Annotated in this window: 48 protein-coding genes; 37 read left to right on the top strand and 11 right to left on the bottom strand. The window is 67.3% G+C overall.

The genetic code is table 11. The features are described from left to right. The first annotated feature begins 194 nt into the window (after window positions 1-194). The 15 genes from BKE09_RS15855 to BKE09_RS15925 all read left to right on the top strand — a co-directional run bounded on the left by BKE09_RS15855 (window position 195) and on the right by BKE09_RS15925 (window position 16,878). On the top strand, window positions 195-1,253 hold the full coding sequence (locus BKE09_RS15855; RefSeq protein ID WP_014038321.1) for a pilus assembly protein PilM: 1,059 nt from the start codon (window positions 195-197) through the stop codon (window positions 1,251-1,253). Then, entirely contained in the window at window positions 1,253-2,137 is an 885-nt protein-coding gene (locus tag BKE09_RS15860; RefSeq protein ID WP_075676369.1) for a PilN domain-containing protein, read from the top strand. Before BKE09_RS15855 ends, BKE09_RS15860 begins: the two co-directional genes overlap by 1 nt. Continuing rightward, window positions 2,134-2,790 carry a type 4a pilus biogenesis protein PilO gene (gene pilO / locus BKE09_RS15865; protein WP_005418916.1) on the top strand — a complete coding sequence of 219 codons (657 nt, stop codon included), beginning with the start codon at window positions 2,134-2,136 and terminating at the stop codon, window positions 2,788-2,790. The genes BKE09_RS15860 and pilO overlap by 4 nt, the downstream gene beginning before the upstream one ends. Continuing rightward, window positions 2,790-3,323, top strand: coding sequence for a pilus assembly protein PilP (locus BKE09_RS15870; protein ID WP_005418914.1), 534 nt, complete (start codon window positions 2,790-2,792; stop codon window positions 3,321-3,323). The genes pilO and BKE09_RS15870 overlap by 1 nt, the downstream gene beginning before the upstream one ends. A gap of 21 nt (window positions 3,324-3,344) precedes the next feature. Next, window positions 3,345-5,318: a type IV pilus secretin PilQ family protein gene (locus tag BKE09_RS15875; protein WP_075676370.1), complete on the top strand. Its 1,974-nt coding sequence runs from the start codon at window positions 3,345-3,347 to the stop codon at window positions 5,316-5,318. Between the two features lie 186 nt (window positions 5,319-5,504). Next, window positions 5,505-6,530 carry a MoxR family ATPase gene (locus tag BKE09_RS15880; protein WP_075676371.1) on the top strand — a complete coding sequence of 342 codons (1,026 nt, stop codon included), beginning with the start codon at window positions 5,505-5,507 and terminating at the stop codon, window positions 6,528-6,530. 8 nt (window positions 6,531-6,538) lie between these two features. Then, entirely contained in the window at window positions 6,539-7,468 is a 930-nt protein-coding gene (locus BKE09_RS15885) for a DUF58 domain-containing protein (protein WP_075676372.1), read from the top strand. Next, complete coding sequence (locus BKE09_RS15890) at window positions 7,465-7,914, top strand: DUF4381 family protein (protein WP_075676373.1); 450 nt, start codon at window positions 7,465-7,467, stop codon at window positions 7,912-7,914. Before BKE09_RS15885 ends, BKE09_RS15890 begins: the two co-directional genes overlap by 4 nt. Then, a complete protein-coding gene (locus BKE09_RS15895) occupies window positions 7,911-8,915 on the top strand; it encodes a VWA domain-containing protein (protein WP_075676374.1) in 1,005 nt (334 codons plus the stop codon). Before BKE09_RS15890 ends, BKE09_RS15895 begins: the two co-directional genes overlap by 4 nt. After that, a complete protein-coding gene (locus BKE09_RS15900) occupies window positions 8,912-10,750 on the top strand; it encodes a VWA domain-containing protein (protein WP_075676375.1) in 1,839 nt (612 codons plus the stop codon). Before BKE09_RS15895 ends, BKE09_RS15900 begins: the two co-directional genes overlap by 4 nt. Further along, window positions 10,747-12,456, top strand: a complete 1,710-nt coding sequence (locus BKE09_RS15905; RefSeq protein WP_075676376.1) for a BatD family protein — start codon at window positions 10,747-10,749, stop codon at window positions 12,454-12,456. Before BKE09_RS15900 ends, BKE09_RS15905 begins: the two co-directional genes overlap by 4 nt. A 57-nt stretch (window positions 12,457-12,513) precedes the next feature. Beyond that, entirely contained in the window at window positions 12,514-13,833 is a 1,320-nt protein-coding gene (locus BKE09_RS15910; RefSeq protein ID WP_075676377.1) for a dicarboxylate/amino acid:cation symporter, read from the top strand. Between the two features lie 214 nt (window positions 13,834-14,047). Beyond that, entirely contained in the window at window positions 14,048-16,045 is a 1,998-nt protein-coding gene (tkt, locus tag BKE09_RS15915) for a transketolase (protein ID WP_075676378.1), read from the top strand. A 315-nt stretch (window positions 16,046-16,360) separates the two neighbouring features. After that, entirely contained in the window at window positions 16,361-16,561 is a 201-nt protein-coding gene (locus tag BKE09_RS15920; protein WP_240502920.1) for a type II toxin-antitoxin system RelE/ParE family toxin, read from the top strand. Window positions 16,562-16,572: 11 nt separating this feature from the next. Continuing rightward, window positions 16,573-16,878 (top strand): HigA family addiction module antitoxin, encoded by a 306-nt coding sequence (locus BKE09_RS15925; RefSeq protein ID WP_075676379.1) that lies wholly within the window; start codon window positions 16,573-16,575, stop codon window positions 16,876-16,878. Window positions 16,879-16,965: 87 nt separating this feature from the next. Here the strand turns inward: BKE09_RS15925 and BKE09_RS15930 are convergent, their stop codons facing one another. After that, complete coding sequence (locus tag BKE09_RS15930; protein ID WP_075676380.1) at window positions 16,966-18,918, bottom strand: acetyl-CoA hydrolase/transferase C-terminal domain-containing protein; 1,953 nt, start codon at window positions 18,916-18,918, stop codon at window positions 16,966-16,968. A gap of 34 nt (window positions 18,919-18,952) precedes the next feature. Beyond that, complete coding sequence (locus BKE09_RS15935; RefSeq protein WP_075676381.1) at window positions 18,953-19,510, bottom strand: flavin reductase family protein; 558 nt, start codon at window positions 19,508-19,510, stop codon at window positions 18,953-18,955. Between the two features lie 119 nt (window positions 19,511-19,629). Here BKE09_RS15935 and BKE09_RS15940 point away from each other — a divergent pair, with 119 nt between their 5' ends. From BKE09_RS15940 to BKE09_RS15950, 3 genes are read left to right on the top strand one after another with little or no spacing between them, the layout of a single operon-like run. Next, window positions 19,630-19,995, top strand: coding sequence for a BlaI/MecI/CopY family transcriptional regulator (locus BKE09_RS15940; protein ID WP_075676382.1), 366 nt, complete (start codon window positions 19,630-19,632; stop codon window positions 19,993-19,995). Next, entirely contained in the window at window positions 19,988-21,229 is a 1,242-nt protein-coding gene (locus BKE09_RS15945; RefSeq protein WP_075676383.1) for a TonB family protein, read from the top strand. The genes BKE09_RS15940 and BKE09_RS15945 overlap by 8 nt, the downstream gene beginning before the upstream one ends. After that, window positions 21,226-21,789, top strand: a complete 564-nt coding sequence (locus tag BKE09_RS15950) for a hypothetical protein (RefSeq protein WP_075676384.1) — start codon at window positions 21,226-21,228, stop codon at window positions 21,787-21,789. The genes BKE09_RS15945 and BKE09_RS15950 overlap by 4 nt, the downstream gene beginning before the upstream one ends. Before the next feature lie 65 nt (window positions 21,790-21,854). Here the strand turns inward: BKE09_RS15950 and BKE09_RS15955 are convergent, their stop codons facing one another. The 3 genes from BKE09_RS15955 to BKE09_RS15965 all read right to left on the bottom strand — a co-directional run bounded on the left by BKE09_RS15955 (window position 21,855) and on the right by BKE09_RS15965 (window position 24,596). After that, window positions 21,855-22,655 carry an MBL fold metallo-hydrolase gene (locus BKE09_RS15955; RefSeq protein WP_075676385.1) on the bottom strand — a complete coding sequence of 267 codons (801 nt, stop codon included), beginning with the start codon at window positions 22,653-22,655 and terminating at the stop codon, window positions 21,855-21,857. 11 nt (window positions 22,656-22,666) lie between these two features. Next, on the bottom strand, window positions 22,667-23,485 hold the full coding sequence (locus BKE09_RS15960; protein WP_075676386.1) for a S1/P1 nuclease: 819 nt from the start codon (window positions 23,483-23,485) through the stop codon (window positions 22,667-22,669). A gap of 481 nt (window positions 23,486-23,966) precedes the next feature. Then, the gene (locus tag BKE09_RS15965; RefSeq protein ID WP_014038302.1) at window positions 23,967-24,596 is read right to left on the bottom strand and encodes an OmpW family outer membrane protein; all 630 of its coding nucleotides are present in this window, start codon (window positions 24,594-24,596) and stop codon (window positions 23,967-23,969) included. A gap of 193 nt (window positions 24,597-24,789) precedes the next feature. Here BKE09_RS15965 and gap point away from each other — a divergent pair, with 193 nt between their 5' ends. The 8 genes from gap (at window position 24,790) to BKE09_RS16005 (ending at window position 36,579) form a co-directional block, all read left to right on the top strand. After that, complete coding sequence (gene gap / locus BKE09_RS15970; protein WP_005414333.1) at window positions 24,790-25,794, top strand: type I glyceraldehyde-3-phosphate dehydrogenase; 1,005 nt, start codon at window positions 24,790-24,792, stop codon at window positions 25,792-25,794. A 125-nt stretch (window positions 25,795-25,919) separates the two neighbouring features. Further along, window positions 25,920-28,598: a DUF2339 domain-containing protein gene (locus BKE09_RS15975; protein ID WP_075676387.1), complete on the top strand. Its 2,679-nt coding sequence runs from the start codon at window positions 25,920-25,922 to the stop codon at window positions 28,596-28,598. Continuing rightward, window positions 28,595-29,971: a DUF3999 domain-containing protein gene (locus tag BKE09_RS15980; protein WP_075676388.1), complete on the top strand. Its 1,377-nt coding sequence runs from the start codon at window positions 28,595-28,597 to the stop codon at window positions 29,969-29,971. Before BKE09_RS15975 ends, BKE09_RS15980 begins: the two co-directional genes overlap by 4 nt. Before the next feature lie 668 nt (window positions 29,972-30,639). Further along, window positions 30,640-31,815: a phosphoglycerate kinase gene (locus tag BKE09_RS15985; RefSeq protein WP_014038299.1), complete on the top strand. Its 1,176-nt coding sequence runs from the start codon at window positions 30,640-30,642 to the stop codon at window positions 31,813-31,815. After that, window positions 31,812-32,465, top strand: coding sequence for an HAD hydrolase-like protein (locus BKE09_RS15990; RefSeq protein WP_014038298.1), 654 nt, complete (start codon window positions 31,812-31,814; stop codon window positions 32,463-32,465). The genes BKE09_RS15985 and BKE09_RS15990 overlap by 4 nt, the downstream gene beginning before the upstream one ends. A gap of 174 nt (window positions 32,466-32,639) precedes the next feature. Next, window positions 32,640-34,106 (top strand): pyruvate kinase, encoded by a 1,467-nt coding sequence (gene pyk / locus BKE09_RS15995; protein ID WP_014038297.1) that lies wholly within the window; start codon window positions 32,640-32,642, stop codon window positions 34,104-34,106. 196 nt (window positions 34,107-34,302) lie between these two features. After that, on the top strand, window positions 34,303-35,307 hold the full coding sequence (locus BKE09_RS16000; protein WP_075676389.1) for a class I fructose-bisphosphate aldolase: 1,005 nt from the start codon (window positions 34,303-34,305) through the stop codon (window positions 35,305-35,307). Between the two features lie 129 nt (window positions 35,308-35,436). Next, window positions 35,437-36,579 carry an ABC transporter substrate-binding protein gene (locus tag BKE09_RS16005; protein WP_075676390.1) on the top strand — a complete coding sequence of 381 codons (1,143 nt, stop codon included), beginning with the start codon at window positions 35,437-35,439 and terminating at the stop codon, window positions 36,577-36,579. A 92-nt stretch (window positions 36,580-36,671) separates the two neighbouring features. On the opposite strand, the gene BKE09_RS16010 is transcribed toward BKE09_RS16005, so the two are convergent. Both BKE09_RS16010 and cysK read right to left on the bottom strand, forming a co-directional pair. Continuing rightward, on the bottom strand, window positions 36,672-37,271 hold the full coding sequence (locus BKE09_RS16010) for an O-acetyl-ADP-ribose deacetylase (protein ID WP_014038294.1): 600 nt from the start codon (window positions 37,269-37,271) through the stop codon (window positions 36,672-36,674). Between the two features lie 271 nt (window positions 37,272-37,542). Beyond that, window positions 37,543-38,502 (bottom strand): cysteine synthase A, encoded by a 960-nt coding sequence (gene cysK, locus BKE09_RS16015; RefSeq protein ID WP_075676391.1) that lies wholly within the window; start codon window positions 38,500-38,502, stop codon window positions 37,543-37,545. Between the two features lie 208 nt (window positions 38,503-38,710). Here cysK and BKE09_RS16020 point away from each other — a divergent pair, with 208 nt between their 5' ends. The 10 genes from BKE09_RS16020 to BKE09_RS16070 all read left to right on the top strand — a co-directional run bounded on the left by BKE09_RS16020 (window position 38,711) and on the right by BKE09_RS16070 (window position 53,246). Next, a complete protein-coding gene (locus tag BKE09_RS16020) occupies window positions 38,711-39,694 on the top strand; it encodes a LysR family transcriptional regulator (RefSeq protein ID WP_010481448.1) in 984 nt (327 codons plus the stop codon). Between the two features lie 632 nt (window positions 39,695-40,326). Continuing rightward, window positions 40,327-40,758 (top strand): DUF2946 domain-containing protein, encoded by a 432-nt coding sequence (locus BKE09_RS16030; protein WP_075676393.1) that lies wholly within the window; start codon window positions 40,327-40,329, stop codon window positions 40,756-40,758. A gap of 72 nt (window positions 40,759-40,830) precedes the next feature. Then, window positions 40,831-42,894, top strand: a complete 2,064-nt coding sequence (locus tag BKE09_RS16035; protein ID WP_075676394.1) for a TonB-dependent copper receptor — start codon at window positions 40,831-40,833, stop codon at window positions 42,892-42,894. Between the two features lie 271 nt (window positions 42,895-43,165). Then, window positions 43,166-44,272 (top strand): efflux RND transporter periplasmic adaptor subunit, encoded by a 1,107-nt coding sequence (locus tag BKE09_RS16040; protein ID WP_014038290.1) that lies wholly within the window; start codon window positions 43,166-43,168, stop codon window positions 44,270-44,272. After that, entirely contained in the window at window positions 44,269-47,394 is a 3,126-nt protein-coding gene (locus tag BKE09_RS16045; protein WP_075676395.1) for an efflux RND transporter permease subunit, read from the top strand. Before BKE09_RS16040 ends, BKE09_RS16045 begins: the two co-directional genes overlap by 4 nt. Next, entirely contained in the window at window positions 47,387-47,971 is a 585-nt protein-coding gene (locus tag BKE09_RS16050; protein ID WP_075676396.1) for a GNAT family protein, read from the top strand. The genes BKE09_RS16045 and BKE09_RS16050 overlap by 8 nt, the downstream gene beginning before the upstream one ends. Window positions 47,972-48,185: 214 nt before the next feature. Further along, complete coding sequence (locus BKE09_RS16055) at window positions 48,186-49,697, top strand: alanine/glycine:cation symporter family protein (RefSeq protein WP_075676397.1); 1,512 nt, start codon at window positions 48,186-48,188, stop codon at window positions 49,695-49,697. After that, window positions 49,698-50,534 (top strand): TrmH family RNA methyltransferase, encoded by an 837-nt coding sequence (locus BKE09_RS16060; protein ID WP_075676398.1) that lies wholly within the window; start codon window positions 49,698-49,700, stop codon window positions 50,532-50,534. It abuts the gene before it with no gap. A gap of 257 nt (window positions 50,535-50,791) precedes the next feature. Next, window positions 50,792-51,784, top strand: coding sequence for a hypothetical protein (locus BKE09_RS16065; RefSeq protein ID WP_075676399.1), 993 nt, complete (start codon window positions 50,792-50,794; stop codon window positions 51,782-51,784). A gap of 10 nt (window positions 51,785-51,794) precedes the next feature. Further along, complete coding sequence (locus BKE09_RS16070; RefSeq protein WP_075676400.1) at window positions 51,795-53,246, top strand: alanine/glycine:cation symporter family protein; 1,452 nt, start codon at window positions 51,795-51,797, stop codon at window positions 53,244-53,246. Between the two features lie 60 nt (window positions 53,247-53,306). Here the strand turns inward: BKE09_RS16070 and BKE09_RS16075 are convergent, their stop codons facing one another. From BKE09_RS16075 to BKE09_RS16090, 4 genes are all read right to left on the bottom strand, one after another. Next, the gene (locus BKE09_RS16075; protein WP_075676401.1) at window positions 53,307-54,728 is read right to left on the bottom strand and encodes a M28 family peptidase; all 1,422 of its coding nucleotides are present in this window, start codon (window positions 54,726-54,728) and stop codon (window positions 53,307-53,309) included. Window positions 54,729-54,953: 225 nt separating this feature from the next. Continuing rightward, on the bottom strand, window positions 54,954-55,358 hold the full coding sequence (mscL, locus tag BKE09_RS16080; protein WP_014038282.1) for a large-conductance mechanosensitive channel protein MscL: 405 nt from the start codon (window positions 55,356-55,358) through the stop codon (window positions 54,954-54,956). A 55-nt stretch (window positions 55,359-55,413) separates the two neighbouring features. Then, window positions 55,414-56,130: a fumarylacetoacetate hydrolase family protein gene (locus BKE09_RS16085; protein ID WP_075676402.1), complete on the bottom strand. Its 717-nt coding sequence runs from the start codon at window positions 56,128-56,130 to the stop codon at window positions 55,414-55,416. A gap of 75 nt (window positions 56,131-56,205) precedes the next feature. Continuing rightward, window positions 56,206-56,487, bottom strand: coding sequence for a hypothetical protein (locus tag BKE09_RS16090; protein ID WP_005410817.1), 282 nt, complete (start codon window positions 56,485-56,487; stop codon window positions 56,206-56,208). Between the two features lie 178 nt (window positions 56,488-56,665). Between BKE09_RS16090 and BKE09_RS16095 the strand changes: the two genes are divergently transcribed. Then, window positions 56,666-57,001 (top strand): Rieske (2Fe-2S) protein, encoded by a 336-nt coding sequence (locus tag BKE09_RS16095; RefSeq protein ID WP_012511947.1) that lies wholly within the window; start codon window positions 56,666-56,668, stop codon window positions 56,999-57,001. Window positions 57,002-57,122 lie beyond the last annotated feature (121 nt).

Consider the following 57,122-nt stretch of genomic DNA (forward strand, 5'->3'; position numbering starts at 1 on the left):
TCGTGGTCGCAGAGTATAGATTACGCAAGGTGGCGGCTGGGGTCGGCACCGGGGAGCGCAAGGGGAATTGCCAGGGGCTGCATCGTGAATCCGTGAGGGATTTCACAGCAGGGCGGTTGCCATTTGCTAAGAATACGTTATTAATGCGCGGACGCAGCTCTTGCGTCCAAGTGCCCGTCGGCAGGGGAGAAACCGTGGGGCTCATCCCAAAAAGTCAGTCGCCGCTTGTTGGCGTCGACATCAGTTCGACTGCGGTAAAGCTTTTGCAGCTGTCCCGCAGCGGCAATCGTTTCCGCGTGGAACATTACGCTGTGGAACCTCTTCCGCCGAATGCGGTGGTGGAGAAGAACATCGTTGAAGTGGAGGCCGTGGGTGAGGCCATCCGCCGGGCGATGAACCGTTCAGGCAGCAAGGCCAAACTGGCCGCTGCCGCCGTCGCGGGGTCGGCGGTGATCACCAAGGTGATCCCGATGCCGGCCGATCTCGACGAAAACGACATGGAAGCCCAGATCGAGCTGGAAGCGGTCAACTACATTCCGTATCCGATCGAGGAAGTGAACCTGGACTTCGAGGTGATCGGGTCGATCCCGAACAACCCGGAGATGGTCCAGGTGCTGCTGGCCGCGTCGCGTTCGGAGAATGTCGAGCTGCGCCAGTCCGCGCTGGAACTCGGTGGCCTGCAGGCCAAGGTGATGGACGTGGAGGCCTTCGCGGTCGAGAACGCCTACGCCCTGGTCGCCAGCGAGCTGCCGGTGTCCATCGACGGCGTGGTCGCGCTGGTCGACATCGGCGCAACCATGACCACCCTCAATGTCCTGCGCGGCGGCCGTAGCCTCTACAGCCGCGAGCAGGTGTTCGGTGGCAAGCAGCTGACCGACGAGATCATGCGCCGCTACGGCCTGAGCTACGAGGAAGCCGGGCTGGCCAAGCGCCAGGGCGGCCTGCCGGAAAGCTACGAGATGGAAGTGCTGGAGCCGTTCAAGGAAGCCACGGTCCAGCAGATCAGCCGCCTGCTGCAGTTCTTCTATGCAGGCAGCGAATTCAACCGCGTCGATCACATCGTGCTGGCCGGCGGTTGCGCCGTGCTGGGCGGCCTGCCGGAGATGGTCGAGGAACAGCTGGGTGTGCCGACCGTGGTCGCCAACCCGCTGGCGCAGATGACCCTGGGGCCGAAGGTGAACGCGCATGCGTTGGCCCAGGATGCCCCCGCGCTGATGATCGCGACCGGTCTGGCGCTGAGGAGCTTTGACTGATGGCACGCATCAATCTATTGCCCTGGCGCGCCGAGCGGCGCAAGCAACGCCAGCGCGAGTTCTACGCAATGCTGGGCATGGCCGCTGTCGGTGGCCTGCTGCTGTCGCTGATGATCTGGTTCTATTACGACCGCCAGGTGAGCGGCCAGATGGACCGCAACGCCTATCTGGAAGCCGAGATCGAGAAGGTCAAGGAACAGAACAAGGAGATCGATCGTCTCGACGCGCAGAAGGAACGCCTGCTGGCCCGCAAGAAGGTGATCGAGGAACTGCAGGCCAAGCGCTCGCAGATGGTCCACCTGTTCGACGCGCTGGTGCGCACCATTCCCGACGGCGTGGTGCTGACCGCGCTGAAGCAGGAAGGGGATGTGCTGACGCTGGAAGGCCGCACCCAGTCCAACGCCCGCGTTTCGGCCTACATGCGCAATCTGGAGACGTCCGGCTGGATGACCAACCCGGAGCTGTCGATCATCGAAGCGCGTGACCCGGAGAAGGACAAGGACGGCAAGGCCGGCCCGCTGGCCGACATCAAGGCGCTGCCCTACGTGTTCGTGGTCAAGGTGAAGCTGCCGGCACAGAGCGAAGAGGTTTCGGCGACGCCGGGCCTGAACGCCGATGGCTCGGTGGCGACGGCTGCGCCGGCACCGGTGGCTCCATTGGCCGCAGGTCCGGATGCCGCGACGCCTGCGGCTCCGGCAGCGGGCCAGCCGGCAGCGGCTCCCGCCGCACCGGCCGCTGCACCGCCGGCCACTCCGGCCAAGCCCAACCAGCCGGCCGCACCGGCCGCCACGCCGGCCCCGGCACCTGCCCCGAAGCCTGAGGGCAGCCGCCTGGCGCAGCCGCCGCAGGCCTTCAATGCGCTGCTGCAGGGGGACCGCGCATGAGCCAGAAGATCGACATCAAGAACCTGGATTTCAACGACATCGGCAACTGGCCGCAGAAGGCCAAGATCGTCTTCTGCTCATTGCTGGCGCTGGTCATCATGTTCGTGGCGTGGATGCTGCTGATCAGCGGCAAGCGCGAAGAACTGGCCGGCCTGGAATCGAAGGAAGTCGAGCTGCGCACCGAGTTCACCAAGCAGCAGGAACGCGCGGTGAACCTGGGGCCGCTGAAGCAGCAGCTGGCGCAGATGGAGCAGGTACTGCAGCAGATGCTGCGGCAGCTGCCGAGCAAGACCGAAATGCCCGACCTGATCATCGACATCTCGCAGACCGCGCTGTCCAGCGGCCTGACCAACGAGCTGTTCGAGCCGGAGCAGGAGCAGATCAAGGAGTTCTACGCCGAGAAGCCGATCAAGCTGCGCATGGTGGGCAGTTACCACCAGTTCGGCGCGTTCGTCAGTGGCGTGGCCTCGCTGCCGCGGGTGGTGATCCTGACCATGCATGACATCAACCTCAAGCCCAAGGAAAAGACCGGCGGCAACGTTCGCAGCGGTGCACTGGAACTGTCCGGTACGGTCAAGACCTACCGCTACCTGGACGAGACCGAAGTGCAGGCGCAGCAGGCGGCCGACGCTGGCAAGGAGGGCAAGAAGTGATGCGCGCGCAGACCGTACGTGGTGCGATGGTGCTGGCTGTGCTGCTGCTGGCCGGTTGCGGCCGTGGCGTGACCAGCACGCCTGGCGACGCACCTAACCTTGAGAAGTGGGTGGAAGGCGAGCGTGCGCGACCGGCGCAGCCGCTGGAGCCGCTGCCGGTGATGCAGCAGTTCGAGACCTTTGAATACTCCGCGCAGGGCATGCGCGATCCGTTCACCGATGCCTGGACCAATCCGCAGCAGGGGAATGGCGGATTGCGACCGGACCCGAACCGGCGCAAGGAGCCGTTGGAAGGCTTCCCGCTGGATGCGCTGGACATGGTGGGCACCATCGGCACCGGTGCAGGCACCGTGGCGCTGGTGATGGGGCCGGACAAGGTCACCTATCGGGTTCGCCCGGGCGGTTACCTGGGGCAGAGCGACGGGCGGGTCACGGCGGTCTTCGAAGACCGCGTGGAGCTGATCGAACTGGTGCCGGATGGCGCGGGTGGCTGGCTGGAACGGCCGGCAACGCTCTCGCTTGAAGATCAATGATCGTTTACTGGGGATAGCACGATGACCTTTCACCAAGCCAAGGGGCTGCGTCCCATCCGGCGCTCTACCTTGAACCGTGTCAGCGCGCTGGGAGTCGCGCTGATGCTGGCCTGCGCTCCGGCGCTGGCTGCCGCACCGGCGGAAAAGCCGGTGGGCGCCACCGTGGCACCGGCCGCCGCGCCGGCTGGCCTGTCGGTGGCCAAGATCGATTTCAAGCGTGGCGATGACGGCGCCGGGCGCCTGATCGTGCAGTTCGACGGACAGGGCGCGATCCCTGACCTGCGCACGCAGGGCAACAGCGTGGTGGTCGACGTCGGCAATGCCCGACTGCCGGCCAACCTGCAGAAGCCGATGAACGTCACCGACTTCGCCACGCCGGTGCAGCGCATCGACGCCAAGCCGTCCGGTGCCGGCACCCAGCTGGTGCTGAGCACTGGTGGCGCGGTGGAATCGCTGGCCTACCAGAGTGGCAACGAGTACGTGGTCGAGATCAGCCCACGTCAGGCCCAGGCCGCCGTCGGCGCGGTCACCGCCGGCAGCGTCACCCAGGCGGCCAAGGCCGTCGGCCAGCGCGGCTTCACCGGCAAGCCGGTGACCTTCAACTTCCAGGACGTGCCGGTGCGCACCGTGCTGCAGTTGATCGCCGAGGAGTCCAACCTGAACGTGGTTGCGTCCGACTCGGTGCAGGGCAACGTGACCCTTCGCCTGGTCAATGTGCCGTGGGACCAGGCGCTGGACATCGTGCTGCGCGCGAAGGGTCTGGACAAGCGTCGCGACGGCAGCGTGATCTGGGTGGCGCCGCAGGCCGAACTGGCCAAGTTCGAGCAGGAGAAGGAAGACGCGCGCATCGCCATCGAGAACCGCGAAGACCTGCAGACCGACTACATCCAGATCAACTACCACAGCGCCACGCAGATCTTCAAAGCGCTGACTGAGGCCAAGGGCATCGGCGGCAGTGCTGGTGGCGGCAGTGGTGGCAGCGGCAGTGGCAGTGCGTCGCAGGAAGACAGTGGCTTCCTGTCCTCGCGCGGCCGCATCGTGGCCGACGAGCGCACCAACACGCTGATGATCAGCGACATCCCGAAGAAGATCGCGCGCATGCGCGAGCTGATCAACGTGATCGACCGCCCCGTCGACCAGGTGCTGATCGAAAGCCGCATCGTCATCGCCACCGATACCTTCGCCCGCGAACTGGGTGCGAAGTTCGGTGTCAGCGGCAGCCGTGACAACGTGTACTTCAGCGGCAGCCTGGATGCCAATGCGAAGACCCGTGAGTCGCAGGTCACGACCGACCTGGCCAATGCCAAGGCCGAGCGTGACTGGGAAGCCGGTGGCCGGGTCGGTCCGCCGCCGGTGAAGTCCGGCTCGGCGATCACCCGCGGCCTGAACTGGAATCTGCCGGTGGCCGCCGCCAGCAATCCGGGTTCGCTGGCGCTGTCGATCCTCAATGCCGGTTACCTGCTGGACGTGGAGCTGTCGGCCATGCAGCAGGAATCGCGAGGCGAGGTGATCTCCAACCCGCGCGTGGTCACAACGAACCAGCGCGAAGCGATGATCAAGCAGGGCAAGGAGATCGGCTACGTCACCATCACCGGCGGCGGTGTCGGCGGCGTGACCACTCCCAATGTGCAGTTCAAGGAAGTAGTGCTGGAGCTGAAGGTCACTCCGACCATCACCAACGACAACCGCGTGTTCCTCAACATGCAGGTGAAGAAGGACGAAGTCGACCAGCTGATCCAGCTGGAGGGCTACGGCACCGTGCCGTCGATCAACCGTCGTGAAGTCAACACCGCGGTGCTGGTCGAGGACGGGCAGACCGTGGTGATCGGTGGTGTCTACGAGTTCACCGATCGCAACAGCATCAGCAAGGTGCCGTTCCTGGGCGACGTGCCGTTCCTGGGCAACCTGTTCAAGAAGCGCGGCCGCAACAAGGACAAGGCCGAGCTGCTGGTGTTCGTCACCCCGAAGGTGCTGCGCGTGGCCAAGCAGAACTGAGCCATCGCGCCGAAGTCTTCGAAGAAGGGCCGCCCTGTGCGGCCCTTTTTCGTTTGGGCTGGCGGTACGCACGGAGCAGGTCCAAGCCCTGCGTGGACAGCTGTTCAGCCGTTCTTGATGCCAATCGCAGGGCACCCTGCGATGATGTCGGGAACCCGTGCCGTCCTGCGCCGGTCAAAGGCCCCCATGAACCTGCCACCGCCGATGCCCGAAACCGTCTCGCCGCCGCCCGCGCCGGCCACTTCCCGCCTGCATGCGGCGTTCACCCAGCTGCGCGATGCGTTGTCGGCCGAGATCGTCGGCCAGGCGGCGCTGGTCGAACGCCTGCTGATCGCACTGTTGGCCGACGGCCATCTGCTGGTGGAGGGCGCACCGGGCCTGGCCAAGACCACGGCGATCCGTGCGCTGGCCTCGCGCCTGGAGGCAGACTTTGCCCGTGTGCAGTTCACGCCTGACCTGCTGCCGGCCGACCTCACCGGCACCGAGATCTGGCGACCGCAGGAGGGCCGTTTCGAGTTCGTGCCCGGCCCGATCTTCCACCCGATCCTGCTGGCCGACGAAATCAACCGCGCACCGGCCAAGGTGCAGTCGGCACTGCTGGAAGCCATGGGCGAGCGCCAGGTCACCGTTGGCCGCCATACCTATGCGCTGCCGCCGCTGTTCCTGGTGATGGCCACGCAGAACCCGATCGAGCAGGAAGGCACCTTCCCGCTGCCGGAAGCGCAGCTGGACCGCTTCCTGATGCATGTGCGCATCGGCTACCCGGACCAGGCGGCCGAATCGGAAATCCTGCGGCTGGCCCGCGAGCGCGCCCGTGGCGCGCTGGGCGAGGCCGCGCCTGCGCCCGACAAGATGCCGATGCAGGACGTGTTCGACGCCCGCCGCGAAGTGCTGGACCTGCACATGGCGCCGGCGCTGGAGCGCTACCTGATCGAACTGGTGCTGGCCTCGCGCGATCCATCGCGCTACGACGCCGGCCTTGGCCGCCGCATCGCCTGGGGTGCCAGCCCGCGTGGCTCCATCGCACTGGAACGCTGCGCACGTGCGCGCGCCTGGCTGGCTGGCCGCGACTTCGTCACCCCCGATGACGTGCGTGCGGTGGCCGCTGATGTGCTGCGCCATCGCGTGCTGCCCAGCTATGAAGCCACCGCCGAGGGCTGGGACGGCGAGCGCCTGGTGCAGGAGCTGCTGGCCCGGGTGCCGGCACCCTGAGCCTGCGCATGACCGATCCATCCTTGGAACAAGCACCGTCTGCGCTCGAAGGTGACGGGCTGCGCCCGCAGCTGGCCGAACTGGTCGCGCTGCGGCGGCTGGCCCAGCGTCCGCCGCCGCCGCGCCGTGGCCGCGCCGGCAACGCGGGCCAGGCACCGTCCCCGCTGCGTGGCCGCGGCATGGAGTACGCCGAGTCGCGCGAATACGTGGCCGGCGACGACGCGCGCCACATCGATTGGCGCGTGACCGCGCGCACCGGCCGAGCCCATACCAAATTGTTCCAGGCCGAGCGCGAGCGGGTCAGCCTGATCGTGGCCGATACGTCGCCGGCGCTGTACTTCGGTACCCGCGTGCGCTTCAAATCGGTGCAGGCCGCCCGCGCCGGTGCTGTTGCTGCGTGGTCGGCGCAGCGCCGTGGCGACCGCGTGGGTGCGCTGCGCGGCAGCGACCGCGAAGCGCCGATCGCCCCCGCGGGTGGACCGCGCGGTGTGCTGCGCGTGCTCGACGCGCTGACCCGCTGGTACGCACAGCCGCCAGCCGACGATCTGGGCCTGGAGCGCGCGCTGGATCATGCCGGCCGCGTGCTGCGCCCAGGGGCACGCATGCTGGTGCTGGCCGATCCGCAGCAGGCCATCCGCATTCCACCGGCGCGCTGGAGTGCGCTGGCCCAGCATCACGACCTCAGCCTGGTGCTGCTGGTCGATCCCCTGGAACTGCATCCCCCCTCGGCGGCGCTGCAGTTCCAGACCGCACAGCAGCGTATCGGTCTCGACCTGCGCCGCAGCGAAGTGCAGGCACACTGGCAGGCGCATTTTGTCGAGCCGCTGCAGGAACTGCGGCGCCAGCTCGGCGCGCGCCGCGTCGACGTGCAGGTGCTGTCCTCCGATGCGCCCAGCGACGCGTGGCTGGCGCCGTCGCCGACCGAGGTGCCGGCATGAGCGCCGCACTGCCGTTACGCGATGTGCAGCTGCCGCCGGCACCGTCATGGTGGCCGCCAGCCCCCGGTTACCTGATGATCGGCGCGGTGGTCGTGCTGGTGCTGCTGGTGATCGCCGTGGTGATGTGGCGACGTCGCCGCCGTCGCCAGCGCTGGTTGCAGTTGTTCGACCAGGAGCTGGCAGCGACCACCGACGCTGCAGCAGAACTGGCGGCGATCGCAGGGCTGCTGCGCCGTGCCGCGCGTCATGCAGTGCCGGGCAGTGAATCGCTGCGCGATGACGCCTGGTGGCAGCGTGTGGACCCGCAGGGCACGCTGCCCGCTGCACGTCGCAGCCTGCTGGCCGAAGGCGCCTATCGCCCGCGCGTCGACAGCAACGACGTGGCCGCTGTGCGCAGCTGGGCCCGCGAACGCTATCTGGCGATGCTGCTGGAGCGCCGCCGATGAACCTGTGGACGACCTACTGGCCATGGCCGGACCTGCAGCTGGCATGGCCATTGGCTTTGCTGGCGCTGCCGTTGCCGCTGCTGATGCGCTGGTGGAAGCGCCGTGCAGAACCGGGCGCCGCACTGCGTGTGCCTTATGCGGCTGCCGAACTGGAAGCGCTGTCTGGTGGTGGCCGTGTTGACGTGTCGTGGCTGCGCACGCTGCTGCTGTGGTTGGGCTGGTGTGCACTGTGCATCGCGCTGGCACGACCGCAGCAGCTGGGCGAAGCCATCACGCCGCCGCAGCAGGGGCGGCAGATGATGCTGGCGATGGATGTGTCCGGCAGCATGGGCGAGGGCGACATGGTGCTGGGCGGCCAGGCGGTCGATCGCCTCACCGCAGCCAAGGCCGTGCTGGCCGACTTCCTGGATCGTCGTGCCGGCGACCGCGTCGGCCTGCTGATCTTCGGCGACCGTGCCTACACGCTCACGCCGCTGACCGCGGACCTGGCCAGCGTGCGTGACCAGCTGCGCGACAGCGTGGTCGGCCTGGCCGGGCGCGAGACCGCCATCGGTGATGCCATCGGCCTGGCGGTGAAGCGCCTGCGCAGCCAGCCGGAGGGACAGCGCGTACTGATCCTGTTGACCGATGGTGTCAGCAATGCCGGTGTGCTGGAGCCGCTGCGCGCAGCGGAAGTGGCACGCGCCGAGGGCGTGCGCATCCACACCGTTGCATTTGGCGGCGATGGCAGCATGCGGTTGTTCGGCATTCCGATTTCCACCGACCAGGATCCGGTCGATGAGGCCACCCTGAAGAAGATCGCCAGCATGACCGGCGGCCAGTTCTTCCGTGCGCGTGACACTGCGCAGCTGGCCGGCATCTATGCCGAGCTTGATCGCCTGGAGCCAGTGGCCGCAAAGGGCCCGAGCCTGCGCCCGCGTGAGGAACGCTACGCGTGGCCGTTGGGCCTGGCGTTGCTGCTGGGCGCATTGGCATGGCTGTGGCCGGAGCGTCGCCGATGATCGCGTTTGCTTCGAATCTTCCCGACTGGAACGCGCTGCACTTCCTGCGGCCCGAGTGGTTGTGGGCACTGCTGGCGCTGCCGCTGATCATCGCGTTGGCGCTGTACCGGCAACGGCGCAGTGATGCGTGGCGGCAGGCGGTGGACGCGCACCTGTTGCCGCACCTGCTGGCCGCCGGTGCAAGGCGACGGGCACGTTTGCCCTGGGCGTTGCTGCTCGGATGGACACTGGCGTCTCTGGCCATGGCCGGGCCGAGCTGGCGCCAGCAGGCACAGCCGATGTTCCAGGCCAGCGCGCCGCTGCTGGTGGTGCTGGACCTGTCCAGCCGGATCACCGCAACCGATCTGCCACCGTCGCGCCTGCTGCAGGCGCGGGCGAAAGTGGGCGAGCTGCTGCGCGCGCGCCAGGGCGGGCAGGTGGGGCTGGTGGTGTATGCCGATGATGCCTACACCGTGGCGCCGCTGACCGACGACGGCAGCAACGTCGCGCTGTATCTGGATGCGCTGTCGCCGGACGTGATGCCGCGCGATGGCCAGCGTGCCGACCGCGGCATCGACTGGGCGACACGCTTGATGCGGCAGATCGGTGCGTTGCAGGGGCAGATCCTGCTGGTCAGCGATCAGGCGGACAGCGAAGCTGCACTGGCAGCGGCGCAGGCGCGCAGCCTGGGTCTGCAGGTGTCGGTGCTGGGACTGGGCACGCCTGCCGGTGCGGCCTACCGCGATGGCAGCGGGCAGATCCGCCAGGCTGCGCTGGATGAGGGCAGCCTGCGTGCAGTCGCCACTGCAGGGGGAGGGCGCTATGCACGCATCTCCGCCGATGACAGCGATCTGCGTGCGCTCGGTGTACTCGACGCGCGCGAAGGCACGGCGGCGCAGCGGCCGGGCGAAGGCAAGCAGTGGCGTGACGAAGGCTTCTGGCTGCTGCCGCCGGTGATGCTGCTGGCATTGCTGGCCTTCCGTCGTCGCGCGGTGCTGGCCGCGGTGCTCGCGGTCGGCCTGCTGCCGTGGATGAATGACGCGCAGGCGCAGGCCCCTGCGACGCCTGCCTCGCAGCCGGCGCAGGGCACGCTGTGGAAGCGTAGCGACCAGGTGCAGCACCAGCGCCTGGCCGAAGGGGTTCAGGCGTACCGCAACGGCGACTTCGCCACTGCACGCAGACAGTTCGAAGGCATCGACAACGATGCCGGTTGGTACAACCTGGCCAACACGCTGGCACGCGAAGGCAACTACGACGACGCGATTGCTGCCTACGACCGTGCGCTGGCACTGCATCCGGGCATGGCCGATGCGGTGGCCAACCGCGCCGTGGTCGATGCCGCGCGCAAGCGCAAGCAATCCGGTGGCGGCCAGGGCCAGGACCAGCAGAAGCCGCAGCAGAACGGGCAGCAGAAGCAACCGCAGAGCCCGCAGGGCCAGCAGAACCCACAGGGGCAGCCGCAGCAGGGCCAGCAGAATCCCGGCCAGGGCCAGCCGCCTTCGGGCCAGCAGGACCCGCCCAAGGCGGGTGACAACAACACGCAGTCGAAGCCTCAGCCTGGCGAGCGTGGCCGCGATGGCCAGCAGGCACCGCCACAGGTGGAGGATGCCAAGGCGCAGGCGCAGGCCGATGCGCAGCAGCGCCAGCGCATGCAGCAGGCAATGCAGCAGGCACGTGAGGGCAAGGGCGAACAGGACGGCAAGCCCGTGCCAGGCAGCGAGGGCGCCACCCCGCGCCAGCGCGAGGAACAACAGGCCGTGGAGGCGTGGATGCGACGTGTGCCGGATGATCCGGGCGCGTTGCTGCGGGCCAAGTTCCAGCTGGAAAACGAACGCAGGAAGAGGGAAGGGCGATGACGCGGGCGATCAACATGCACGGGTGCAGGCCACTGCTGGTACTGGCGGCACTGCTGCTGTGGCTGCCGCTGCTGGCCTGGGCGCAGCCGCGCGCCTGGTTGGACCGCGACCGCATCGCGATGGGCGATACGGTCACCCTCAATGTCGAGAGCGATCAGGGTGCCCCGGACTTCACGCCATTGCGTACCGACTTCGACCTGAGCGGCCAGACCAGCAGCCGCCAGGTGGAGTGGAGCAATGGCAGCATGCAGCAGCGCAACCTTTATGGCGTGGCGCTGACGCCACGGCGCAGTGGTGCGCTGGTGGTGCCCGGCCTGCAGGTGGGCAGTGCGCGCACCGCGCCGCTGACGCTGCAGGTCGATGCGGCCGCCGTGGCGGGGCCCGACAGCAATGCGATGGCCTTCATCGAAACCGTTGTCGATGACGATACGCCGTATGTGCAGCAGAGCGTGGGCGTGGTGGTGCGCCTGTATTTCGCCTCGCAGCTGGCCTCCGGCGAACTGGTGCTGGATACCCCCGCGGGCGCGTCGTTGCAGCGCGTAGGCGACGACCGCACCGATGTGCGCCAGGTCAACGGGCGCCGCTACAACGTGGTCGAACGGCGTTTCCTGCTGATCCCCGAGCGCAGTGGCGCGTTGAAGCTGGCCGGTGCGCGTTTCAGTGGCCGCAGCGCCGGTGGCTTCTTCGATGATTTCTTCGGTGGTGGCGACGGTCGAATGAATGCCACCAGTGCCGACCGCACGCTGCAGGTGCAGGCACAGCCGGCGCAGGCGCCGCAGCCGTGGCTGCCCCTGCAGAGCCTGCAGCTGCGCTACACCAGTGCACCGACCAGTGCCCGCACCGGTGAGGCCGCCAACGTGGTGGTCGAAGCGGTTGCCGAAGGCGCGACGCGCGCGCAGTTCACCGACCTGCCGGTGCCGGATGTCGGCGCCAATGCGCAGGTGTTCGCCGAACCGGCGCAGTACGAAGAGACCTTCAACGGCAGTACGCCGCGCCTGAAGATCACCCGCCGCTATTCGATCGTGCCGCGCCAGCCGGGTTCGCTGGTGGTGCCGGGGCCGCGCCTGCCCTGGTGGGATGTGCGTAATGGCAAGGCCCAGGAGGCGAAGCTGCCGGACCTGACGCTGGCCGTCGCGGCCGGTACTGGCACTGCCTCACCGGCACCGTTGCCGCCGATCGACACCGACGCCGCGCTGCCCGGCACCGATGGCCAGGACAGCCGCATCGCGGCGACCGATCCGCGTGCCAACGGCCTGTCCGAGCGTCCGTGGCCGTGGATGGCCGCGGCCATCGGCCTGGCGTTGCTGTGGCTGTTGACCCTGCTGTGGGGCTGGCAGCGAGGCAGGCGCCCGCGTGCCGTGGCGCCCGCAGCCGGAAAGTCCTCTGTGCCGACTGTGGCGAGCGGACGTGCCGGCCTGGCCGAACTGCGCCGCGCGCTGGATGGCGAGGGCTTCGACCAGGTGGAAGCACAGCTGTGTGCGATGGCCGGCGTTGAACGCATCGAGCAGGTCATCGCGCGGCTTGGGGATGCAGCCCAGCGCCAGGTGCTGCAGGACCTGCAGCAGGCGCGTTGGGGCGGGCAGGGTGATCTGGCGCCGCTGCGTTCGCGTCTGCGCGAGGTCTTCCGTGACGGACCGCACTGGTCGGCGGCCGCGGGCACCGCCGACACTGGCCTGGCGCCGCTGTATCCACCGCGGCGAACCTGAACCGGCGCCGCTTGCGCGCTTTGTTAGAGTGCATTCATTTTTCGAGGAAACCCGCGTATGACAGCAGCTGCTGCCGACAAGAAGAAGTTGCCCCTGCATTGGAAGATGGGCATCGGCTTTGCGATCGGCCTGGTCCTGGGACTGATCGTGCACGCCCTGGGCGGCAGCATCGATGGTCTGCAGGCCGGTGCCAAGTGGGTAATGGACTACGTCACCACCCCGGCGTCGGGCCTGTTCCTCAACCTGATCTTCATGCTGATCGTGCCGCTGATCTTCTCGGCGCTGATCATGGGCGTGTCGGAGATGGGCGACATCCGCGCCCTCGGCCGCATCGGCTGGAAGACGCTGGCCTACACCGTGCTGCTGTCCGGCATCGCGGTGGGCATCGGCCTGGTGCTGGTCAACGTGCTCAAGCCGGGCGCCGGTGTCGACCCGCAGGTCGCCGCGATGATGCTGTCGGAGAACGCCGAGCGCAGCAAGGAGATCGTCGCGGGCATCCATGGCACGCCGAAGGGCATGGACATGCTGCTGTCGATCGTGCCGAGCAACGTGCTGCAGGCGGCGTCGGACAACGGCGCGATCCTGTCGCTGATGTTCTTCGCGCTGATGTTCGGCATCGGCATGGTGCTGACCGACAACGAGAAGGTCGCCCCGCTGCGCCGCGCCATCGAAGGCGTGTTCGAAATCTCGATGACCCTGATCAACCTGGTCATCCGCCTGGCCCCGTACGCGGTGGCCTGCTTCATGTTCAACCTGGCCGCGCTGTTCGGTTTCGAGCTGATCATCCGCCTCGGGGCCTACGTGGGTGTGGTGGTGCTGGCGCTGGGCCTGCACATGATCGTGACCTACGGCACCGCGGTGTGGCTGTCCGGGCGTTCGCCGCTGTCGTTCTTCCGCGATACCCAGGAAGCGACGGTGATGGCGTTCTCCACCGCCTCCAGCAATGCCACCCTGCCGACCGCACTGCGCGTGGCCGACCAGATGGGCCTGCCGCAGCGCGTGTCGCGCTTCGTGCTGACCGTCGGCGCCACCGCCAACCAGAACGGCACCGCGCTGTTCGAGGGCGTGACGGTGATCTTCCTGGCCCAGTTCTTCGGTGTGGACCTGAGCATCGGCCAGCAGTTCATGGTGATGGCGGTCTGCATCCTTGGTGGCATCGGTACCGCTGGTGTGCCGTCGGGCTCGCTGCCGGTGGTGGCGATGATCTGTGCGATGGTCGGCGTGAACCCGCTGGGCATCGGCCTGATCCTGGGCGTGAACCACTTCCTGGACATGTGCCGCACCGCGCTGAACGTGACCGGCGACCTGGCCCTGACCACGCTGGTGGCCAAGGGCGAGTCCCATGACGGCCCGGCGCTGGGCCCGCAGCAGGACTGAGTCCGGCGCCACTGCTGGCGACCTGATCGGGGTCGGATTCCTTTCCGCAGGGAAAGGGCTCCGACCCCGTTTCACATGCGGAATCCGGCGGAGATCATGAAGTGCCGACCAGCGGCCGGCACGACCGGGCAAGGTGAACCGACCCCCTGCCCGGCGACTATGGGACAATAGGCCGCCCGCACGTCCGCGGCCGCCTCCCGATTCCGACAGAACCATGACGCAGCCTACCCGTCGCCAGTTGGCCAACGCCATCCGCTTCCTTGCCGCCGATGCGGTTGAAACCGCAAAGTCCGGCCACCCCGGCATGCCCATGGGCATGGCCGACATCGCCGAAGTCCTCTGGAACGACTACCTCCGCCATAACCCGAGCAATCCGCACTGGTTCAACCGCGACCGTTTCGTGCTGTCCAACGGCCACGGTTCGATGCTGCAGTACGCGTTGCTGCACCTGAGCGGTTACGACCTGCCGATCGAGCAGCTGAAGCTGTTCCGTCAGCTGGGCAGCCACACCGCCGGTCACCCGGAACGCCACGAGACCCCGGGCGTGGAAACCACCACCGGCCCGCTGGGCCAGGGTTTCGCCAACGCCGTGGGCTTCGCCCTGGCCGAGAAGCTGCTGGCACAGCGCTTCAACCGCCCGGAGCTGGAAGTGGTCGACCACCGCACCTGGGTGTTCATGGGCGATGGCTGCCTGATGGAAGGCGTGTCGCATGAAGCGGCCTCGCTGGCCGGTACCTGGGGCCTGCACAAGCTGGTCTGCTTCTGGGACAACAACCACATCTCCATCGACGGCAACGTCGAGGGCTGGTTCACCGACAACACTCCGGAGCGTTTCGAGGCCTACGGCTGGAACGTGGTCCGCGACGTCGATGGCCACGACCCGGAAAGCATCAAGGCCGGCATCGAGGCCGCGCTGTCGCAGAGCGACAAGCCGACCCTGATCTGCTGCCGCACCACCATTGGTTTCGGTTCGCCGAACAAGGCGGGCAAGGAATCCAGCCACGGCGCACCGCTGGGCAAGGACGAGCTGGAAGCCACCCGCAAGCAGCTGGGCTGGGAATACGGTCCGTTCGAGATCCCGCAGGCGATCTACGACGGCTGGCGCGCCAATGGCGCCGGCACCCTGCGCCAGGCCGAGTGGGAACAGCTGTTCGACAAGTACGCCAGCCAGTACCCGGCTGAAGCGTCCGAGCTGACCCGCCGTTCGCACGGCGAGCTGCCGGCCGACTTCGTTGCCAAGGCCGATGCCTACATCGCCCAGGTGGCCGCTGAAGGCCCGACGATCGCCTCGCGCAAGGCCTCGCAGCTGGCCATCGAAGCCTACGCCCCGCTGCTGCCGGAAATCGTCGGCGGCTCGGCCGACCTGGCGCACTCCAACCTGACCCTGTGGAAGGGCAGCAAGTCGGTCGCCAGCGACGACGCCAACGCCAACTACGTGTATTACGGCGTGCGCGAGTTCGGCATGACCGCGATCGCCAATGGCCTGGCCCTGCACGGTGGTTTCATTCCGTTCGACGCCACCTTCCTGGTGTTCAGCGACTACGCCCGCAATGGCGTGCGCATGAGCGCGCTGATCCCGGCCCACGCCATCCACGTCTACACTCACGACTCGATCGGCCTGGGCGAAGACGGCCCGACCCACCAGCCGGTGGAGCACCTGGCCTCGCTGCGCTACATCCCGAACAACGATGTGTGGCGTCCGTGCGATGCGGTCGAGTCGGCGGTGAGCTGGAAGGCCGCGATCACCCGCCAGGATGGCCCGAGCTGCCTGGTGTTCAGCCGCCAGAACTTGCCGCACCAGCCGCGCAACGCCGAGCAGATCGCTCAGATCGAGCGCGGTGGCTACGTGCTTGCCGATGCCGCCGGTACCCCGGACGTGATCCTGATCGCCACCGGTTCGGAAGTTTCGCTGGCCATCGAGGCCAAGGCCCAGCTGGACGCGGCCGGCCTCAAGACCCGCGTGGTCTCGATGCCGTCCACCGACGTGTTCCTGCGCCAGGATGCGGCCTACCGTGAATCGGTGCTGCCGAACGCCGTGCGCAAGCGCGTGGCCGTGGAAGCCGGCGTCACCGGTTTCTGGCGCCAGTTCGTCGGCCTGGACGGTGCGGTGATCGGTATCGACACCTTCGGTGCCTCGGCCCCGGCCGACCAGCTGTACAAGCACTTCGGCATCACCACGGCCCACGTGGTGGAAGCCGCCAAGGCGCTGTAAGCAGCCTCTCGGCGCAACAAAGGAAAGGCCGGCGCAAGCCGGCCTTTCTCGTTCTCCAGAGTAGAGAAAAAGGGGACGGAGGGGATTAAGTCGTTTGTGCACATGCGACTTAATCCCCTCCGTCCCCTTTTCCTTTGCCCGGAATGTTCCACCCGGCGGCACCAGTGTCGCGTTGGCCTCTTCATCTGACCTGCATTCCTTGCGAAAAGGAGGACCTGCCGAGGCACCCTCAGAAGTGGTCATGGACAAGAAGATCGGCGCAGAAACCCATGGTGGATTTGCGGGGTGTAAGGTGATGCCTTACACTGGTGCCGCATGATCGTCAGCTTCAGGCATAAGGGCCTGAAGGCGCTCTATGAGCGGAGCGACATGTCCGGAGTCCGTGCCGATCATGTGGCCCGGTTGCGGCGTTTGCTTCTGCAGCTGGATCAGGCCCGCGTGCCTGGGGACATGGGGCTGCCCGGAAATCGCCTGCACCCCCTGCGCGGGAGCTATAGCGGCTACGATTACCACTAGGAGTCTGCCCGATGCCGTTGCATGATCCGCCGCATCCCGGGGAATCGCTGCGCGAAGACATCCTGCCAGCAATCCGTATGTCGATCAGTGCGCTGGCGCAGCATCTTGGCTACTCGCGCGGACAGTTGTCGACGATCATCAACGGGCACGCCGGCATCTCCGCGGAACTCGCATTCCGTCTTGAGCTTGCAGGTCTGGGCAATGCCCGCATGTGGCTGGCGATGCAGGCGGCATACGACCTGTGGCAGGTCGAGCATCGATCGCATCCACCGATTGCCCGTCTGTATCTTGAGGATGCAGTGAGGATAGAGCGGTAGATCCACGCCATGCGTGGATGAGAAAAAGGGGACGGAGGGAATCAAGTCGTTTGTATACATGCGACTTGATTCCCTCCGTCCCTTTTTTCAGGCGGTGCGTGCCAGTGCCAGCCGCAGCAGGCGTGCGTCCAGGCGCTCGGCGAAATCCTTCGGGGCCTGCAGGCCCATGCGCTGCAGGTACACCGCATCGCCGTCGCCGGCAGGTTGACCCAGCGCCGCCCAGACCGTGCGCAGCTTGTCGCCGCGGGTCTGCGTGTTGGCCTTCAGCCAGCCCAGCGCCTTCACCAGGACCTGCTCGATCTCGTTGAAATCGCTGCCCAGTGGATAGTCGGGCAGGCTGCAATCGGCGCGGAATGGGGCCAGTGCCGCGGCCAGTGCCTGCGGCGTGTTGCGCTGCTGGCGCTGCGGATCCGGCTGCGTGGCCGCGAGCAGCTTGCGCGAAGCGTGTGCCTGCTGCAGCAGGCCGCTCTGGAACGGGGCCTCGGTGATCGCGGTCATCGCATGCACGCAGTCCTCGTCGGTCAGGCCGCGCAGATCGGCGATGCCGTATTCGTTGAGGTAAATGTCGCGCAGGTGGCGCGGAATGGTGGTGTGGCCGTAGTTCCAGCGCACGTTGGATTCGCGCCGGCCCTTGTCATCGCGCGCGGCGCGGAACATCAGCACGCTGCGGGCTTCCGGCAGCGCATGTGCCATCGCCACGAAGTTGTACTGACCGCCCACACCGGATACCACGCGTCCATCGTCCAGCGCATCCGACACCGCCGCGCCCAGCGCGGTGGCCATCATGCAGGAGTTGAAGAAGCGCGCATGGCGACGCTGCAGGCGCTCCAGCGTCTCGTTGCCGCCGTACAACTGGTTAATCTCACTGATCCGGCGCATGCCGATTGCGCGACACTCGTCCTCCGGCAACGTGCGCAGCCACTCGTAGAACTCGGGTGAACCCAGGTAGAACGCGCCGTGCAGGTACTCGCCTTCGGCGGCGAGGGTGGCATGGTCGATGGACAGCGTGCTGCCATTCTCGATGCGCTGCATCAGCGCCAGGTCGTCGTGCACCTTGCGCTTGATCACCCCGGTCTGCACCAGCCGGCGGAAGCCCTCGTTGAGCATCTCGCTGCAGCCGTACAGGCCCACTTCGAACGGGTCCACGCCGCCGATTTCCTGCACCAGCGGGTGGCTGGCCAGCTGCGGATCCAGCGCGTGCAGCACGCGGCGGTAGCGGGCGTTGTCGGTGTGGCGCAGCACCAGCGCATGGCTGAGCGCGTCGGCCAGCGTGCCGATGCCGATCTGCAGAGTGCCGCCGTCGCGCACCAGCGTGCTGGCGTACAGGCCGATGGCGTAGTCGGCGTCGCCGACCGGCTGCCGCGGCAGCCCGAACAGCGCCGGATACGGCGGCGGCGGGGTAATCACCAGATCGAAGAACGACACATCGACCGTGGCCGAGCCGCCCAGATAGGGCAGCTGCGGATCGATCTCGGCGATCATCAATGGGCGCGGCAGACCACGTGCGGTCATTGCATCCAGCGTGTCCTGGGTGATGTCGTTGTTGCACGACAGCGAAAGCCGGCGGTCATCCGGCCGCATCGCCACTTTCTGCACGATCACCTGCGGCGCGCGCTGCGCCACCGCATCGGCGGCGTGGGTGTAGTTCAGGCTGGTATAGCTGGACTGCGCCTGCCGCGAACCGAGCAGGGCGCCGGACTGCATGTAGAACTCTTCCACCTGCACATGTGCCGGCAGCGCGTCGCGCGCGATCGCATCGGCATAGGCCAGGCGCGGGAAATCATCGCCGAAGTGACGCTGCGCGAACGGGGCCATGAAGCGTGCTTCCAGGCCGTTGCCGCGCGCCTTCGGTGGATTCAGTGACAACGCGGTATACAGCTGCAGCGGCCGCGAAGGGTCGTGCTCGACACGTGCGTAGAGGGCATTGAGCAACCGATGCGGCTTGCCCAGTGCCAGCGGTGCCCCGATCCGCAGCGGCCCGTCCACGCGCGCAAACAACCAGTCGACGGCGGCGTCCAGGTCGGTGAGGTGTTCGGTCATGCGCGGCGGTCCTGCGTCTGGGGGAGTGCGGGCATTACAGCATGTCGGGCTTGAACCGCCGTCGACGCGAGACTTCCGCGCCGGACACCATGAACTGCCCATCGCCGCGGTAATGCACGGTGCGCGGCAGTTTCGGCCGCGGCGCCACGTGCGCACGCACAATTTCCCAGATGAACAGGTTGCTCGATTCCACCTGGCTATCGTCGTAGAGGTGGCATTCGAAGCACGAATGGCATTGTCCGACCAGCGGCGCGCCGACCTCGCGCGCGGGCAGTGCATCCAGCCCGAAACGGGCGAACTTGTCGACTTCGCGGCCGCTGCAGTTGCCGATGTCCACGACCGTATCGAGCAGCTCCACGCCGGGAACATTGATCACGCACTCGCCGCTACTACGCGCCAATGCGTGGCTGTGGTTCTCGTGCCACAGGTAGGTGGCGACCAGTGAAGGCGAGAAGCCCATCACCATGTGCCAGCCCATCGTCATCAGGTTGCGCTGGCCGCGCCACGCTGTGCTGACCAGCACGATCGGGCCGGGTTCGAGGAAGCGGCGGGCCTGCTCGACCGGGAAATCCTTCTTGGGCAGCGCTTTCATCCGGGGCCGGGGGGCGGGAGGAACCGATGCTTGCGCAGCCGGGATGAACCCGGAGTCGAGGGGCTTGACAGGGAGTCTGATTACGCGCGTAATCGAATTGTCGATTACGGATGTAAACCATGACCCCGATCAGCGAAGCCGAAGCCGTTGTGATGGAGGTGCTGTGGCAGCAGGCACCGCGCAGCGCCGATGACGTGGTGGCCACGCTGGCCCATCGCGACTGGGCCGAGCCGACCATCAAGACCCTGCTCAACCGCCTGCTGACCAAGGGCGCGATCGCCGCCGAGCGCGATGGACGGCGTTACCTGTACCGGCCGCTGCTGCAGCGACAGGCGTGGGTGGAGGCGCAGAGCCAGGACTTCATCGGCCGTGTCTTCGAAGGGCGCGTCGCGCCGCTGGTCGCGCACTTCAGCGAACGGGGCCAGTTGAGTGCGCAGGACATCGCCGAACTGAAGAAGCTGATCCAGGAGCTGGACCATGACTGAGCTGCTCGACGGACTCTGGCGGGCCAGTCTGTGGCTGGCGGTAGGCGTGCTGCTGCTGGCGGCGCTGCGACCGCTGCTGGTGAGCCTGGGCGGCGCCGGGCTGGCCTATCGCAGCTGGTGGCTGCTGCCGTTGCTGCTGGTGACCTTGTTGCTGCCATTGCCACAGGCTGCGCTGTTGCAGCACGTGCCGACAGTGCCGCTGAAAGTGGTGCCGGGGGCGGTGGATGGACTGACCGGGCAGTCGCTGCCGTGGGCCCTGCTGTTTCTGTTGGCGTGGGCGCTGGGCACGGGCATCTGCCTGCTGCGCGACCTGCGTGCGCAGCGCCGTTTCGAACGCAGCATGGGCTCACTGCGTGCGCGTGCCGATGGCAGCTGGCAGGCCAGCGGCGATCCCGGGCTGCCGGCGCTGGTCGGCCTGTGGCGGCCGCGCATCGTTGTCGGCCCGGCATTCGATCAGCAGTTCACCGCACAGGAGCAGAACCTGATCCTGCAGCACGAGCGCAGTCATCGCCGCCATGGCGATCACTGGGCCAACGGCGCGTTGCTGCTGGTCCGCGCGGTGTTCTGGTTCCACCCGCTGTTGCCGTGGGCCGCACGCCGCTTCCTGCGCGACCAGGAGCTGGCCTGCGATGCCCGCACCATCGGCCCGCAGCCTGCGCTGCGCGGCCTCTACGCCAGCACGCTGCTGAAGGCGCAGCTGGTCCACCCGGTTGCGCCCGCGGTCTGCCATTGGCGCAGCCAACCCGTGTTGAAGGAGCGTATCGCCATGTTGAAGCAGTCCAAGCGGAAGGCATTGCCGTGGGTGTCCGGGCAGGTGCTGGTGGTCGGGTTGTGCCTGGGCATGGGGGCGGTGGCGTGGGCCAGCCAGGGCGGCGCGGCCGGGAGCCCGAGGATCGGTGTCGAGCCGTTCGAGCACGCTGAAGAAGATGCGGCCAAGGCAGGGCTGGACCGTCCGATCCAGGTCGACAAGATGCCACCGCCGTCCTACCCGAAGTCTGCGATCGAGCAGCGCCAGGTGGGCGTGGTGAACCTGCGCGTGGAGGTGGATGCGCTGGGGCGTCCCGCCGATGTCCAGGTGCTCAGCGCTACCAATCCCGGCGTGTTCGATGCGGTGTCGGTGGCGGCTGCGCGCAGCTGGACCTATCGTCCGGCAATGAAGAACGGCAAGCCGGTGGCTGCTGCCGTACGTATTCCAATCACCTTTGCCATGGACGACACCGAGGACGCGAAGTGAAGTGCGCGCCGCTGTGGATGACGGCGGCGCTGTTGGCCGGATGCGCCAGCCAGGAGCGGCTGACCACGGTGGATACCCGCAGCGAGAATGTCGGCCACCAGCGCCTGCAGCCGCAGGCGGGCGGTGGCAGTGGGCAGTTGCAGGTGTATTCGCTGGGTGCGACCGAGGGTTACCGGATGCCACAGCTCTACGCGGCACCGGACCCGGAGGTCGGCGATCGTGATCCGCGCGCGGAACTGGCGCCGACTACGATCTGCCTGCAGGTGGTGGTGGATGCGCAGGGCAGCGTCGAACGCAGCATGCCGCTGACCGATCGCCAGGACTGTGCCGCAGGGGCTGCACGCGAGAATGCGCCCCTGCTGCAGGCTGCGCAGGACGCCGTGGCGATGTGGAAGTACTCGTCCGCAGCGGTCTGCCACTTCGAGGCTGGCAAGGTGCCTGCCGACCGCGGTGACTGTCGCGGCGCCGAACGGGTCGAGCCGGTGGCGGTCACCCTGCAGTACGCCTTTACCTTCGAGATCGTGAAGGGCCGGCATGTAGTGCGGACGCAGGGAAAATGAACGTCCGTGGTCCGTGATGGAAACCGATAGCGCCGGGCTTTGCCCGGCGAGCGCAGCCGCGTGCGTCAGGCCCCGCCCTGGATGTTGGCCTTCACCGCCGGCTGCATCAGCTTGGGTTCTTCCAGCGTGGCATCCCGGGCCTGGCGCACGCTGACGAACTCCGCCTCGGCCACGCCATCGTGCACGTGGATGTTGTGCGTGCGCTGTTCGCCGATGGTGGTTTCGTTGGCGAATGCACGACCACCCGGGCCGTAGTCGTGGCAGACGAACACGCGCGTCGCATCGGGCAGCGCCAGCAGGCGCTGGATTGAACGGTACAACTGCGCGGCGTCACCGCCCGGGAAGTCGCAGCGGGCGGTGCCGCCGTCAGGCATGAACAGCGAGTCGCCGGTGAACAGCGCATCGTCGATCAGATAGGCAATGCTGTCGCTGGTGTGGCCCGGCACGGCGATCACCTGGCCGCGCAGTTCGCCAAGCGCAAACGTCTCGCCATCGCTGAACAGGTGGTCGAAGATTTCATCGGCCGCTGGCAGCTGCAGGCCATAGCGCGGTGCAAAAGTGGCCTGCACCGCGCGGATGCCTTCGCCGATGGCCAGCGTGGCCTGCGGAAAGTGCTGCTTGAGCCGGCGCCCGGCCGACACATGGTCGGCGTGGGCATGGGTTTCCAGCAGCCAGCGCAGGTGCAGGCCCTGTTGCTCGATGGCCTGCAACGCGGCGTGCAACGGTGATTCGCTGCTGGCGTCGGTATCCGGGTCGTAGTCCAGCACCGGGTCGATCAGCGCTGCCTCGCCGCTGGCCGGGTCGCTGACCAGGTAGCTGAAGGTGTTGCTGTCACGGTGGAAGAACGACTGCACCTGGACTGCCATTTGCATGCTCCTCAGCGCGTGCCGAGCACGCGGTTCAGCAACTGCGCCAGGTTCTCACCGGCCAGTCGCAGCTGCGCTTCAGCCAGCGGCCGGTAGCGCTCGGTGTATTCGTCGCCGATTTTACGCGAGGCCGGATAAACGCCAGCTTGCATGGAGATGCGGCAGCTGGATTCGGCCCACGTCTGCGGGTCGCGCTGCGGGTTGGACTGGCGCGCCAGCTTCGGCGCACGCTGGCTCTGCAGCAGTGGCAGATAGCCGGCGTCGTCCAGCTTGCGGGTGTTGAGCATGCCGCTGTCCCACAGCGAGTGCAGGTTGGTACCACGGTTGCCGAACTGCAGCTGGAAATCGTTGCCGCCCTTGTCGTGGGCATAGCCGGCGTGCATCGGCTGGTGGATGTCGCCGACCAGGTGCACGACGAACTTCAGCGCCTGCAGGCGCTCGCCATCGGTCAGGCTGCGGTCGCCGAGGATGGCGCTCTGTGCCTTCAGGGCTTCGACGATGCAGTTGCCGTTTTTGCAGTGTTTCGGTGCTTCGTAATGGCAGTTGTCTTCGGCAATGTTGACGTAGTGCCAGCCGGCCGAACGACGGCCCAGGCCCGGATCCTTGGCACGCAGCTGGTCGGCCCACGGCGCGATGCTGGCCAGCGTGGCGTCCGGTTCGGTGGCCAGCAGGCGGTCCACTTCGGTGCGGGCGGTGGGGTTGAGTCGGGCGTCGGCGACTTCGGCGACCAGGCGGTGACCTTGCGCGCCCCAGGCATGAGCGGGGGCGGGAGCGGACAGCAGGGCCGGCGCCAGGGCGGCGGCGAGGAAGAAGGAGTGCAGGGCTTTCATGCGCACATTCTAGCGGGGTAGGTGGATTGAAGAGCAGCGCGTTCCTGTCTGCTGGGGGCTGGCTTCAGCGCCTGCCCCTGCAGCCCCCATCCAACATGGCCGCGGAGGCGGATGCAAACGTCAAAGGCAACATCAAGAACAAATGCAGGATTAAAATCCGCCTTCTGCAATTGCAGGCAACCATTACGCATCGGATGTACAGGCTCTGCCCTTGCCTTTGCTTGAGCTGGTACGCACGCGGTGATGGGAAGGGGCAAGGCGGGGAGCGGAGCCGGGACCGTTGGCGCCATGGATGGCGCCATCGAGCCCCCAGGGATGGGTTTACGGCGTGTCCCGGCTCCGCTCCCCGCCTTGCCCCAGCTCCGGAACCGCTTCAGTCCCAGGCACAAAAAAAGCCCCGGCAATCACCGGGGCAACATGCTGCGAGGGTTTTGCGTGTAGCGGGGGAGCGGGGGCGAAGCCCTCGCACTCAACACTCCGCTTAGAACTTGAAGACGTACGACGCGCCGTAGACCAGCGGGTCGATGTTGACCGTACCGATCTTCTCGCCGTTCAACTTCACCTTGCTGTCGATGTCGATCCAGCGCATGTCCACGCGCAGGGCGCCCTTCTCGCCGATCGCGAAGTCCACGCCGGCGTGTGCGGCCAGGCCCCACGAATCCTGCAGCTTCAGCTTGCTGCCGGCCAGCGCACCGGTGGTGTCTTCGCTGAAGAAGGTCGTGTAGTTCACGCCCGCGCCGACGAACGGCGACACCTTGCCCTTGCTGTTGAAGTGGTACTGCAGGGTCACCACCGGCGGCAGCTGCTTGGTGCTGCCGACGCGGCCCAGGCCGTTGATGTTGATGTCGTGCTTGAACGGCAGCGCGGCCAGCACTTCGATGCCCAGGTTGTCGGCGATGAAGTACTCACCGGTGATGGTCGGCTTTACGTCGTTGTCGACGTCGACCTTCAGGGTGCCGCCGGCCAGCCAGCCGTTGTTCGACTTCGGCGCCACCTGGTGCACGCCGGCCGAGATGGTCCAGTCGCCCTTGGACTGGGCCATGGCCGGGGCGGCGGCGAGCGACAGGGCGGCGGCCAGGCTGGCCACGATCAGGGGGGAACTCTTGCGCATGGGGGTGTTCTCGTTGCTGGGTGGATGGGGCCAGTGTCGGCCTCACGCCGCGCTAACGCTTTGATCCGGATCAAATCCTGTCCGCCGGCCTGCTGCCGGCCCCGGCTGGCCCACGGTGGCCAGCCCCGGTTTGCTAGACTTGTGGGCCCTATCCATCCCGCCGCACCTGTCGCGGCCGCAGGAGCTTGAGAACATGGCAATCAAGGTTGGTATCAACGGTTTCGGTCGCATCGGGCGTAACGTCCTGCGCTCGGCGGTGCTGAACTTCGGCGACGACATCGAAATCGTGGCCATCAACGATCTGCTGGAGCCGGACTATCTGGCGTACATGCTCAAGTACGACTCCGTGCACGGCCGCTTCAAGGCCGACGTGGCGGTGCAGGGCAACGACCTGCTGGTCAACGGCAAGAAGATCCGCCTGACCCAGGAACGCGACCCGGCCAACCTGAAGTGGGACGAAGTCGGCGCCGACGTGGTGCTGGAAGCCACCGGCCTGTTCCTGACCAAGGAAACCGCGCAGAAGCACATCGATGCCGGCGCCAAGAAGGTCATCATGTCGGCTCCGTCGAAGGACGACACGCCGATGTTCGTGTACGGCGTGAACGACAAGACCTACGCCGGCCAGGCGATCATCTCCAACGCCTCGTGCACCACCAACTGCCTGGCCCCGCTGGCCAAGGTCATCAACGACAAGTGGGGCATCAAGCGCGGCCTGATGACCACCGTGCACGCGGCCACTGCCACCCAGAAGACCGTCGATGGCCCGTCCAACAAGGATTGGCGCGGCGGCCGTGGCATCCTTGAAAACATCATTCCCTCGTCCACCGGTGCGGCCAAGGCCGTCGGCGTGGTCATCCCGGAACTGAACAAGAAGCTGACCGGCATGAGCTTCCGCGTCCCGACCTCGGACGTGTCGGTGGTCGACCTGACCGTCGAGCTGGAAAAGGAAGCCACCTACGCCGAGATCTGCGCTGAAGTGAAGGCACAGAGCGAAGGCCCGCTGAAGGGCATCCTGGGCTACACCGAAGACAAGGTCGTGGCCACCGATTTCCGCGGCGAAACCTGCACCTCGGTGTTCGACGCCGATGCCGGCATCGCCCTGGACGGTACCTTCGTCAAGCTGGTGACCTGGTACGACAACGAGTGGGGCTACTCGAACAAGTGCCTGGAAATGGCCAAGGTCATCGCCGCCAAGTAAGGCCGGCGCAGATCGCAGACGGACCCCGGCCTGGCCGGGGTTCGTCGTTTATGGAGGCCACCCTGTCGTAGCATGGGGCGGTCGACCGCTGCCGCTGGGGCGCGGGAACGCAATGGAAGCACGCAATGGAAGCACTGATCACCCTGGTCGTACTGGTCCTGTTGGCCATCCCGCTGCTGCTGGTGGTGGCGCTGGTGATGATCGCCGGCCTGCGTCGCCGCGTCGCTGCGCTGGAAAGCGCCATGGCCGCCGCGCCTGCCGCTGCCAGGCCGGCCGCCACCGCGCCCGCGCCTGAACGGCCTGTGGCCACGCCTGCGGCCGGCGCCGATCCACCGTTCCTGCGGCCGGTCGCCGCTGCTGTGCCGCAACCCCCGCAGCCACCGGTGCGCGAAGCAGCGCCGACCGAGGCGCCTGTTCCCCGTCCTGCCGCGCCACCGCCGGTACCACCGGTGCCGGTGCAGCCGCCGCTGCCTTCCGAACCGGCACTGCCCAACGTCATCGAGCGCGGCATCGGTGCGGTCAAGCGCTGGTTCACCGAAGGCAACGTGCCGGTCAAGATCGGCATGCTGGTGCTGCTGGCCGGTGTCGCGGCACTGCTGAAGTACGTCAGCGACCAGGGCTGGCTGGTGTTGCCGATCGAGCTGCGCCTGGCCGGCATTACCGTGGGTGCGCTGGGCCTGCTGGCCTTCGGTTGGCACCAGCGCGAGCGCCGGCGCCTGTTCGCGCTGGCGTTGCAGGGCGGTGCCATCGGCGTGCTGCTGCTGACCATCTTCGCGGCCTTCAAGCGCTTCGACCTGATTCCCCCGGGCTTTGCCTTCGTCAGCTCCATTGCACTGGTGGCCGGGCTGTGTGTGCTGGCGGTGGTGCAGAACTCGCGCACGTTGGCCGTGCTGGGCATCCTGGCCGGCTTCATGGCACCGCTGTGGCTGTCCACCGGCAGTGGCAACCACGTGGGGCTGTTCAGCTATTACGCCGTACTCAATGCGGGCATCTTCGCCATTGCCTGGTTCCGCCCATGGCGCGCGCTGAACCTGCTGGGCTTCGCCTTCACCTTCGGCATCGGCACCTTCTGGGGCGTGCTGCAGTACGCACCGGACAAGTTCAGCAGCACCGAGCCGTTCCTGGTGCTGTTCTTCGTGTTCTACCTGCTGATACCGCTGCTGTACGCGCGCCGCCAGCCGGCCGGCCGGCGCGACCTGATCGATGGCAGCCTGGTGTTCGGCACGCCGCTGGTCGCGTTCTCGTTGCAGGCGGGCATGCTGCATGAGCAGCCGATGACGCTGGCACTGTGCGCGCTGGGCCTGGCCGCGATCTACGCGGTGCTGGCGCGTGCGCTGATCGCGCGTGCGTCGTATACCGTGCTGGCGCAGTCGCATGCGGTGCTGGCGGTGGGCTTCGCCACGCTGGCGGTGCCGCTGGCATTGTCGGCGCGCGCCACCGGTGCGGTGTTCGCGTTGGAAGGTGCCGGCCTGGCCTGGCTGGGCCTGCGCCAGAAGCGCTGGCTGCCGCAGGTATCCGGCGCGTTGCTGCAGATCGGCGCCGCATTCGCCTTCGTTGCCGGTGGCGACCACTGGCACGAGGACCTGCGCTTCCTGATCAACCCGACCGCCATTGGCGCGTTGTTGCTGGCCCTGGCCGGCTTCGCGTCGGCGTGGAGCTACCAGCGCAGGCCGCGTCATGAGGTCGCACTGGTGTACTACCTGTGGGGCCTGCTGTGGTGGCTGGGCGGCCTGGTCCATGAGATCACCCGCTTCTTCCCCTATCGCACCGAAGTGGACGCGTTGCTGGTGCTGGCTGCGGTCACTGCCTGGCTGGCCGCCGAAGTGCAGCGTCGCCAGCCGGCGCGTGCGCTGGGCGTGACCGCACTGGCCATGCTCGCGCTGGGCTTCCCGCTGGCGCTGATGCAGAGCGATGCGCACCACCAGCCGTTCGCCTGCTACGGCGCGCTGGCCTGGGCGGTGTTCGCGGTGCTGGGCGTGCGTACCCTGCTGTGCCTGCGCCAGGGCGGCGACACCGTGGCCCGCATCGCGCAGTTCCTGTGGTGGCTGCTGTGGCCGTCGCTGCTTTCGCTGCTGGCTCTCTGGGGTGGTGGCGAAGCCGATCTGGCGCAGGGCTGGACTACCCTGCTGGTGACCTTGCCGTGGCTGCTGATGGCGGCGCTGTCGCTGTGGTGCTGGAATGCGCTGCGTTGGCCGCTGGGTGCAGCGTTCGACAGCGTGCGCCAGCCACTGCAGTGCGTGCTGTTCGGCCTGCTGTCTATCGGCTGGCTGTGCGGCCAGCTGCTGCCGGGTGACGCCGCGCCGCTGTTGTGGCTGCCGGTGCTGAATCCGGCCGAGATCGGCCAGTGGTTGAGCCTGCTGCTGCTGGCGCGCTGGCTGTACAGCGATGAGGGACCGCAGGCACCGCAGGCAGTGCTGAACATCCGCATGCCGCTGCTGTCACTTGCAACCTTCGTCGCGCTGACCAGCGTTGTGCTGCATGGCGTGCACCAGTGGGGTGGGCTGACGTGGAACGCGTCGATGATGCGCTTCAGCCTGGCGCAGACCAGCCTGACCGTGTTGTGGAGCGTGCTGGGCGTGATTGCCTGGGTGTGGGGTTCGCGTCGTGGCCAGCGTATGTTGTGGATGGTCGGTGCCGTGCTGATGGGCGTGGTGCTGGCCAAGCTGGTTGTTGTCGATCGCCAGCACCTGGGCAACCTGCTGGGCATCGCATCGTTCATCGCCTACGGCCTGCTGTGCACGGTCGTGGGTTATCTGGCACCGGCACCGCCGAGCGCGGCGCCGACCGTGGAGGAAAAACAATGAGGAAGTGGAGCAGGGCGCTGCTGCCGGCGATGTTCGGCATGCTGGCCGCCGTGGTGGTGCAGGCGGCCGATTACCGCACGCAGTATGCCGAGCAGTGGCCGCTGACATTGTCCAGTGCGCAGTCCGGTGCCTACCGGATCGTGCTGGAGCCGGCGATCTACCGCCGTGCCGTGAGCGCTGACCTCAGCGATCTGCAGGTGTTCAATGCGGCCAGCCAGTTGTTGCCGTCGGCACTGCTGGCGCCGGACCAGCCGCTGGCGCAGCCGCCCGTGCAGCGTGAGCTGCCGTGGTTCGTGTTGCCGCCGCTGGCCGATGCACAGCGCAACGATCTGCAGCTGCTGACCGAGCGCGATACCGATGGACGCGTGCGCCGGGTCGAAGCACGGGTGAGTGGCGGGGCAGCGGCGAACGGGCAGGGCGGCTGGCTGATCGACGCCAGCATGCTCGACCAGCAGCCGTTGGCGGCACTGGTGCTGGACTGGACCGACAGCGGCCAGCCGCTGCAGGCGCAGGTGCAGCTGGATGCCAGTGACGACCTGCAGCACTGGCGCTCGATTGGCCGCGACGTGCCGCTGGTGGATCTGCAGCGCGCCGGCAAGCGCCTGTTGCAGCGCCGCCTGCAGGTGGACGGCACCGCACGCTACCTGCGCATCCTGGCGCAGGGCGATTCGCGGCTGCCGACCCTGCGCGGCGTACTGGCGGAACTGCCACCAGCGCCGGCGACCTTGCCGTGGGAATGGCTGTCGCTGGAGCCGACGTCGAAGGGCAAGGGCGAGTACACCTTCGAGATGGATGGCCGGTTCCCGGTGGCGCGTGCCGACGTGGCCAGCACCGACAACAGCCTGGTGCAATGGACGTTGTTCAGTCGCGATGACGAGAGTGCGGAGTGGCAGCGTCGCAGTGCGCCGTGGATCGCCTACCAGGTGCAGCAGGGCACGCAGGGCCAGCGCCAGCAATCGGCGGCACAGCCGCTGGGTGGCGTGCATCGCGACCGCTACTGGAAGCTGGTGGCGAATCCGGCGGAATCCGCCACCGCGCCGACGCTGCGCCTGGGCTACCAACCGGAAGTGCTGGTGTTCCTGAGCCAGGGGGCAGCGCCCTACGCACTGGCGGTGGGCAGCGCGACCGCGCGCCGCACGGACGCGCCGATCGGGGTGCTGATCGAAGAGCTGCGGCAGCGCAATGATCCATCGTGGCAGCCGACGCTGGCGCGACTGGAAGGCAGCCCGGAACCGCTGGCGGGCGATGCGGCGCTGAAGCCGCAGCACGATTGGAAGGCGTGGTTGCTGTGGGCGCTGCTGGGTCTGGGCGTGCTGGTGGTGGGTGGGCTGGCGCTCAGCCTGCTTCGGCAGAAGCCTGCGCCTTCGGAATAGGTTCCAGCGAACGGCGCAGCCCCTCGTGGGTGGGGTTGGTCGTCTAAAGCAAATGCAAAAGCCGCGCTTGGCCGGGCGGGATGGGTTCGCGGGGGACGCCGCAAGTACGTCCTTGTAGGCTTGGCAGCCGCATCCATGCGGCTGACACCCCCGCGAACCCACCCCGCCCGGCCTCTGACAGTTTCCGGTTGCTTCCACCCACGGAAGAAAAAGAAGAAGAGCAAGAGCGGAAGCGGGTCGCTTCGCTCGACGGCCCTCGGGGTCAGATCCGTTTTCCGCAGGAAAACGGATCTGACCCCTTCTTTCTCCTTCCGACACCAGAAACCGCTCTTGCTTCCGCCTTTGCCATCCGCTCTGCCTCATGAACCTGTCGAGGCCGGGGCGGTGTGGGCTGGCAGGGGTATCCGCGCCATGGATGGCGCGGCTAAGCCCCCAGGGACGGGTTTACGGCGTCCCCTGCCAGCCCGCACCGCCTCGGCCCACCCACAGCATCACAAGGCGCCAGCGCTTTGGCTTTGGCTTTGGCTCTGGCTGTTGCTGTTGCTGTTGCTGTTGCTGTCGCCCTGCGCCTTTGCCTGCCGCAGGCATCGGCCCTCCCACCACCCGCACCCGATACAATGGCCGCCTGCCGTAGCCCGGCATCCCGTCCCTGAGCCAAAGAGTTGCCCATGTCCATCGTCCGCATGACCGACCTCGACCTCTCCGGCAAGCGCGTGCTGATCCGCCAGGATCTGAACGTGCCGATCGAGAATGGCCGCATCACCTCCGAACAGCGCATCACCGCATCGCTGCCGACGCTCAAGCGCGCGCTGGAGCAGGGTGCGGCGGTGATGGTCACCTCGCACCTGGGGCGCCCGAAGGAAGGCGTGTGGAGCGAGGCTGACTCGCTGGCGCCGGTCGCGCAGCGCCTGTCCGAGCTGCTGGGCCGCGAGGTTCCGCTGGTGCGTGACTGGGTCGACGGTGTCGACGTGCAGCCGGGCCAGTTGGTGCTGCTGGAAAACTGCCGCATGAATGTCGGCGAGGGCAAGGACGACGAAGCCCTGTCGAAGAAGTACGCCGCCCTGTGCGATGTGTTCGTGATGGATGCCTTCGGTACCGCACACCGCGCGCAGGCCTCGACCCATGGCGTCATCCGCTTCGCCCCGGTGGCGGCCGGTGGCCCGTTGCTGATGGCCGAGCTGGACGCGCTGGCGCAGGCGTTGGACGCACCGGCCAAGCCGCTGCTGGCCATCGTCGCTGGCAGCAAGGTCAGCACCAAGCTGGAACTGCTGGCCAACCTGGTCGGCAAGGTCGACCAGCTGATCGTCGGTGGCGGCATCGCCAACACCTTCATCGCTGCCGCCGGCTACAACGTAGGCAAGTCGTTGTACGAGCCGGACCTGCTGGACACCGCGAAGAAGATCGTGGCCGACGCCAAGGCGCGTGGCGCCGATATCCCGCTGCCGGTCGACGTGGTCACCGCCAAGCAGTTCATGCCGGACGCTGTTGCCGAAGTGAAGGCGGTCGACGCCGTCGCCGAGGATGATCTGATCCTGGACATCGGCCCGCAGACCGCTGCGCAGTACGCGCAGCTGATCGGGAAGGCCGGCACCGTGGTCTGGAACGGCCCGGTGGGCGTGTTCGAGTTCGAAGCCTTCAGCAAGGGCACCGAAGCGCTGGCCCGCGCCATCGCCAGCTCGCCGGCATTCTCCATCGCCGGCGGTGGTGACACCCTGGCGGCGGTGGACAAGTTCGATATCGCCAAGCAGGTCAGCTACATCTCCACCGGCGGTGGTGCGTTCCTGGAGTTCCTGGAAGGCAAGACCCTGCCGGCCGTCGCCGCACTCGACGCACGCGGCGCATGAGTGCCGACCGCAGCAAGGATGTCCTGTTCTTCGACCTCGACGGCACGCTGATCGATTCGCAGGTGGGTATCACCGCCTGCATCGCCTATGCGCTGCAGAAGATGGACCATCCGGTGCCGCCGCAGGAAACGCTGCTGGGCTGGATCGGTCCATCGCTGCGCACCACCTTCGCGCCGCTGTTCGTCGAGCCCGCGCGGGTGGAACAGGCGGTGGGCTACTACCGTGAACGCTTCGACGCCGAAGGCTGGCGCGAGCACACGGTGTACCCGCAGGTGGAAGACACCCTGCGCACGCTGCATGGCCGTGGCCACCGCCTGGCGGTGGTCACCGCCAAGAACGAGCCGCACGCGCGCCGCATCCTCGCCCACCTGCCGTTCGGCGGGCTGTTCGAGGAGATCGTCGGTTCGACCCTGGATGGCTCGCGCAGCCACAAGCCGGAACTGGTCGGCGAAGCATTGCGTCGGTTGCAGGTGCAGCCTGCGCAGTGCTGGATGATCGGCGACCGCCGCATGGACATCGAAGGCGCACGCCACCACGGCCTGCGCAGTGTCGGCGTGCTGTGGGGCTTTGGTGGTGAGGAGGAACTCACTGCCGCCGGTGCTGGCCAGCTCGCCCGTGAGCCGGTACAGCTGGAAACGCTGCTGGCCTAGCCTCCTGTGGAGCCGAGCCCATGCTCGGCTCCACAGAACTCCCTGCGCCAGCGTATGTCCGGACCATGTCCGTTCCATGACCCGCGGAGTCAGGCAGCACAAGGCTGTAACCGTATACATGCGGCGTGAAGGATGTGCTAATTTCCGTTCTTTAACGGGAGAGGCCCATCCACCATGTTCGAGCGTCAGCGTCGCACCAAGATCCTTGCCACCCTCGGTCCGGCCACTGATCCGCCGGGCGTGCTGGAGGATCTGTTCCGCGCCGGCGTCAATGTGGTGCGCCTGAACTTCAGCCATGGCGATCCGTCCGGCCAGGCCAAGCGTGCCGCCGAAGTGCGTGCTGCTGCGGCCCGCGTGGGCGTGGAAGTGGGCATCCTGGCCGACCTGCCGGGCCCGAAGATCCGCATCGAGCGCTTCGCCGAAGGCAAGGTGCAGCTGAAGGCGGGCGACCGCTTCGACCTGATCGCCAGCGAGAACGCCGGCCCGGGCACGACCAGCCAGGTGGGCGTGAGCTACCTCGGCCTGCCGCAGGACGTGGGCCCGGGTGATGTGCTGCTGCTCGACGACGGCCTGATGCAGTTGCAGGTGGTGGAGGTGCAGGGCGACCGCATCGTCAACACCGTGCTCAACGATGGCGTGCTGTCCGACCGCAAGGGCCTGAACAAGCAGGGCGGTGGCCTGTCGCTGGGCGCGCTGACCGAGCGCGACAAGGAACTGATCGGCATCGTTGCCAAGATCGGCGTCGACTTCATTGCCGTGTCGTTCTGCCGCAACGCGCAGGACATGAACGACGCGCGTGACATCGCCCGCTCGCACGGCTGCGATGCCGCGCTGGTGTCGAAGATCGAACGTACCGAAGCGATCGAGAACCTGGAAGAAATCGTCGAGGCCAGCGACGTGGTGATGGTCGCCCGTGGCGACCTCGGCGTGGAAATCGGCGATGCCGAGCTGCCGGGCCTGCAGAAGAAGATCATCAAGGCCTCGCTGGCGCAGAACAAGGTGGTGATCACCGCCACCCAGATGCTGCAGTCGATGGTGGAAAGCCCGATCCCGACCCGTGCCGAAGTGCTGGACGTGGCGAACTCGGTCATCGACGGCACCGATGCGGTGATGCTGTCGGCGGAAACCGCCGCTGGTGCCTATCCGGTCAAGGCCGTGGAAGCGATGGCGCGCATCTGCCTGGGGGCCGAGCGCCAGTTCCAGACCGAGACCGACTTCAACGCCTCGCCGCGCAACCTGGAACGTGCCGACCAGGCGATTGCCATGGCCACCATGTTCCTGTCGCAGCACGTGGGCGTGCGTGCGATCGTGGCGATGACCGAATCCGGCGGCACCGCGCGCTACCTGTCGCGTTTCCGCGCCAAGGCGCCGGTGTTCGCGGTGACCCGCCATGACGGCGCGCGTCGCCAGATGGCGCTGATGCGCGATGTCTATCCGATCAACTTCGACAGCCGCGGCCTGACCCCGCGCGAAGCCGCGCGCGGCAGCATCCGCCTGCTGGTCGAATCCGAGCTGCTGCAGGCCGGCGACCGTGTCGTGTTCACCAGCGGCGAGCACATGGAAACCCTGGGTGCGACCAACACCCTCCGCCTGCTGGAAGTGGGCGAAGATGGCCGCGCCAGCGGCCTGGGCGACCTGTAAGTAGTGTTGGCCTGGGGTCGGAGCCGCGTTGCGGATCCGACCCCGAGGTCAGATCCCCGCAGGGGCTCTGACCCCATGCCGCAGGACATCTTTTGTCCTGCGCCGGCGTGGAAGCGTTTCCATCCTGTCCTCCACGGCGAGGCAACGGGCAGCAGGGCTATACTTACATTTTTCCCGCACCCGCCACAGGAAATACATGAGCATCGAACAGCTGGCTGAAACCGCCCAGGCCATGGTCGCCCCGGGCAAGGGCATCATCGCGATCGACGAATCCACCGCTACCATCGCCAAGCGTTTTGCCGGCGTCGGTATCGAGAACACCGAGGAGAACCGTCGCGCCTACCGCGAGCTGCTGCTGACCACGCCGAAGCTCAACGAGCACATTTCCGGCGCCATCCTGTACGACGAAACCATCCGCCAGTCGACCAAGGACGGCGTGCCGTTCGCCAAGTACATGGCCGACCACGGCATGATTCCGGGCATCAAGGTGGACAAGGGTGCGCACCCGCTGGCCGGCTGCCCGGGCGAGCTGGTGACCGAAGGCCTCGACGGCCTGCGCGAGCGCCTGCAGGAGTACTACAAGCTGGGTGCGCGCTTCGCCAAGTGGCGTGCGGTCATCAACATCGGCGAGAGCATCCCGTCGGGTACCTGCATCGAGTCCAACGCCCACGCGCTGGCCCGCTATGCGGCGCTGTGCCAGGAATGCGGCCTGGTGCCGATGGTCGAGCCGGAAGTGATCATGGACGGCGACCACGACATCGAAACCTGCTACGAAGTCACCGAAGCCACCCTGCGTTCGCTGTTCGACGCCCTGTACCAGCAGAACGTGCTGCTGGAAGGCACCATCCTGAAGGCGTCGATGGTCATCTCCGGCAAGGGCTGCGATGAGCAGGCCGACGTCGAGGAAGTGGCCGAGTCGACCGTGATGTGCCTGAAGAGCACCGTGCCGGCGATTCTGCCGGGCGTGGTGTTCCTGTCCGGTGGCCAGAGCGACGAGCAGTCCACCGAGCACCTGAATGCGATGAACCAGCTGGGCAACCTGCCGTGGCCGCTGAGCTTCTCCTACGGCCGCGCCATGCAGCAGGCCGCGCTGAAGCTGTGGGCCAAGGACATGAAGGGCAACTACGTTGCTGCCCAGAAGACCGTGTACGAGCGCGCCAAGGACAACGGCCTGGCCGCGCTGGGCAAGTGGAACGGTTGATCCGTTTCCTTGCAGGATGAACAGGGCAACGCCGGCTTTACGCCGGCGTTTGCTTTTGCGGGTATCTTTTCCGCCCCCGCGTGCCCGGCCGGCATGCGGGAACCACATGGAAGGCCAAGGAGAAACAACATGCGTTTGGCAGCAATCACACTGGCCGTTGCCACGGTCCTGGTCGCCGGCGGTTGCAACCGCATCGGCGGCGGCGCGGATGCGGGCAAGGCCGCGTCGCTCGATTTCGACAAGCCGGTGTCCGGCGAGATCACCTCGCGCAGCGGCATCAACTACAACGACGGCAGCCACCACCAGCTCTACCAGATCAAGCTGGAAGACAAGCAGCTGGTCGGGCTGAAGCTGACCGGTTCGCTGAGCGGCTCGATCGCCGTGTTCAGCAACGGCAGCCTGGTGGCCAGCAGCAACACCGGCTACGGGCGCGAAGGCGACGTCTCGCTGGCCTTCCGTGCCAACGGTGGCGGCACCTACCAGGTGGCGGTCAACGCCAACGGCTCGACCGATTACGGTCCGTACCGCCTGCGCGCCGAGAAGCTGGTGCCGTACGATGGCAGGCCGCTGGCGGGCAGTGGCGAGATCGTCGACATGCTGGCCGGTGGTTCCCAGGACTACACCCTGCAGGTGGACAAGGCCGGCCTGTACGAGATCCGCCTGGTGTCGGACGTCTTCGATCCGGTGCTGAAGCTGTCGGGCCAGGGCGTGGATGCAGAGAATGACGATGGTGGCGACAGCACCAACTCGCGCCTGACCCTGTCACTGAAGCCGGGCAAGTACATCCTGACCGCGCGTGGCCTCGGCGACGGCGTCACGGGCATGTTCACCCTGTCGGCCAACCGCATCGAGCTGCCGGGCAATCTGGTCGAGCGCGATGGCACGGCGCTGCCGAAGTCGGGCAGCGTGTACACGATGCTCGACAATGATGGCCGCCGCCGCTTCCTGCTGTCGCTGGACCGCCCGGCCGATGTGCGCCTGGATGCGATCTCCAGCCAGGTTGATACCGTGCTGCGCGTGGTCGGAGGCGATGTCGAACTGACCGACGACGACGGTGGCAACGGTACCAACTCGCGCCTGGAAGAGACCCTGCCGGCCGGCCACTACACGGTCGACGTGTCCAGCCTGAACAATGGTGCGGGCATGGTGGAAGTGCGCGTGCAGGTGGATGGCGCCAGCGCCGATGGGGCTGCAGCCTCCGCGGCACGTGCGGCCGCCGACGCGGCCGCCGTGGCCGATGACGCCGCCGCGGTGGAAGCCGCCAGCCGTTGAGCGTGATCCACGCCGCGCGTGGATGAGGACAATGGTGCAACGGAAAAGGCCGGGCAATGCCCGGCCTTTTCTTTTACGTCGCGCACTGGAATTCAGTGCGCGGCGGCAAATCCCGCATCACCCAGGGGCGGCAGCATCGACACGCGCGGTTCGCTGTCCGCGCTTTGCCCAGCGGCGCTCAACGCCTGCTGGTAGGCCTTGGCCGTAGCGGTATTGAACGCCACCAGCACGATGCGCATCGGTTGCGCATGGCTGCGCTGCCAGGCCAGTGTTTCGGTGACGGCGATCTGCGCCGCCTGGTACAGCGGATAGCCATACACGCCACAGCTGATCGCCGGGAAGGCGATCGACTGCACGCCCAGCGACTCGGCCAGCTGCAGCGATTTCCAGTAGCAGTTGGCCAACAAGGCCGGTTCGTCGCGCTGGCCGTCGTGCCAGACCGGGCCCACCGTGTGCAGCACATGGCGCGCCGGCAACGCGTGGGCGGCGGTGGCGCGCACTTCGCCGGTCGGGCAACGCACGCCCGGGCGCAGCTCCGGCAACTGCTCGCACTCGGCCAGCAGTGCGGGGCCGGCTGCGCGATGGATCGCGCCGTCGACACCACCGCCACCGAGCAGTGTTTCATTGGCCGCGTTGACGATCGCATCCACCGCCAGGGTCGTGATGTCGCCCTGCCAAACTTCGATCTTCATGCGTCCGTCTCCTGCCTGTGAGGTGATCCGCGCAGCATCTGCGCCGGCTGTTCCCACGGTAGGGGACAGGGCATCGATACTGCGTCATGACCGTCTCACGCGCTGCGATCCGACGGCCTTCACGCACGATGGCGGGCGACGCCTTCACGCAGGCTGAAGCGGAAGGGGGTCAGATCCTTTTCCGCGCGAAAAGGCTCTGACCCCCGTGTTCCAGGGTGAACTGGCAGGGTCAGAGCCCTTTCCCGACGGGAAAGGGATCCGACCCTGTGGATCACGGCAGGCCGGCCAGCCAGTCGTCGTCGGAGCCTTCGTTCACATCGGCGAAAAGCGGCGTGGAGAAATAGCGTTCACCGGTGTCCGGCAGCATCGCCAGGATCACCGAGCCCGGTTCAGCGCGCGCGGCCACGTCCAGCGCACTGGCGACGGTGGCGCCGGCGGAGATGCCGACGAAGATGCCTTCCTCGGCGGCCAGGCGGCGCGCGGTGGCGATCGCGCGGTCATCTTCGACCGAGACCAGTTCGTCCACCACATCGCGGTTGAGCACATCCGGCACGAAGTCCGGCGTCCAGCCCTGGATCTTGTGCGGCTTCCAGTCATCGCCCTTGAGCAGGGCGGCGCCGGCCGGCTCGGTGGCGATGATGCGGGTCTGCGGGCGCGCGACCTTCAGCACTTCGCCAACACCGGTGAGCGTGCCGCCAGTGCCCCAGCCGCTGACGAAATAGTCCAGCCGCCTGCCGGCGAAGTCGCGCAGGATTTCCGCGGCGGTGGTGTTGCGGTGATAGGCCGGGTTGGCCGGGTTGGCGAACTGGCTGGCCAGGAACCAGCCGTGCTGTTCGGCCAGCTCGGCTGCCTTGCGCACCATGCCGCTGCCGCGCTCGGCGGCCGGGGTCAGGATCACCTTGGCACCATAGGCGCGCATCAACTTGCGGCGCTCGACCGAGAAGGTCTCGACCATGGTCGCCACGAACTTGTAGCCACGCGCGGCGGCGACCATCGCCAGTGCCACGCCGGTGTTGCCCGAGGTGGCCTCCACGATAGTGTCGCCCGGCTTGAGCAGGCCACGCGCTTCGGCGTCGAGGATGATCGCCAGCGCCAGGCGGTCCTTCACCGATCCACCCGGGTTGAATGACTCGACCTTGGCGTAGACGCTGACCTGTGGCGGTGCCAGACGCTGCAGCCTGACGATGGGGGTGTTGCCGACGGTATCGAGGATGGAGTCGTACAGGGCCATGGAAGCGCTCCGGAAACGGGGCCGCGCCGGGCTTCGGCGGGCGAAGGGGGGAGGGCTGGCTGTTCAGGCCAGCGGCTGCCGGCTGACCGTAGCGCCGGCATATGACGCCCGGAAATGACCAGATACCTTTCTTAAACAACCTTTGGTTATAAGCTGGTGACGGCAATTGACCCTAGAGTGGACCTCCGCCCCACGCCGCCTGCCTCCCATGACGCTGACCCAGCTGCGCTACCTGGTTGCCATCGCCGACGCCGAGCTGAACATCACGCTGGCCGCCTCGCGCGTGCACGCCACCCAGCCCGGCCTGTCCAAGCAGCTCAAGCAGCTGGAGGATGAGCTGGGTTTCCTGTTGTTCGTGCGCAAGGGCCGCAGCCTGGAGTCGGTCACCCCGGCCGGCACCGAGGTGATCGCCCGCGCCCGTGCGGTGCTGGCCGAGGCCAACAACATCCGCACCTACGCGGCCAACCAGCGGCGCGAGAGCCAGGGCCAGCTGATCCTGACCACCACCCACACCCAGGCGCGCTTCGTGCTGCCGCCGGCGGTGGCGGCGATCAAGCAGGCGTATCCGCAGGTGAGCGTGCACCTGCAGCAGGCCGGTGAAGCCGACGCGCTGGATCGCTTGAACCAGGGCGATGCCGATATTGCGATCATCAGCACCGCTGGCGGTGAGCCCACCGATGGCATTGCCGTGCCGCTGTTCCGCTGGCGGCGGCTGGTGGTGGTACCGAAGGGCCACCCGCTGGACCGCGCCGGGCGTGCACCGGACCTGGCCGCGCTGGCCCGGCAACCATTGATCAGCTACGAATCCTCGACCCGCCCGAATTCGTCGTTGCAGCGCGCCTTCGCCGCCAATGGGCTGGTGCCGGATCTGGCACTGACCGCGCTTGATGCCGATCTGATCAAGACCTATGTGCGAACCGGCCTGGGTGTGGGCCTGCTGGCCGAAATGGCGGTCAGTTCCAACGACGAAGACCTGAGATCGTGGCCAGCGCCGGACCCGATCAGCGAGTGCATTGCATGGGCAGTGCTGCCGCGCGACCGCGTGCTGCGTGATTACGCGCTGGAGCTGGTGCACGTGCTGGCACCGCAGATTGATCCGCGCGACCTGCGGCGGGTGCTGGATGGCAACCAGGCGGCCGCGTGGCCGGTGCCACCGACCTGGGAGTCGCTGACCCAGACCATCACGGTGTGAGGTGGGTCGAGCAGGGCTGCGCCCTGCACCTGCGGTAGTGCCGGCCGCTGGCCGGCAATCTCAGCAGCAACATCAACATCAAATGCGGGTTTCCTGTGGGATGGCGGGGCGGTGTGGGCAGGCAGGACACGCCGTAAACCCATCCATGGGGGCTCGATGGCGCCATCCATGGCGCCAACGGTCCTGCCTGCCCACACCGCCCCACCTCTGACAGATTCCGATGGCTGTTGGTAGGGTCGACCTTGGTCGACACGGTAGATCCACGCCATGCGTGGATGAAATCTGTCAGATATCGAAATACATCTGGGGTCAGATCCGTTTTCCGAAGGAAAACGGATCTGACCCCGAGCGTCGTTCCGACAGATCGCGGAAAACTGTCGAAGGCGGGGTGGGTCCGGTTGCGGGAGTGTCCGCGGCATGGATGCCGCGGCCAAGCCCCCATGGACGGGTTTACGGCGTCTCCCGCAACCGGACCCACCCCGCCTACCCACAGGAAGCCAGCTTCTGATGTTGCTTCGGCTCTTGCCGTGGACGTGGCCTCTGCGGGTGCAGGGCGCAGCCCTGCCGATAAACCCCCTCCTGCGACGGTTCGTCGCACAGGGCAACCCTGGACCCGGCTCTAAACTAACGGGGTGACCCGCCTGTCCCGCCCGCAGCGCCTCCTGCTCCAGCTCGCCGTCCTGGCTACGCTGCTGATGGTGCTTGCGCCACTGGTCAGCCGCGCGCTGCAGGCGCAGCCGATGGAGCACACCGCGATGGCCGGCATGGACCATGCCGCGATGGGCCATGACATGCACGACATGGCCATGGCCGGGCACGATCAGCACGGCACCGCGCCGGCAGAGCGCAGCCGCCCGGCCGACCCCCACGCCATGCACGGCGAAGCCTGCGAGTACTGCGTACTGGCAATGCGCCTGCTGCCGTGGCTGGCCGTGCTGGTGCTGCTGTTGCCGCTGCTGTGGCGGCCGCGGCTGGTATTCCCGTGGTCACAGCAGGTACTGCCCGCGCTGCGCTGGCCGGCGCATGCCGCGCGCGGGCCGCCGCGTTTCTCCATCGTTCGCTGATGTCCCTATCGAATCTGCCGCACGTCGCCTGACCGGGCGCCGTGCGCGCGTGCGTACCTTGGAGCTGTTCCGATGAAAATGACTTCCCGCCCCGCGGGCGCCTGTGCGCGCCTGCCGGTCGCCCTTGGCCTGGCCGTGGCCGCATCACTGGCCCACGCCGCGCCCGCCGAAGAGGCGCGCACCCTCGACACGCTGGTGGTGACCGCCGCCGCACCGTCCTCGCCGCTGCACTGGGTGACCGACCCACGCCTGCCGCGGCAGCCGGTGCCCGCCAGTGATGGCGCCGATTACCTGAAGACCGTCCCCGGTTTTTCCGCCATCCGCAACGGTGGCACCAACGGTGACCCGGTGCTGCGCGGCATGTTCGGTTCGCGCCTGAACATCCTCAGCAATGATGGCAACCTGATCGGTGCCTGCCCGTCGCGCATGGACAATCCGTTGTCCTACATCGCGCCGGAAAGCTTCGATCGATTGACCATCATCAAGGGCCCGCAGAGCGTGCGCTGGGGGGCAGGTGCCTCGGCCGGCACCGTGCGCTTCGAGCGCGATACACCGCGCTTCGAAGAGCCGGGCCTGCGTGCCGATGCCAGTGCGCTGGTCGGTTCGCGCAACCGCAACGACCAGGTGCTGGACCTGACCCTGGGCAATCCGACCGGTTACCTGCGCGCCAGTGGCAACCGTTCCGAAGCCGATGACTACAAGGACGGCCACGGCGATGTGGTGCCATCGAAGTGGCGCAAGTGGAACGGTGACGTGGCCATCGGCTGGACGCCGGATGCCGACACGCTGCTGGAAATTTCTGCCGGTGCCGGTGATGCCATCGCACGCTACGCGGGACGCGGCATGGACGGGGCTGCGTTCGAACGCACCAGCTATGCCGCGCGCTTCGAGAAGCGCAACCTGCCGGGGGCGTGGGACACGGTGCAGGCCAACGTGTACTACAACGAGGCCGACCACGTGATGGACAACTACACGCTGCGCACACCGAACCCGAACAGCATGATGCCGATGCCCATGGCGTCGAACGTGGATCGCCGTACCCAGGGCGGCCGGGTCAGTTCCGAGTGGCGCTGGCAGGACGTGCAGCTGGTGGCGGGCGTGGATGGCGAAGACAGCCGCCATCGCGGGCGCATGGGCATGGGTCGCGGCACCTATCGCCAGGCGGCGTGGGAGACCGATGCCAACTTCCGTCGCTATGGCGTGTTCACCGAGTTGACCCTCGGTGCCGGTACCGACCAGCGCTGGATCAGCGGCCTGCGCATTGATCGCGCCAGCGTGCGCGACGAGCGGCAGTCGATCCGCGGAATGATGGGCAACATGCCCAATCCGACCGCGGGCCAGCGTCGCAAGGAATGGCTCGGCAGTGGTTTCCTGCGCTACGAGCAGGATCTGGCCGACGGCCTGACCTGGTATGCCGGCCTCGGCCACAGTGAACGCATGCCCGACTACTGGGAGCTGTTCTCGCCCAACCACGGCCCGGCCGGTGCGGTGAACGCGTTTGCCGGTATCCAGCCCGAGCGCACCACCCAGCTCGACGTCGGCCTGCAGTACAAGGGGCCGCGCGTGCAGGCGTGGGTCTCGGCGTATGCCGGGCAGATCCAGGACTACATCCTGTTCACCTACCACGGCAGCGGCATGATGGGCATGAGCCAGGCCAGCAATGTCGACGCGCGCATTGCCGGTGCCGAGGCGGGGCTGGAAGTGAGCGTGGCCGAACAGTGGAAGCTGGGTGGCACGCTGGCCTATGCCTGGGGCGAGAACCGCGACCAGCAGCGTCCGCTGCCGCAGATGCCGCCGCTGGAAGCGCGCTTGAGTGCGAACTGGGAAGGCCAGCGCTGGAGTGCCGGTGCGCTGCTGCGCGCGGTGACCCACCAGCATCGTGTCGCAGATGGCCAGGGCAATGTCGTCGCGCAGGACCTTGGACCGAGCGCTGGCTTTGCCACCTTCGCGCTCAATGCCGCGTACCGTTTCAGTTCGCAGCTGCAGCTCAGCGCAGGTGTCGACAACCTGTTCGACCGTGCCTACAGCGAGCACCTGAATCTGGCGGGCAGCGCCGACTTCGGCTTCCCCGCCGATCCGGTGCGCATCAATGAGCCGGGGCGCAGCGTCTGGATGAAGCTGAATTACCGGTACTGAGGCAACGGGCAAAAAAACGGGGCCGGATCCCCGCCAGGATCCGTCCCCGCCCGACGCCCTCCGTCGGGCAGATTCGACTCTACGATGACGGCCCGGGCGGTGCACGGCTGGATACACCCCGACACACGCCGACACCGCCCGTGGCAGCCTTGCACGGAACGGGTTCAAGGCGCTATCGCGGCCTTGGTTCCACGCCGGTAAACGCTTGGCACATACCGCTTTTATGGGCACTTGCCTACACTCGGCGGCCGTGGATCAATCAGGACCGTTCATGTTGGCTCGTATCGCTTCGACCCTGGCCCTTGGCCTCAGCCTGGCCGTGCTGGCCGGGTGCGCAGGCAAACAGGAGGCCGCCGCACGTCGGCAGGGAGAAGCGGTGCCGGTCACCGCGCAGGTCGTGCAGTCCCGCCAGTGGAGCGACACCCTGCAGGCGCTGGGCACGGCCAAGGCGCGCGAATCGATCAGCGTGACCGCCAAGGTCAGCGAGATCGTCGAGAAAGTGCATTTCGAGAGCGGCCAGCACATTGCGGCCGGCGCGCCGATCGTGACCCTGCGCGGCCAGGCCCAGGAGGCCGCGCTGGTGCAGGCGCAGGCCACCTTCCACGAGGCCGACCAGCTGTACAAGCGCCAGCGTGAGCTGGCCACGCAGCGGCTGGTGTCGAGTGCCACGCTGGATACGCAGAAGTCGATCCGCGATGCCGCCGAAGCGCGCGTGGCGCAGATGCAGTCGGACATCGGTGACCGCCGCGTGCGTGCGCCGTTCGCCGGTGTGCTCGGCATCCGCCAGGTCAGCCCGGGCACGCTGCTGACGCCGACCACGGTGATCGCCACGCTCGACGACATCGAGCACATGCACATCGATTTCCAGGTGCCGGAAGTGGAGCTGGCCGCACTGGGCGTCGGTGACAAGGTCAGTGCCACCAGCGTGGCGTGGCCCGGCCGCACCTTCGAGGGCGTGGTCAGCACCATCGATGCGCGCATCGATCCGGCCACCCGTGCGGTGACGGTGCGCGCCGATTTCGCCAACGGCGACCATGCGCTGCGCCCGGGCATGCTGCTGGACGTGCGCCTGTTCCGCCCCGAGCGCCCGGCGCTGGTGATTCCGGAAATCGCCGTGGTGCAGGTCGGCCGCGATACCTACGTGTATCGCATCACCGCAGACGACAGCGTCGAGCGCGTGGACGTGGTGACCGGCGCGCGCCGTGCCGGCGTGGTCGAGATCAGGCAGGGCCTGGAAGCGGGCCAGCGCATCGTGGTCGATGGCACCGGCAAGCTGCGTCCCGGCCTGAAGGTTGCGGCGAAGGATGCGGCACCGGCCAGTGGTGCAAAGCCCGCTGATGCACCGGCACCGGTCGCGGCCGAGGGCCACGGCGGATGAAGCTGTCCGACATCTCCATCCAGCGGCCGGTGTTCGCCGTGGTGATGAGCCTGTTGCTGCTGGTGCTGGGCGTGATGTCCTTCACCCGCCTGACCCTGCGTGAACTGCCGGCCATCGATCCGCCGATCGTTTCGGTGTCGGTGGACTACACCGGCGCCTCGGCGGCGGTCATCGAAAGCCGCATCACCCAGGTGCTGGAAGATGCGCTGGCCGGCATCGAAGGCATCGATACGATCAACGCGCGCAGCACCAATGGCCGTTCGCAGGTCAGCATCGAGTTCACCTCCAACCGCGATATCGAAGCGGCGGCCAACGACGTGCGCGACGCGGTCAGCCGCGTTGCCGACCGCATGCCGGAAGAAGCGCGGCCGCCGGAGATCGCCAAGGTCGAAAGCGATGCCGACCCGATCATCTGGTTCAACATGGTCTCCTCGACCATGGACACGCTGGAGCTGAGCGACTACGCCGACCGCTACGTGGTCGATCGCTTCTCCAGCCTTGATGGCGTGGCCCAGGTCCGCATCGGCGGCCGCCAGCGCTATGCGATGCGGATCTGGTTGGACCGTGACCAGCTGGCCGCACGCGGCCTGACCACCGGCGACGTGGAAACCGCGCTGCGCAACGAGAACGTGGAGCTGCCGGCCGGCCGCATCGAGTCGACCGACCGCGATTTCACCCTGCGCGTGGAGCGCAACTACATCAAGCCCGAAGACTTCGCGACCATCCCGCTGGGCAAGGGCCGCGACGGCTACGTGGTGCGCATGGGCGACGTGGCGAAGATCGAGCTGGCTTCGGCCGAACGCCGCGCGTACTACCGCAGCAACGGCGAGCCGGGTATCGGCCTGGGCATCGTCAAGACCTCCACCGCCAACTCGCTGGACGTGGCGCGCACCGCGCGCGCTGAAGCCGAGCGGGTGGCGCTGACCCTGCCCAAGGGCACGCAGATCTTCGTCGCCTTCGACAACACCACTTTCATCGAAGCGGCGGTGGACCGCGTCTACGCCACGCTGGTGGAGGCGATGATCCTGGTACTGGCGGTGATCTGGCTGTTCCTCGGCAGTTTCCGCGCCGCGTTGATCCCGGCGGTGACGGTGCCGGTCTGCCTGGTCGCGGCATTCATCGCGCTGTATGCGTTCGACTTCTCGATCAACCTGCTGACCCTGCTTGCCCTGGTGCTGTGCATCGGCCTGGTGGTGGACGATGCGATCGTGGTGGTGGAGAACGTGCAGCGCCGCATCGACCTGGGTGAGCCACCGCTGGTGGCCTCCAAGCGCGGCACCGCGCAGGTCGCCTTCGCGGTGATCGCCACCACCGCCGTGCTGGTGGCGGTGTTCCTGCCGGTCGGCTTCCTGGAAGGCAACACCGGGCGCCTGTTCCGCGAACTGGCAGTGGCGCTGGCCGCCGCGGTGGCGTTGTCCGCATTCGTGGCGCTCACACTGACGCCGATGATGGCCTCCAAGCTGCTCAAGCCGCACACCGGGCAGGCGCCGCGGGGCCTGCACGGCTTCATCAACCGCAACCTGGAACGCCTCGCGGGTGCCTATGGGCGGGTGCTCGATCACCATGTCGACCGCACCTGGATCTACCTGCTGGTGATGGTGGCCGCGCTGGCCGCCAGCTGGGGCCTGCTCAAGCTGCTGCCGTCGGAGCTGGCGCCGGCCGAAGACCGCGGTTCGTTCCAGATCATGATCGACGGCCCGGAAGGCGCCGGCTACGACTACACCGTGCAGCAGGTGCAGCAGGTGGAAGCGCTGCTGGCACCCCATGTCGGCCCGGACAAGCCGATCGTGCGTGCCAACCCGCGCGTGCCCGGTGGCTTCGGTGCCAGCGAAGAGATGCATACCGGCCGCGTCAGCATCTTCCTGCAGCCGTGGCGCCAGCGCAGCGAGGGCACGCCGGCGGTGGCCAATGAACTGCAGAAGGAACTGGACACCATCCGTGGCGTGCGCGTGCGTACCCAGGTCGGTGGCGGCCTGGTGCGCAGTGGCGGGCAGCCGTTCCAGATCGTGCTGGGCGGGCCGGAATACGCGGAGATCGCGCAGTGGCGCGACCGCATCCTGCTGCGCATGGCCGACAACCCCGGCCTGGTCGGCCCGGACTCGGACTACAAGGAAACCCGGCCGCAGATGCGGGTGAACATCGACCGCCAGCGTGCGGCCGACCTCGGCGTGCCGGTCACCGCGATCGGTTCGGCGCTGGAAACCATGATGGGCTCGCGTCGCGTCACCACCTTCGTCGACAACGGCGAGGAATACGACGTGCTGGTGCAGGCCGGTCGTGACGGTCGCGCCAGCCCGGCCGACCTGGCCGCGATCCGCGTGCGCGCCACTTCCGGCGAGCTGGTGCCGCTGTCCAACCTGGTCACGCTGAGTGAAGTGGCCGAGGCCGGCACGCTGAACCGCTTCAACCGTCTGCGCTCGATCACCATCAGTGCCGGCCTGGCGCCGGGCTATCCGCTGGGCGAGGCCATTGCCTGGGCACAGAACGTGGCCCAGGAAGAACTGCCGCAGTACGCGCAGGTGAACTGGAAGGGCGAATCGCGCGAGTACCAGAGCGCAGGTGGCGCCGTGCTGCTGACCTTCGCCATGGCCCTGCTGGTGGTGTACCTGGTGCTGGCTGCGCAGTTCGAGAGCTTCATTCATCCGCTGACCATCATGCTGACCGTGCCACTGGGCGTGCTCGGTGCGCTGGTCGGGTTGTGGGTGAGTGGCGGTACGGTGAACCTGTTCAGCCAGATCGGCATCGTGATGCTGGTCGGCCTGGCCGCGAAGAACGGCATCCTCATCGTCGAATTCGCCAACCAGCTGCGCGACGACGGCCGTAGCGTGCGCGAGGCGATCATCGAATCGGCGATGGTGCGACTGCGCCCGATCCTGATGACTTCGATCGCCACCGTGGTCGGCGCCATTCCGCTGGTGGTGGCCGGTGGCCCCGGTTCGGCCAGCCGTGGCACGATCGGCATCGTGATCATCTTCGGCGTAACCCTCTCGACCTTCCTGTCGCTGTTCGTGGTGCCGGCGTTCTACGCGCGGCTGGCCCCGTACACCCGTTCGCCGGAAGCGGTGAAGCGGGAGCTGGAGAAGCAGGAAGCGGAATCGCCGTCGGTGGGCGGTCATGCCTGACCGGCCTGCCGACGGGGGCGAATCCCTTTCCCAAGGGGAAAGGGCTCTGATCCCAGACCTGCAGGGCGACGGTTTCCTCCTGCGTCCCTGGCGCCCGGACGACCTGGAATCCCTGCTGCGCCACGCCAACGACGCCGAGGTGTCGCGCGGCCTGCGCGACCGCTTCCCGTATCCATACGCGCGCGAGGATGGCGAGGCCTTCCTCGCCGGCCGCGTGCTGGCCCCGGGCACCCTGAACCTGGCCATCGAGATTGACGGCCAGGCCTGCGGCAGCGTCGGTGCCCAGCAGGGCGTGGCCGAGCGCGGACACATGGCCGAGCTGGGCTACTGGTTGGGCCAGGCCTACTGGGGCCAAGGAGTGATGACCCGGGTGGTCGGCCTGTTCGCCCCCTGGGTGATGGACGAACTCCGCCTGTTCAGGCTGCAGGCCGGGGTGGTCGACTTCAATCTCGGCTCGGCCCGGGTGCTGGAGAAGAACGGCTTCCAGGAGGAGGGCGTGGACCGCTGTGCGGTCTACAAGCGCGGCGCGCTGCACGACCTGCGCCGTTTTGCCCGGGTGCGCACGCAGCTGCCCTGAACAGGCGCGGGGTCGGATCCCTTTTCGCCAGAAAAGGGCTCTGACCCCCAACCCGCCAAACGGTAGAACCGGGGTCAGAGCCCCTGCGCGCTGCGCAAGGGATCCGACCCCATCCTTCTGGCGCTACCGCAGCGGCCTTCGATCAGGGAGAATCGGTCAGGTCCCTTCCAGCCGACGGGACGTCCTTACAACCCGCCGACTGGAGAGAGCGCGCGTGGAAGCAACCGTACACTTCATCAACAGCATCATCTGGAGCAAGGCACTGATCTTCGTGTGCCTGGGCGCCGGCCTGTTCTTCAGCCTGCGCACGCGCTTCATGCAGATCCGCGGCTTCCTCGAAATGTGCCGCCTCACCGTCAAGGGTGAGAAATCCGACGCCGGTGTGTCTTCCTTCCAGGCCCTGGCCATGTCGATGGCCGGCCGCATGGGCATCGGCAACATCGCCGGCGTGGCCACCGCCATCGCCTTCGGCGGCCCCGGTGCGATCTTCTGGATGTGGGTGATGGGCTTCCTCGGCGCGTCCACCTCGTACGTGGAATGCACCCTGGCGCAGATCTACAAGACCAAGGACGCCGAAGGCCGTTACCGCGGTGGCCCGGCGTACTACATCGAAAAGGCCATGGGCCTGAAGTGGTACGCGCTGCTCTTCGCCATCGCCACGATCATCGCCGCTGGCTTCCTGATGCCGGGCGTGCAGGCCAACGCCATCGCCGACAGCATCATCAATGCCTGCCGCGGCACCGCGCTGTGCGGCCCGCTCGATGGCCAGGCCTTCGGCATGGAATCGGTGCAGGCGCTGAAGCTGGCTATCGGCATCGTGGTGGCGCTGCTGCTGGGCGTGGTGATCTTCGGCGGCGTCAAGCGCATCGCCAACTTCGCCGAAGTGGTGGTGCCGTTCATGGCGGCGGCCTTCATCCTGACCGCCATCGTCATCATGATCATCAACTATGATCGCGTGCCGGAGATGTTCGGCATCATCTTCAGCAGTGCCTTCGGTACCCACGCCGCGTTCGGCGCGATGATGGGCCTGGCGGTGGAGTGGGGCATCAAGCGCGGCATCTACGCCAACGAGGCCGGCCAGGGCTCGGGCCCGCATGCGGCGGCCGCCTCGGAAGTCTCGCACCCGGCCAAGCAGGGCTACGTGCAGGCCTTCGCCATCTACTTCGACACCATGATGGTGTGCACCGCCACCGCGTTCCTGATCCTGGCCAGCGGCACCTACAATGTGTATTCGCCAGCAGGCGCCGGCGCCCCGCCGATCTTCCAGGGCCTGGCTGGCATTCCGGAAGGCGCGGGCTACGCCCAGGCCGGCGTGGAAGCGGTGCTGCCGGGCTGGGGTTCGGCGTTCGTGTCCATCGCCATCTTCTTCTTCGCCTTCACCACCATCATGGCCTATTACTACATGGCCGAAACCAATCTGACCTACGTCAACCACAACAAGAAGCGCCCGTTGACCGTGCTGGTGCTGCGCCTGGGCATCATCGCCATGGTGGTGTTCGGCGCGTTCCATAATGCAACCCTGGCCTGGGCGCTGGGTGACATCGGCGTCGGCCTGATGGCCTGGTTGAACATCATCGCCATCCTCATCATCCAGAAGCCGGCGATGCTGGCCCTGCGTGACTACGAACGACAGAAGAAGCTGGGCCTGGATCCGGTGTTCGACCCTGATGCCCTGGGCATCAAGAACGCCGATTTCTGGCGCCAGCGCAAGCAGGAGAGTGTGTAAGTGAACAACCCTTGGAACAACCGCCGCCCGTCCGCCCGTCCGCCGCGCGCAACGCCGTTGCCGCGCCCGGAGGTGCCGGCAACGGGCGGTGGCGGGCGTGGTGGCAGCGACGAGCTGCGCCTGTACGGCCTGAATGCCGTGCTGGCCGCGTTCGAAGCGCGGCCGCAGGCGCTGCGCAAGCTGTACCTGCTGGAGGCGCGCATTCCGCGCCTGCAGCCGCTGCTGAAGTGGTGCGTGGCCAACCGCGTGGGGTACCGCGTGGTTGAAGACGGCGATCTGAACAAGCTTGCCGGCACTACCCATCACGAAGGCGTGGTGGCCGATGTGCTGCGTGCGCCGGCACTGCCGCTGGCGCAGTGGCTGGAGCAGGTCGGCGACGGCCCGGCGCTGGCGCTGTGGCTGGATGGCGTGGGCAACCCGCACAACCTCGGTGCGATCCTGCGCTCGGCCGCGCACTTCGGCGCCAAGGCGCTGTTGCTGCCGGCCGGCAGCACGCTGGCGCTGTCCGGTGCCGCCGCGCGCGTGGCCGAGGGTGGTGCCGAAGCGGTGCCGCTGGTGCAGCTGCCGGAGACCGCCCAGGCGATGGCGCAGCTGCGTGCGGCCGGCTTCGGCCTGGCGGCGACTCTGGTGGAAGGCGGTGACGACGTGTTCCGCACTTCGCTGCCGGCCCGCCTGGTGTATGTGATGGGCGCCGAGGGCGAGGGCATGGACCGCTGCCTGGCGGGTGCGTGCGACCTGCAGGTCTCGATTCCCGGCAGCGGCGCGGTGGAGAGCCTGAACGTGGCCTCGGCCACGGCGGTGCTGCTGGCGCAGTGGGCGAGCCGTCGCGGCGATTGACGCCGCTGTTTCATTGCGCGGTGACTCCGAACCCGGCCCTCGTGGCCGGGTTTTTTGCGCGGATCCTGCAAGACGTCAGCATGATCACGCGGATCGCACGCGGGATGCCGCCTGCAAAGCGTGTTGATTGCGACCGATCACGATGCATCAAGCATGCTTGATGCACGCGTACGCACTTTTAGAATTTGTCTCATTGTTGAGCCGCATCCTGCATCGCACGGTGGACGTCCATCCAACGTCGAACAGGAGTGGTTCCCATGCATCGAATCCAACCCAACGCGATGCGCGCATCCCTGCTGCTGGTGCTGTGCGCGCTTGCGGCCCCCGTGGTGCAGGCCGAAGAGCGCAGCCTGGACGGCGTCAACTTCACCGGGCCGTTGATCACCCCCAACCCGGCCGGCCTGCCGCAGGGCAACTGGTACATCGAACCCTATCTGGTGCGGGTCGACAGCCGCGCCCACTACGACAACAACGGTGATCGCCGCCGCAGCGCCGAGCGCAGTGGTGCGTGGGCGACCGTGGTGCCGATCATCTACGGCTTCAGCGACCGCGTGATGGGCCAGGTCAATCTCAGTGCATCGCGCTCGGAGTCCGGCAGTGCGCGCAGCAGCGGCTTCCGTGCCGGTGACACCACCGCGCGGCTGCAGTACCTGCTGCAGGCGCCGAATGCCGATGGCACCCGTCCGGCCGTCTCGGTCGCGCTGGTGCAGCGTTTCAGCACCGGCAGCCATGATCGCATCACCGGCAATCCGCTCGATGCGCAGGGCGACGGCGTGCAGCGCACCACCGCAGCGTTGGGCGTGCAGCAGGTGGTATGGCTGGGCAATGACCGCCCCGTGCGCTGGCGCGCCCAGCTCAGTGCCGGGCCGGCACCGTCGCGCACCGCCATTTCCGGCGCCAGCGTCTACGGCACCGATGACAGCTTCCAGGGACATATCTCCCGCGGGTCGGTGCTGGGCCTGTCTGTCGGCGCCGAGTACAGCTTCAATTCGCGCTGGGTGGGCGTGATGGAGGTGGCCGCCAGCCGCGAGACCGGCCAGCGCCTGAGCGGCTTCGCACGCAACAGCAGCGGTGCGATCGAACGGATCGAAGAGCATCGCCCGGCCAGCCGCAGCGTCACCCTGGCGCCGGCCGTGGAGTACCACTTCAGCCCGTCACTGGGCCTGATCGCGGGCGTGGAGTTCAGCGTGGCCGGCCGCAACACCAGCCGCATCATCAGCCCCCAGGTCGCCCTGGGCATGTTCTTCTGAGGGGCCGCCGATGAACATCGAATCCCTCGTCAACGCGATCCTTGGCGTCGTCTGGAGCCCCTATCTGGTGGTGCTGTGCCTGCTCACCGGCCTGTACTTCAGCGTGCGCACGCGCTTCATCCAGTTGCGGGCATTGCCCGACATGCTGCGCCTGATGTTCCGCCATGAGCGCTCGGATGCCGGCGTCTCGCCGTTCCAGGCGTTGTCGCTTTCGCTGTCCAGCCGCGTGGGTGTCGGCAACATCGCCGGCGTCGCCATGGCCATCGCCTTCGGTGGCCCCGGCGCGATCTTCTGGATGTGGATCGTTGCCTTCCTCGGTGCGTCCAGTGCCTTCATCGAATCCACGCTGGCGCAGATCTACAAGGATCGCGATGCCAAGGGCCAGTATCGCGGCGGCCCGGCCTACTACATCGAAAAAGGCCTCGGCCAGCGCTGGTATGCAGTGCTGTTCGCACTGGTGACCGTACTGGCCGGCGCGATGCTGGCTGGCACGCAGTCCAACGCGATCACCAGTGCGGTGAACGAAGCCTGGGATGTGCCGGTGATGACCACCACCGCCGTCCTGCTGGTGGTGCTGGGTGCCATCCTCATCGGCGGTGTGCGGCGCATCGCGCGCGTGGACGAATGGGTGGTGCCGCTGATGGCGGTGGCGTATCTGCTGGTGGCGGCGCTGGTGATGGTGCTCAATGCAGAGAAAGTGCCGGAGGTGATCATGCTGGTGCTGCGTAGCGCCTTCGGCGTGGATGCAGCGTTCGGCGCGATGATCGGCACCGCCATCCAGTGGGGCGTGCGTCGTGGCGTACTGTCCAACGAGGCCGGCATGGGCAGCGGCGCGCATCCGGCCGCCGCCGCTGAAGTTTCGCATCCGGTCAAGCAGGGTCTGGTGCAATCGTTCTCGGTCTACATCGACACGATGGTGGTGTGCAGCGCGACTGCCTTCCTGATCCTGTCCACCGGCCTGTACAACGTCTACGATCCGGCGGTGAACGGCATTCCGGATGAGGCGCGCCTGCTGCTGGGCAATCTGCCGGGTGTGGAAGCCGGGCCACGCTTCGTGCAGCACGCGGTGGAATCGGCGCTGCCGGGCTTCGGTCGTTCGTTCGTGGCGCTGGCGATCCTGCCGTTCGCGTTTACCACCATCCTGGCGCTGTACTACATGGCCGAGACCAACATCAGCTATCTGTGCCGCGATCGGCCGACGCCGTGGGCGATGGGCGGGTTCCAGCTGCTGTTCCTGGCGGCGACCGGCTACTCGGCGGTGAACAGTGCAACGGTGGCTTGGTCGCTGGGCGACATCGGCGTCGGCCTGATGAGCTGGTTGAACATCATCGCCATCCTGCTGCTGCAAAGGCCTGCCCTGGCCGCACTGCGCGATTACGAGGCGCAGAAGCGCAAGCAGCGTGATCCGCTGTTCAAGCCGCAGACGATCGGGGTAAGCAACACCCGGGTCTGGGAGAGCTAATACGATCAGGGGTCAGATCCCTCGCCAAGGGCGAGGGCTCTGACCCCCTGTGTCACCGCATCATTCGTTCGGCGGCGTGGTCGCCTTGGCTTCGCTGCCGAAGCTGCCGTCAGCCTCCGCGGCCAGATACGCGAACACGGTGTACGCGGCCACGTTCTGTGCCAGTGCCTTCGGGTCGATCTTGTCCAGCGTGTCGTCGGCGGTGTGGTGCAGGTGGAAGTAGTCCGAGCCATCCTGCGCCAGCCACGCCCACGCACCGCCCTTGGCGGCCAGCGGGCCGACGTCCGGGCCCGGGCCACCCTTGTCGGCCTGGTACTCGATGCCCAGCGGCTTCATCACTTCGGCAATCTGCTTCGTCGCTTCGCGCGAGCCTTCCGGGTTCGGCGAACCGGTATTGAACGCATAGATGCGGCCGGCACCGAAGTCGCTCTCGGCGGCCAGCTGGTGCAGGGCCACGTCCTTGGCGTGTGCCTCGGCATAGGCCTTGCCGCCGTACAGCCCCTGTTCCTCGTTGGCGAAGGCGATCACGCGGATGGTGCGCTTCGGCGCCTGCTTCAGCTGGCCGATCAGGTGGCCGGCGGCCATGGTGATGCCCACGCCCGCGCCGTCATCCACCGCGCCGGTGCCCAGGTCCCATGAATCCAGGTGACCACCGATCACCACCACTTCCTTCGGCAGGCTGCGACCGGTGATCTCGCCGATCACGTTGTACGAGGTGGCGGTGCCATCCCAGCCGCAATCCAGCGCCACCTTCACCGTGGTGCTGCCACGCGCCAGCAGGCGGGCCAGCTGGTCGGCATCGGGTACCGACAGCGCGGCCGACGGCACCGGCGTCAGGCCATCGTCGAAGCGGGTGATGCCGGTGTGCGGCACGCGGTGCGAGTCGGTGCCGGCCGAGCGCATCAGGAAGCCGACCGCGCCCTTGCGGATCGCCTCGGACGGGCCCTTGCTGCGGATCGCGCCGCCACGGCCGTAGTCGCGGCCATCGCGGAACGGCAGCATCTGGTAATCAACGAAGGCGATCTTGCCCTTCAGCGAACCCGCCGGTGCGGCCTGCAGCGCGGCCAGGTCGGCGAAGCGCACTACCTCGGCTTCCACGGTGCCGCCCGGGCTGCCGCCCAGTGCGGTGATCTGCAGCGGCTGCGGATTCTTGCCGGTCACGGCGGCGTGTTCACTGCGGCGCTCCCACTTCGGGAACGTCACCGGCTCCTTCCACACCTTGTCGAAGCCCAGGGCCTTGAACTTGGCTTCGGCCCAGGCCACGGCACGGGCGTCGGCTTCGCTGCCGGCGATGCGCGGGCCGATCTCGGTGGTCAGCGATTCGACCACCTTCCAGCCGGTGTCATCGGCCAGCGCCTGGTCGCGCAGCTGCGCGGCGGTCGCCAGCGAGGCGGGGGGCAGGGTGGTGGTGTGCGGCGCCGCGAAGGCCGGGCCGGCCAGCAGGGCGAGGGAGGATGCGATGGCAAGGAGGCGGCGACGCATGGACAACTCCGGGAAGGGACCTAAGCCTTGGAGCTTAACAGTCGTTCAGCCCGGCGCATGGGCGGGAGGTCATGGCTGGGGCGAACGCTGTTTTCCGCCATGTCCGGCAAAGCGAAAGCCCCGCCGGGGCGGGGCTTTCGTGCAGTCGCGGTAGTGCCGGCCGCTGGCCGGCTCCCGCATGTTCCGATGTTGCCGGCCAGCGGCCGGCACTACCGTTCTGCGACCTTACTTCTTCAGGCTGTCGCGGATCTCGCGCAGCAGCACCACTTCCTCGGCCGGTGCGGCCGGGGCGGCTTCCTGCTTGCGCGACAGGCGGTTGATCGCCTTGACCACGATGAAGATGGCGAAGGCCACGATCACGAACTGGATGATCGTATTGATGAAGTCGCCGTAGCCAACCACCACGGCCGGAATCTCCTTGCCATCAGGACCCAGGTGAGCCGGCGACAGGGTCCAGGCCAGGCTGGAGAAGTCCACGCGGCCGATCAGGTAGCCCAGCGGCGGCATGATGATCTTCTCGACCAGTGCGGTCACGATCTTGCCGAAGGCCGCGCCGATCACCACGCCGACGGCGAGGTCGATGACGTTGCCGCGCATCGCGAATTCCTTGAACTCGGTGAGCATTCCCATTGTTGTTTTTCTCCGGTGGGGGAAGTGGACAGCGCGCAGGGTAGCGCAGGTGATGTCAGCCGGCGATCACGCCGTGGCGCTCGGCCACGTTTTCCAAGCGGGCACTGAAGCGGTCGCCGGGCTTCAGTGCAGCCACCCCGGACGGGGTGCCCATGAACACCAGGTCGCCGGCACGCAGCTGCCACAGCTTGGACAGCTCATGCAGGATCTCCGGCACGTTCCAGATCATCTGGTCGAGCAGCGCCTGCTGGCGCACTTCGCCGTTGACCTCCAGCGACAGGTTCAGCGCGGCCAGGTCGCCGACTTCCTCGGCGTGGACGATCTCGCTGATCGGCGCGGAGGCATCGAAGCCCTTGGCCGCATCCCACGGGTGGCCCTTGTCCTTGGCGGCGGCCTGCAGGTCGCGGCGGGTCAGGTCCAGGCCGACGGCGTAGCCATAGACCAGTGCGTCGGCATCGGTCACCGCCAGCTCGCCGGCGGGCGCATCGCGGCCGATCGCCACCACCAGCTCCACTTCGTGGTGCAGGTTGGCAGTCGCCGGCGGGTAGGGGATGGCATCGTCGTGGCCGACCACGATCGCATCGGCCGGCTTGCTGAAGAACATCGGGCGGCCGCGGTCATCGGCCGCCGGCACTGCCGCGCCCATTTCGCGGGCGTGGTCGGCGAAGTTGCGGCCGACGCAGTAGATGCGGTGCACGGGGAAACTGCCGCCACCGGCTACCGGCACACGCGGCAGGGCTACGGCAGGGATCACATCGGAGACATCGGACATGCGGGCATCCAGGAAGGGCGTGCCCGCAGTCTAGAACGCATGGCGCCCGCCGTCAGCGGGCTCGCAACAGGTGGATCAGCGCGAGGCCGGCAACACCGGCTTGCGCACCACGCGGTACTCGCCTTCGACCACGGTCGGGTCGACCGGACGGGCGACGCCCGGCTTGCGCGAGGCCAGCAGCTTCCACGCCAGGCCGACCAGGATCATTGCCGCACCGACGAACACACCGATGAACACCATCGCGGCCAGGATCGCCAAGCCAAGCAGGCCCACGGCAACGCGCACCAGCGGGTGGCGCGGCTTGCGCGGCGCGAACAGGGTGCGGAACTGGTTGAAGGCGGATGCGCGATTGAACATGGCGGCTCGATAGGCTGGGATCAGCGAAACCAGAGTATCGGGACGCGCCACTGTCATTGAGTGAAAAACTCGTTAAATATAGCCTGTGCTTATTACGGATCAATGACTTGTGTTCATGTCGCAGCCAGTCACCTGAGTGGGCGTGCGACAATGCGGGTTTACTGTCCGAGCCTTCGCCATGACTGCCGCTGCTGCCCTGATCGCCCTTGATGCCATTGCCGATGGCGCGTTTGCCGAGGTCGAAGCGGTGGTCGATGGCGATGCCGAATCGCTGGTGCTGTACCGCGACGGCGCGCAGGTGCGCGCGTTCCTGAACATCTGCCCGCACGCCGGCCGCCGCCTGGACTGGGCCCCGGGCCAGTTCCTGAAGAGCCGCGAGGGCCACCTGGTGTGCGCCGCGCATGGCGCCTCGTTCGCGCTGGACAGTGGCGACTGCATCGCAGGCCCGTGCAAGGGCGACCGCCTGCGCGCAGTGCCGGTGGACGTGCGTGATGGGCAGGTCTATCTGGCCTGAGGCCAGAAGCAGTCGAGCACGGCTCGACTCTACAAATGCCGTGTCGACCAAGGTCGACAGCTACCAGAGTGAGATCCGTGCCGACCAACGGTCGGCACCCACCACCAGCCGCGTGAAACTG

The organism is Stenotrophomonas sp. TD3, assembly GCF_001939825.1.
Lineage (GTDB): Bacteria > Pseudomonadota > Gammaproteobacteria > Xanthomonadales > Xanthomonadaceae > Stenotrophomonas.

Bases quoted from the DNA above. Each gene is read 5' to 3' on its own strand.
- BKE09_RS15895 (WP_075676374.1), top strand. From the start codon at position 7,911: ATGAACCTGTGGACGACCTACTGGCCATGGCCGGACCTGCAGCTGGCA.
- BKE09_RS15955 (WP_075676385.1), bottom strand. From the start codon at position 22,655: ATGGCAGTCCAGGTGCAGTCGTTCTTCCACCGTGACAGCAACACCTTC.
- BKE09_RS16050 (WP_075676396.1), top strand. From the start codon at position 47,387: ATGCCTGACCGGCCTGCCGACGGGGGCGAATCCCTTTCCCAAGGGGAA.
- BKE09_RS16005 (WP_075676390.1), top strand. From the start codon at position 35,437: ATGCGTTTGGCAGCAATCACACTGGCCGTTGCCACGGTCCTGGTCGCC.
- BKE09_RS15920 (WP_240502920.1), top strand. From the start codon at position 16,361: ATGATCGTCAGCTTCAGGCATAAGGGCCTGAAGGCGCTCTATGAGCGG.
- BKE09_RS16075 (WP_075676401.1), bottom strand. From the start codon at position 54,728: ATGCGTCGCCGCCTCCTTGCCATCGCATCCTCCCTCGCCCTGCTGGCC.
- tkt (WP_075676378.1), top strand. From the start codon at position 14,048: ATGACGCAGCCTACCCGTCGCCAGTTGGCCAACGCCATCCGCTTCCTT.
- BKE09_RS16035 (WP_075676394.1), top strand. From the start codon at position 40,831: ATGAAAATGACTTCCCGCCCCGCGGGCGCCTGTGCGCGCCTGCCGGTC.
- BKE09_RS15945 (WP_075676383.1), top strand. From the start codon at position 19,988: ATGACTGAGCTGCTCGACGGACTCTGGCGGGCCAGTCTGTGGCTGGCG.
- BKE09_RS15900 (WP_075676375.1), top strand. From the start codon at position 8,912: ATGATCGCGTTTGCTTCGAATCTTCCCGACTGGAACGCGCTGCACTTC.
- BKE09_RS16045 (WP_075676395.1), top strand. From the start codon at position 44,269: ATGAAGCTGTCCGACATCTCCATCCAGCGGCCGGTGTTCGCCGTGGTG.
- BKE09_RS15905 (WP_075676376.1), top strand. From the start codon at position 10,747: ATGACGCGGGCGATCAACATGCACGGGTGCAGGCCACTGCTGGTACTG.
- BKE09_RS15875 (WP_075676370.1), top strand. From the start codon at position 3,345: ATGACCTTTCACCAAGCCAAGGGGCTGCGTCCCATCCGGCGCTCTACC.
- BKE09_RS16010 (WP_014038294.1), bottom strand. From the start codon at position 37,271: ATGAAGATCGAAGTTTGGCAGGGCGACATCACGACCCTGGCGGTGGAT.
- BKE09_RS15960 (WP_075676386.1), bottom strand. From the start codon at position 23,485: ATGAAAGCCCTGCACTCCTTCTTCCTCGCCGCCGCCCTGGCGCCGGCC.
- BKE09_RS15910 (WP_075676377.1), top strand. From the start codon at position 12,514: ATGACAGCAGCTGCTGCCGACAAGAAGAAGTTGCCCCTGCATTGGAAG.
- cysK (WP_075676391.1), bottom strand. From the start codon at position 38,502: ATGGCCCTGTACGACTCCATCCTCGATACCGTCGGCAACACCCCCATC.
- pilO (WP_005418916.1), top strand. From the start codon at position 2,134: ATGAGCCAGAAGATCGACATCAAGAACCTGGATTTCAACGACATCGGC.
- BKE09_RS15965 (WP_014038302.1), bottom strand. From the start codon at position 24,596: ATGCGCAAGAGTTCCCCCCTGATCGTGGCCAGCCTGGCCGCCGCCCTG.
- BKE09_RS15880 (WP_075676371.1), top strand. From the start codon at position 5,505: ATGAACCTGCCACCGCCGATGCCCGAAACCGTCTCGCCGCCGCCCGCG.
- mscL (WP_014038282.1), bottom strand. From the start codon at position 55,358: ATGGGAATGCTCACCGAGTTCAAGGAATTCGCGATGCGCGGCAACGTC.
- BKE09_RS16000 (WP_075676389.1), top strand. From the start codon at position 34,303: ATGAGCATCGAACAGCTGGCTGAAACCGCCCAGGCCATGGTCGCCCCG.
- BKE09_RS15860 (WP_075676369.1), top strand. From the start codon at position 1,253: ATGGCACGCATCAATCTATTGCCCTGGCGCGCCGAGCGGCGCAAGCAA.
- gap (WP_005414333.1), top strand. From the start codon at position 24,790: ATGGCAATCAAGGTTGGTATCAACGGTTTCGGTCGCATCGGGCGTAAC.
- BKE09_RS15990 (WP_014038298.1), top strand. From the start codon at position 31,812: ATGAGTGCCGACCGCAGCAAGGATGTCCTGTTCTTCGACCTCGACGGC.
- BKE09_RS16065 (WP_075676399.1), top strand. From the start codon at position 50,792: ATGCATCGAATCCAACCCAACGCGATGCGCGCATCCCTGCTGCTGGTG.
- BKE09_RS16090 (WP_005410817.1), bottom strand. From the start codon at position 56,487: ATGTTCAATCGCGCATCCGCCTTCAACCAGTTCCGCACCCTGTTCGCG.
- BKE09_RS15985 (WP_014038299.1), top strand. From the start codon at position 30,640: ATGTCCATCGTCCGCATGACCGACCTCGACCTCTCCGGCAAGCGCGTG.
- pyk (WP_014038297.1), top strand. From the start codon at position 32,640: ATGTTCGAGCGTCAGCGTCGCACCAAGATCCTTGCCACCCTCGGTCCG.
- BKE09_RS15980 (WP_075676388.1), top strand. From the start codon at position 28,595: ATGAGGAAGTGGAGCAGGGCGCTGCTGCCGGCGATGTTCGGCATGCTG.
- BKE09_RS15925 (WP_075676379.1), top strand. From the start codon at position 16,573: ATGCCGTTGCATGATCCGCCGCATCCCGGGGAATCGCTGCGCGAAGAC.
- BKE09_RS15870 (WP_005418914.1), top strand. From the start codon at position 2,790: ATGCGCGCGCAGACCGTACGTGGTGCGATGGTGCTGGCTGTGCTGCTG.
- BKE09_RS16095 (WP_012511947.1), top strand. From the start codon at position 56,666: ATGACTGCCGCTGCTGCCCTGATCGCCCTTGATGCCATTGCCGATGGC.
- BKE09_RS15930 (WP_075676380.1), bottom strand. From the start codon at position 18,918: ATGACCGAACACCTCACCGACCTGGACGCCGCCGTCGACTGGTTGTTT.
- BKE09_RS15885 (WP_075676372.1), top strand. From the start codon at position 6,539: ATGACCGATCCATCCTTGGAACAAGCACCGTCTGCGCTCGAAGGTGAC.
- BKE09_RS15940 (WP_075676382.1), top strand. From the start codon at position 19,630: ATGACCCCGATCAGCGAAGCCGAAGCCGTTGTGATGGAGGTGCTGTGG.
- BKE09_RS16070 (WP_075676400.1), top strand. From the start codon at position 51,795: ATGAACATCGAATCCCTCGTCAACGCGATCCTTGGCGTCGTCTGGAGC.
- BKE09_RS16040 (WP_014038290.1), top strand. From the start codon at position 43,166: ATGTTGGCTCGTATCGCTTCGACCCTGGCCCTTGGCCTCAGCCTGGCC.
- BKE09_RS16085 (WP_075676402.1), bottom strand. From the start codon at position 56,130: ATGTCCGATGTCTCCGATGTGATCCCTGCCGTAGCCCTGCCGCGTGTG.
- BKE09_RS15890 (WP_075676373.1), top strand. From the start codon at position 7,465: ATGAGCGCCGCACTGCCGTTACGCGATGTGCAGCTGCCGCCGGCACCG.
- BKE09_RS15975 (WP_075676387.1), top strand. From the start codon at position 25,920: ATGGAAGCACTGATCACCCTGGTCGTACTGGTCCTGTTGGCCATCCCG.
- BKE09_RS16020 (WP_010481448.1), top strand. From the start codon at position 38,711: ATGACGCTGACCCAGCTGCGCTACCTGGTTGCCATCGCCGACGCCGAG.
- BKE09_RS15935 (WP_075676381.1), bottom strand. From the start codon at position 19,510: ATGAAAGCGCTGCCCAAGAAGGATTTCCCGGTCGAGCAGGCCCGCCGC.